At 39.1% G+C, this 57671-nt stretch carries 44 protein-coding genes (1 of these 44 running past the window's edge); 28 read left to right on the plus strand and 16 right to left on the minus strand.

Going from position 1 to position 57671, the window contains the following annotated elements:
• Positions 1-316 precede the first annotated feature (316 nt).
• The 4 genes from VB733_RS21825 to VB733_RS21840 all read right to left on the minus strand — a co-directional run bounded on the left by VB733_RS21825 (position 317) and on the right by VB733_RS21840 (position 4172).
• Positions 317-763: an SRPBCC family protein gene (locus tag VB733_RS21825; protein WP_323342160.1), complete on the minus strand. Its 447-nt coding sequence runs from the start codon at positions 761-763 to the stop codon at positions 317-319.
• A 127-nt stretch (positions 764-890) separates the two neighbouring features.
• Positions 891-2330 carry a 9,9'-di-cis-zeta-carotene desaturase gene (gene zds, locus VB733_RS21830; RefSeq protein WP_323342161.1) on the minus strand — a complete coding sequence of 480 codons (1440 nt, stop codon included), beginning with the start codon at positions 2328-2330 and terminating at the stop codon, positions 891-893.
• Between the two features lie 216 nt (positions 2331-2546).
• Positions 2547-2705, minus strand: a complete 159-nt coding sequence (locus tag VB733_RS21835) for a CopG family transcriptional regulator (RefSeq protein ID WP_323342162.1) — start codon at positions 2703-2705, stop codon at positions 2547-2549.
• A 270-nt stretch (positions 2706-2975) separates the two neighbouring features.
• Entirely contained in the window at positions 2976-4172 is a 1197-nt protein-coding gene (locus tag VB733_RS21840) for a hypothetical protein (RefSeq protein WP_323342163.1), read from the minus strand.
• Between the two features lie 1116 nt (positions 4173-5288).
• On the opposite strand from VB733_RS21840, the gene VB733_RS21845 reads away from it, so the two are divergent.
• From VB733_RS21845 to VB733_RS21875, 7 genes are all read left to right on the plus strand, one after another.
• Entirely contained in the window at positions 5289-8597 is a 3309-nt protein-coding gene (locus VB733_RS21845; RefSeq protein WP_323342164.1) for a plasmid replication protein, CyRepA1 family, read from the plus strand.
• Positions 8598-8767: 170 nt separating this feature from the next.
• Positions 8768-9760 carry a 2-hydroxyacid dehydrogenase gene (locus VB733_RS21850; protein WP_323342165.1) on the plus strand — a complete coding sequence of 331 codons (993 nt, stop codon included), beginning with the start codon at positions 8768-8770 and terminating at the stop codon, positions 9758-9760.
• Positions 9761-9977: 217 nt separating this feature from the next.
• Positions 9978-10550, plus strand: coding sequence for a GIY-YIG nuclease family protein (locus tag VB733_RS21855; protein WP_323342166.1), 573 nt, complete (start codon positions 9978-9980; stop codon positions 10548-10550).
• A gap of 139 nt (positions 10551-10689) precedes the next feature.
• A complete protein-coding gene (locus VB733_RS21860; RefSeq protein WP_323342167.1) occupies positions 10690-11694 on the plus strand; it encodes an NAD-dependent epimerase/dehydratase family protein in 1005 nt (334 codons plus the stop codon).
• On the plus strand, positions 11675-12526 hold the full coding sequence (locus VB733_RS21865) for an MBL fold metallo-hydrolase (RefSeq protein ID WP_323342168.1): 852 nt from the start codon (positions 11675-11677) through the stop codon (positions 12524-12526). Before VB733_RS21860 ends, VB733_RS21865 begins: the two co-directional genes overlap by 20 nt.
• A 30-nt stretch (positions 12527-12556) precedes the next feature.
• Positions 12557-13894: a F390 synthetase-related protein gene (locus tag VB733_RS21870; RefSeq protein WP_323342169.1), complete on the plus strand. Its 1338-nt coding sequence runs from the start codon at positions 12557-12559 to the stop codon at positions 13892-13894.
• Positions 13895-13966: 72 nt separating this feature from the next.
• Entirely contained in the window at positions 13967-15181 is a 1215-nt protein-coding gene (locus tag VB733_RS21875; RefSeq protein ID WP_323342170.1) for a hypothetical protein, read from the plus strand.
• A gap of 18 nt (positions 15182-15199) precedes the next feature.
• On the opposite strand, the gene VB733_RS21880 is transcribed toward VB733_RS21875, so the two are convergent.
• Positions 15200-15457 carry a hypothetical protein gene (locus VB733_RS21880; protein WP_096614498.1) on the minus strand — a complete coding sequence of 86 codons (258 nt, stop codon included), beginning with the start codon at positions 15455-15457 and terminating at the stop codon, positions 15200-15202.
• A 366-nt stretch (positions 15458-15823) separates the two neighbouring features.
• Here VB733_RS21880 and VB733_RS21885 point away from each other — a divergent pair, with 366 nt between their 5' ends.
• From VB733_RS21885 to menB, 4 genes are all read left to right on the plus strand, one after another.
• Positions 15824-16681, plus strand: a complete 858-nt coding sequence (locus tag VB733_RS21885) for a bifunctional class I SAM-dependent methyltransferase/HIT family protein (RefSeq protein WP_323342171.1) — start codon at positions 15824-15826, stop codon at positions 16679-16681.
• Between the two features lie 1093 nt (positions 16682-17774).
• Positions 17775-19541 carry a 2-succinyl-5-enolpyruvyl-6-hydroxy-3-cyclohexene-1-carboxylic-acid synthase gene (gene menD, locus VB733_RS21890; protein ID WP_323342172.1) on the plus strand — a complete coding sequence of 589 codons (1767 nt, stop codon included), beginning with the start codon at positions 17775-17777 and terminating at the stop codon, positions 19539-19541.
• 127 nt (positions 19542-19668) lie between these two features.
• Positions 19669-20541: a site-specific DNA-methyltransferase gene (locus tag VB733_RS21895; RefSeq protein ID WP_323342173.1), complete on the plus strand. Its 873-nt coding sequence runs from the start codon at positions 19669-19671 to the stop codon at positions 20539-20541.
• A gap of 29 nt (positions 20542-20570) precedes the next feature.
• Complete coding sequence (gene menB, locus VB733_RS21900; RefSeq protein ID WP_323342174.1) at positions 20571-21404, plus strand: 1,4-dihydroxy-2-naphthoyl-CoA synthase; 834 nt, start codon at positions 20571-20573, stop codon at positions 21402-21404.
• 238 nt (positions 21405-21642) lie between these two features.
• Here menB and VB733_RS21905 read toward each other — a convergent pair whose 3' ends face one another.
• Complete coding sequence (locus VB733_RS21905; protein WP_323342175.1) at positions 21643-21966, minus strand: hypothetical protein; 324 nt, start codon at positions 21964-21966, stop codon at positions 21643-21645.
• A 387-nt stretch (positions 21967-22353) separates the two neighbouring features.
• Complete coding sequence (locus VB733_RS21910; protein WP_323342176.1) at positions 22354-22947, minus strand: DUF721 domain-containing protein; 594 nt, start codon at positions 22945-22947, stop codon at positions 22354-22356.
• Positions 22948-23158: 211 nt separating this feature from the next.
• On the opposite strand from VB733_RS21910, the gene VB733_RS21915 reads away from it, so the two are divergent.
• The 3 genes from VB733_RS21915 to VB733_RS21925 all read left to right on the plus strand — a co-directional run bounded on the left by VB733_RS21915 (position 23159) and on the right by VB733_RS21925 (position 26264).
• Entirely contained in the window at positions 23159-24427 is a 1269-nt protein-coding gene (locus tag VB733_RS21915) for a hypothetical protein (RefSeq protein ID WP_323342177.1), read from the plus strand.
• Between the two features lie 168 nt (positions 24428-24595).
• Complete coding sequence (locus VB733_RS21920) at positions 24596-25306, plus strand: PspA/IM30 family protein (protein ID WP_323342178.1); 711 nt, start codon at positions 24596-24598, stop codon at positions 25304-25306.
• A gap of 157 nt (positions 25307-25463) precedes the next feature.
• A complete protein-coding gene (locus tag VB733_RS21925; protein WP_323342179.1) occupies positions 25464-26264 on the plus strand; it encodes a PspA/IM30 family protein in 801 nt (266 codons plus the stop codon).
• 78 nt (positions 26265-26342) lie between these two features.
• Here the strand turns inward: VB733_RS21925 and VB733_RS21930 are convergent, their stop codons facing one another.
• Complete coding sequence (locus VB733_RS21930; RefSeq protein WP_323342180.1) at positions 26343-26633, minus strand: hypothetical protein; 291 nt, start codon at positions 26631-26633, stop codon at positions 26343-26345.
• A 231-nt stretch (positions 26634-26864) separates the two neighbouring features.
• Here VB733_RS21930 and VB733_RS21935 point away from each other — a divergent pair, with 231 nt between their 5' ends.
• The 4 genes from VB733_RS21935 to VB733_RS21950 all read left to right on the plus strand — a co-directional run bounded on the left by VB733_RS21935 (position 26865) and on the right by VB733_RS21950 (position 29903).
• On the plus strand, positions 26865-27194 hold the full coding sequence (locus VB733_RS21935) for a thioredoxin family protein (protein ID WP_096618349.1): 330 nt from the start codon (positions 26865-26867) through the stop codon (positions 27192-27194).
• Between the two features lie 118 nt (positions 27195-27312).
• On the plus strand, positions 27313-28479 hold the full coding sequence (locus VB733_RS21940; RefSeq protein ID WP_323342181.1) for an LL-diaminopimelate aminotransferase: 1167 nt from the start codon (positions 27313-27315) through the stop codon (positions 28477-28479).
• Between the two features lie 245 nt (positions 28480-28724).
• The gene (locus tag VB733_RS21945) at positions 28725-29270 is read left to right on the plus strand and encodes a hypothetical protein (protein WP_323342182.1); all 546 of its coding nucleotides are present in this window, start codon (positions 28725-28727) and stop codon (positions 29268-29270) included.
• A gap of 213 nt (positions 29271-29483) precedes the next feature.
• Positions 29484-29903 (plus strand): response regulator, encoded by a 420-nt coding sequence (locus VB733_RS21950; protein WP_323342183.1) that lies wholly within the window; start codon positions 29484-29486, stop codon positions 29901-29903.
• Between the two features lie 150 nt (positions 29904-30053).
• Here VB733_RS21950 and VB733_RS21955 read toward each other — a convergent pair whose 3' ends face one another.
• Complete coding sequence (locus VB733_RS21955; protein ID WP_323342184.1) at positions 30054-31013, minus strand: hypothetical protein; 960 nt, start codon at positions 31011-31013, stop codon at positions 30054-30056.
• A gap of 482 nt (positions 31014-31495) precedes the next feature.
• Between VB733_RS21955 and VB733_RS21960 the strand changes: the two genes are divergently transcribed.
• Positions 31496-32731 (plus strand): LL-diaminopimelate aminotransferase, encoded by a 1236-nt coding sequence (locus VB733_RS21960; protein WP_323342185.1) that lies wholly within the window; start codon positions 31496-31498, stop codon positions 32729-32731.
• Between the two features lie 821 nt (positions 32732-33552).
• On the plus strand, positions 33553-34311 hold the full coding sequence (gene aqpZ / locus VB733_RS21965; RefSeq protein ID WP_323342186.1) for an aquaporin Z: 759 nt from the start codon (positions 33553-33555) through the stop codon (positions 34309-34311).
• Between the two features lie 231 nt (positions 34312-34542).
• On the opposite strand, the gene VB733_RS21970 is transcribed toward aqpZ, so the two are convergent.
• The gene (locus VB733_RS21970; RefSeq protein ID WP_323342187.1) at positions 34543-36303 is read right to left on the minus strand and encodes an alkaline phosphatase; all 1761 of its coding nucleotides are present in this window, start codon (positions 36301-36303) and stop codon (positions 34543-34545) included.
• A 354-nt stretch (positions 36304-36657) separates the two neighbouring features.
• Between VB733_RS21970 and VB733_RS21975 the strand changes: the two genes are divergently transcribed.
• Positions 36658-38274, plus strand: coding sequence for an MFS transporter (locus VB733_RS21975; protein WP_323342188.1), 1617 nt, complete (start codon positions 36658-36660; stop codon positions 38272-38274).
• Positions 38275-38420: 146 nt separating this feature from the next.
• Here the strand turns inward: VB733_RS21975 and msrB are convergent, their stop codons facing one another.
• Positions 38421-38834 (minus strand): peptide-methionine (R)-S-oxide reductase MsrB, encoded by a 414-nt coding sequence (gene msrB, locus VB733_RS21980; protein WP_416336343.1) that lies wholly within the window; start codon positions 38832-38834, stop codon positions 38421-38423.
• A 419-nt stretch (positions 38835-39253) separates the two neighbouring features.
• Here msrB and VB733_RS21985 point away from each other — a divergent pair, with 419 nt between their 5' ends.
• Positions 39254-40750 carry a glycosyl hydrolase family 57 gene (locus VB733_RS21985; RefSeq protein ID WP_323342189.1) on the plus strand — a complete coding sequence of 499 codons (1497 nt, stop codon included), beginning with the start codon at positions 39254-39256 and terminating at the stop codon, positions 40748-40750.
• Between the two features lie 273 nt (positions 40751-41023).
• Here VB733_RS21985 and VB733_RS21990 read toward each other — a convergent pair whose 3' ends face one another.
• The gene (locus VB733_RS21990; RefSeq protein WP_323342190.1) at positions 41024-42682 is read right to left on the minus strand and encodes an AarF/ABC1/UbiB kinase family protein; all 1659 of its coding nucleotides are present in this window, start codon (positions 42680-42682) and stop codon (positions 41024-41026) included.
• Between the two features lie 268 nt (positions 42683-42950).
• Complete coding sequence (locus tag VB733_RS21995; RefSeq protein WP_323342191.1) at positions 42951-44015, minus strand: mannose-1-phosphate guanylyltransferase; 1065 nt, start codon at positions 44013-44015, stop codon at positions 42951-42953.
• A gap of 221 nt (positions 44016-44236) precedes the next feature.
• Between VB733_RS21995 and VB733_RS22000 the strand changes: the two genes are divergently transcribed.
• From VB733_RS22000 to VB733_RS22025, 6 genes are all read left to right on the plus strand, one after another.
• On the plus strand, positions 44237-45694 hold the full coding sequence (locus tag VB733_RS22000) for an LCP family protein (RefSeq protein ID WP_323342192.1): 1458 nt from the start codon (positions 44237-44239) through the stop codon (positions 45692-45694).
• A gap of 128 nt (positions 45695-45822) precedes the next feature.
• Positions 45823-47439: a peptide ligase PGM1-related protein gene (locus tag VB733_RS22005; RefSeq protein ID WP_323342193.1), complete on the plus strand. Its 1617-nt coding sequence runs from the start codon at positions 45823-45825 to the stop codon at positions 47437-47439.
• A 175-nt stretch (positions 47440-47614) separates the two neighbouring features.
• Complete coding sequence (locus tag VB733_RS22010; protein ID WP_323342194.1) at positions 47615-48085, plus strand: NADAR family protein; 471 nt, start codon at positions 47615-47617, stop codon at positions 48083-48085.
• Positions 48086-48344: 259 nt separating this feature from the next.
• Positions 48345-51086 (plus strand): GAF domain-containing protein, encoded by a 2742-nt coding sequence (locus VB733_RS22015; protein ID WP_323342195.1) that lies wholly within the window; start codon positions 48345-48347, stop codon positions 51084-51086.
• A 234-nt stretch (positions 51087-51320) separates the two neighbouring features.
• A complete protein-coding gene (locus VB733_RS22020; protein WP_323342196.1) occupies positions 51321-51671 on the plus strand; it encodes a Rieske (2Fe-2S) protein in 351 nt (116 codons plus the stop codon).
• Positions 51672-52147: 476 nt separating this feature from the next.
• Entirely contained in the window at positions 52148-52321 is a 174-nt protein-coding gene (locus tag VB733_RS22025) for a hypothetical protein (RefSeq protein WP_323342197.1), read from the plus strand.
• A 459-nt stretch (positions 52322-52780) separates the two neighbouring features.
• Here the strand turns inward: VB733_RS22025 and VB733_RS22030 are convergent, their stop codons facing one another.
• The 3 genes from VB733_RS22030 to smc all read right to left on the minus strand — a co-directional run.
• Entirely contained in the window at positions 52781-53785 is a 1005-nt protein-coding gene (locus VB733_RS22030; protein ID WP_323342198.1) for a metal ABC transporter solute-binding protein, Zn/Mn family, read from the minus strand.
• Between the two features lie 111 nt (positions 53786-53896).
• A complete protein-coding gene (locus VB733_RS22035) occupies positions 53897-54889 on the minus strand; it encodes a PRC-barrel domain-containing protein (protein WP_323342199.1) in 993 nt (330 codons plus the stop codon).
• Between the two features lie 60 nt (positions 54890-54949).
• Positions 54950-57671: the 3' portion of a chromosome segregation protein SMC gene (gene smc / locus VB733_RS22040; RefSeq protein WP_323342200.1), read on the minus strand. The gene runs 968 nt beyond the window's last position; the window shows 2722 of its 3690 coding nt (coding positions 969-3690); the start codon falls outside the window, past its right edge; the stop codon is at positions 54950-54952.

The raw sequence follows: 57671 nt of genomic DNA on the forward strand, positions 1-57671 counted from the left end.
CCAAACAGAAATATGCTTTTGGCAAAAATCCCAACGATAAAACTGACGCGGAGAAAAACTAATAATAACTGAACTTACCTGACTCGATATGATACCCATTTTCATCAAGTAGGGTTTCGAGCATTATTGAGAAATTAAGCGATCGCATTAGCCATTCCCTGTAAACTCCATAATCGGGATGCTATTGATTCTCAAAGCCAATAGCTAATTGCTAATAGCTAATCGCCATTTTTACTTAACCGAATCGTATTGAGGGACGAAGGATGAAAACAGCTAATACTATATAATATTTTGCCCTTGTCTCTCCTTCTCCCCCTCAAATTTGCTCTTTTGCTTTCAATGCGTATTGTTTAAACCTTTCTAAATCTGCCTGTACAGTAGACTCAACTATCCTGCCCAAAAATAAATTATCCATAATTTTCCCCAGAAAACCTGGAATACCATAGGCAATAGTCATTTTCACAATACTGCTAGTTTTGCGATCGTAAAATCGAATTGCACCACGATTCGGCAACCCATCAATTGATTCCCATTCGATAATTTGATTAGGTATTTGCTTGAGAATACGCGATCGCCAACTAAATTCCAAGCCATTAGAACTGAGTTTCCACACAGATATCTCTGGGTTATCTTCGGGAACTTTCACCGAATCAATCCACTTCATCCAACGTGGCATTTGTTCTAAATCTGACCATAGACCCCAGACTAAATCCATTGGAGCCTCGACTTCGACTTGTACCGTATGTTCTAACCAATCTGTCATTGTGATTTGGGGAAGAGAGGGTGTGTGAAGGAGGTGTAGGAGGGGGACAAGGAGGAGACAGGAGGAAGATAGCTAATTAATCTCCCGTTTTACATCTCTCTTGCCCTCTCCGTATTTTCTACAGTCTCTACTTTTTGACGGTTTCTAATATTACTTGTGCAGCTTGCCGTCCCGAAAGTGTTGCTCCTTCCATACTATCGATATAATCTTGCTGCGTATAACTTCCCGCTAAGAAAAAGTTAGGAATTGGTGTCTTTTGGTTGGGACGGAAAACGTCCATTCCCGGTGCTTCGCGGTAAAGCGACTGCGCTAATTTAACCACACCTGACCAAGTTACATTCAACTCCCGTGCTGAGGGGAATAGTTCATGCACTTGTGTGAGGGAATGTTCGATTATCTCTTCGTTACTTTTTTTAATAAATTGGTCGCCAGGGGTTAATACCAATTGAATTAATGAACCTTGTCCCTGGCGATAATAATCGGCGGGACTTGTTAGGGCTAAATCAGCAAAACAGGAAAAGTCAACGTCAGCAGAATACAACAAATTATCAATTCCGGCGGCATGGTTTAGTTGCTTACGCTGTTCGCCATCTTGTAATTCCGTTACCCAACCATCAAAGCGCAATTGTACCGTTGCCACTGGTACAGCATCAAGCTTGTAAATATTGTCAAATTCTGACCATTTGCGCCAATCTTGGGGTAGCAAACGCTGAATTCCCGGTACATCGCAAGCGGCAACGTAGGCATCAGCAGTAATCCTTTCTGTTGCCTCACCATTTGCCACTGATATTTCAGTCACCTGAGTTTGCCCATCAACCTCTGCATACTTGATTTCTCTCACCTGGCGACGAGTGTATATCTTTGTCCCTCTCGCTTCCAAGTAATCAAGAATGGGTTTGTGCATGTATTCGTAAGGCGAACCCTTGAGCATTCGTAATTTTGAAGCTTCGGTACGTACAGCAAACAACTGAAAAATTGTCAACATACATCGTGCCGAAATATTTTCAGTGTCAATGAAACCCAAAGCCAAGGCAATGGGGTCCCATAATCTCCGCAGACTGTTGTTATTACCTCCATGACTACGGAACCAATCGGCAAAGCTGATTTTATCCAAGTCGCGGATTGTCCGCATTGCTCCTTCAAAGTCTACCAAACCTTGTACAACTGGACTTGTACCCAGGGCGATCGCATTCCGGAATTTATCGTAAGCTGAGAGCTGCGATGTGGTGAAAAAGGCTTTTAAACCATTCAAAGGCGCACCCGTGAAAAAACGGAAATCGAGGGCACCCGTCTTTCCACCCTGATTAATGAAAGTATGAGTATGCTGCTTGGGCAAGAAATTCTCCAAAGCACCCACTTTTTCCATCAACCCAAATAGTTGGTAATAGCAACCAAAAAAGACGTGTAGACCCATCTCGATATGATTCCCATCACCATCCACCCAACTGCCGACTTTCCCGCCGACAAAGGGACGAGACTCAAAAATTTCGACTTCACAGCCAGCATCCGCTAAATCTACTGCGGTTGCCAGTCCAGCTAAACCCGCACCTACGATCGCAACTCGCATTCCTCTCTTATCCTTATCAGTTTCCTTTACAAATTGTAACTGGCTTGGTGTCGAAGAGGACGAGTTATTTAGATTCGGCGTTAGGTATTGGACATCATTACATAACGTCCTCACATTCCCTTCTCTAGCTTGAAAGAGTCATTAGTCATTTGTTATTCCCCGCGTCCCCGTGTCCGCCTTTCATCCTTAGTGATGAAAAAATTTCATCGGGACTACCTACTTTGCTTCTCCAGATACTGGTAAACCTCGAATCAACTCACGGATTACATCTGTAGCAGGTCTACCCGTTTGCTGACAATATAGTTCGAGTCTTTCTGCCTCCTGTGTTGCTAAATTCACAGTTATACGTTTAACAGCCCATTTCTTATTCGTCATTTTGTTATGCTTCTTAACTTTATACTGATAGCCGTTCTTCTATTAGGGTCATGAACAGATGATAAGAATATCATTTTTATCACTTTTAGGATTAAATTAGAATTTTCATGAATACAATAATTTTTGATTTTTCAAAGTATTTACTACTTTCTAATAAAGTATAAAATTTCCAATTCATAGTCTGTGATTGTGACAGGAAAAATATTGCACACTGATTATTACAGAGAGACTAACTGTTAACAGGATAAAAATAATTTTGCTCACCAAATTTTATAAATGAATGTTTTTATTGCTACTTTTAAGCAAATAAATATTTGATAAATCATCATTAAACTGATGAGAATCTTGACAAAAATCAAATTCTACAAAAACTTCAGGTGAGAACATGTGCCATAGTGCCTGATAGTATGGCATGATTGTGTCGCTTTGTTTGGATGTGAGATGCTCTTTAATCTCTTGACCTAATAGATCCAACATTTGGCGAATTATTTCCCATTGCACGTTCAAAGTAGGATATAACATCACAGATAAAGGAAATAATTCTTGTTTAATTGCGGAAATATTTCCTTCTAAAGTTGCTAACCAAAGGTAAACTTGGAACATTTCCACATCTCTAATACTAGAAGCTTTAATCGATGGGTTGCTTAAAATACCTGAATAGCAACGGTAATTTGGGTAATAATCAATGATTTTTTCGGAAATTTTTTTTGCAATTTCAGTGCTGACAGGTAACAGATTTTGTACTGCCACTAATGTCGTGGAATCGTAATCATGGTTTGCCGCCGCCGCGTATAAACGTTGCAGTGGCATATATAGGTGATCATCAAGGACTTTGAAGTAAACAATCAGGACTAATCGCTCTAATTCCGATAAGCTTTGGAGTAGTATTTTGCTAGTGTAATGAAATTGCATACTCACAAAACCAAGGATTCTTGGGTCTTGTTGAGTGTACTTATTCCGCAATGCGCCAACATGGGAACCAATCACTCTCGCTAGCTGACTAGGTGCAACTTGTTCAGTGTAAATCTCTAGGGCTTTTTGGTATAGAGGTTCTCCTTGGCGTGCTAACCTCATCACTGTTGATAGTTGGCGTAATGGAGCTTGCTGGGTATAGACATCCAAGATTTTTTCGTAAATCTTAAATGAGTCAGCAGTGATTTCCCAGGGGTTAATTAGTGTTGGCTCAATTTGATGGCGCTTTACTTCTTTAGATAGCAATGTCTCAACTTTATGCCAAGATTGGTGGCTAACCGTTGGTAATAGTGCCATTAATCTTTGGGCTGTTTTTTTCCGCCCTTCCCGTGAAACTACTTCTTTGAGGCTGGTTGTATCTGCTCCATCTTTTTCCCATAGATTGTTATCAAGATTTTGTAAATACTTTTTTGCCCATTGTTGTGCCAAAGGTTCAGTGTTTCCCTGGTTGGCAAAGCTGGAGTCTTGTTCATCTCTATCTCCAATTTTTTTCATGATCCCCTGGTTTTTATCTTGTTATCTAAAATATGCTTGGTAGATGAATAATTTAATTGTATATGTTGTATCCAAATTACATAGTATTCTTTAAGTAATCTTGATTTTTGCCTTGATTCCTAATCTCCAAATTCATAAACTGATTGTAAAGATAACATGTAAGAAAATAAACATTCAATAATGTTACTTGACAATTAAAACCTGACTAAAATAATACCGATAGCTTAATTAGAATCATTACTGAAGTCCTACTCTATTGGGAATTTGAGTTTGGGAATTTATAACGCTTTTCGCTTGCATCCAAGACACTAACCTAGCCCCCAACAACTTCCCTGTAAGAGAAGTGGAGCAAGATAAACGTATTTCACTTATATGAAACGCTATATAATGATATATTTTGAATTTTGAACGGTAGGACAAAACAGAATTCATATATCCAACAATTTTGGATTAGTCGCTCTTTTTTAAGCAAAGATATATCCATGTAAAAATTTTATATTTCTCCCAATAAATATTTGATTTTGATAAAGACGATTTTACTGACTGAAATTAACTGAGATTATGCGATCGCATCCCAAATCAAGCATTGATCCCGATTTTGTCTTAAAATTTGCCCTTTCCTAATAACTAAAAGTCACCTATACAACCTAATGCTTCAGTATCCCTTCATCTACATATTCTTCCTGAACTATTGCAAAAATAACACTCCTCTTCGTAATATTTTTGGGATTAGTCACTTTTATTACATTTAATTGCCAAAACTATGCATTGCCAAGAAATCTATGTGTATCAAGCCCTTTAGAAGTATTTAGTAATTTTTGACAAGTATATTAACACTTATTTAATGTTTTTATTTCTAACTGTAACGGTACAAAGGTATTATTTTATCAATGAGTGGATTACTGATTTATAAAATTTATTTGCAAAAAAATATCACAATACAAAGTTATTACTACAATAGTGGGGAAGGGATAAAAGCATCTCAAATCCAGAACCGATGTATTTCCGGCGACGAAGTAAAAAAAAGCAACTCGTCAACGTTAAAACTACTCCTATTAAAAGCAATAAATGCATGGTAAGTTGTTAACCTCACAGTCTCACACCGCTCCACAGCACATGCATCTCCATGATCTACACCCCCAACACCTTGAAGAACTTACCGAGGGTAGCGGTATAGATACCTATCTTGCAAGTTTGAACTTTACTTCACTCCAAGACAGCAATGCATATGATTATTTGTTGATTTCCGCACAAGTACCCCGCACAAATACTGGAATGGTGAGAAATAGCTGGTTACAACGCTATTCCCACATTACCTCCGGTGGTTGGTGGTGTTCTGGACTCGATCCGCAAAATCATTGGCAAGCGATGGAGTGGGGTTGCTTTAAACCGAACCTACCCCGACTGAACCAAAAAGGTAAATCCATTAAATACGAACATCCTCCGGGCACAGCAACGCGGATATTTTGTTTGCGTGTGACGTTGCAAATATGGCAAAAAGTTGCCCAACGTTACAATATAAATATTTCTAAATTCAGCATTCCTGAGAATCAAGCACAAAGTGGCGATATTTGCCCAAATGAAATTACCTTAAACCAAGAAAGTTCAGGTTTTTGGCAATGGGTAATGGAAAATGATATTCCCATAATTATTTGTGAAGGAGTCAAAAAAGCTGCGGCATTATTATCATTAGGATATGTGGCGATCGCCATACCGGGGATTACTAGTGGATATCGTGTGAAAAAAGATAATTTTGGTAAAGTTCTCAAGCGCCAACTCATCCCTGATTTAGCAATATTTACTATTAGCAAACGTACTTTTTATATTTGTTTTGATTTTGAAACTGAACCACGCAAAATTGCTGCTGTCGATAATGCAATTTCTCAGTTAGGTGTATTATTACAATCTCAAAATTGTCTGGTTAAGGTCATTAAGTTACCAGGAGATGAGAAGGGAATTGATGAATTTATTGTCAATCGAGATGTCAATGAATTTGATGATATTTATAGTCAGAGTTTAGATTTAGAAATTTATCTGGCTCAAATCAAACCCCATACCCAATTAACACTACCTGCGGCACTGACTGTTAATCGTCGTTATTTAGGGGAAATTCCCTTTCCGACTTCGGGATTAGTTGGGGTGAAATCAGCTAAAGGTACAGGAAAAACAACTGCGCTACAAAAAATTGTTCGACAGGCAAAAAAGAGTCATCAACCTGTTTTATTGATTACTCATCGCATTCAACTGGGTAAGTTTTTATGTGAAAAAATAGGTATTCAATGGAGAAGAAATAAAGAAGAACAGGGGAGGGATAGAGATAATCAAGACAAAAATATGGGTGCAGAAGAAATATTTGCTTCCCCAGTCACTCTATTTTCCTCTCCTTCCCTGGGACTTTGTGTCGATTCAATTTGGAAACTAAATCCAGAAGATTGGCACGGGGGAATCATTATCTTAGATGAAGTCGAACAGTCCTTATGGCATTTATTGCACAGCACTACCTGTAAAGATAAGCGAGTGAAACTGCTTAAAAGTTTCCAACAGTTGATTGATACAGTCATAACGACAGGTGGTTTAATCATTGCTCAAGATGCAGATTTATCTGATGTTTCACTTGAGTATTTACAACAATTATCAGGACTCAGAATTAATCCTTGGGTTTTAGTTAATCAATGGCAACCCGAAAAAGGATGGGATACGACTTTCTACGATTCTCCCAATCCCACACCACTAATTCAACAGCTGGAATTAGATATACTCGCTGGACGTAAATGTTATGTAACTACTGATAGTCGGGCGGGACGTTATAGTTGTGAAACTATTGAACGCTATTTAAAAGAGCGTCTCGAAAAATTACATAAAATTTTCCCCAAATCTTTGTTAGTTAGCAGTAGAACAACAAATACTCCCGGACATAATGCCGTAGATTTTGTCGCCGAGATTAATCAAAAAGTTACTGATTATGATGTAGTTTTTGTGACTCCAAGTTTGGGAACAGGGGTGAGTATTGATGTTCAGCATTTTGATCGTGTCTATGGTATTTTTCAGGGGGTAATTCCCGATTCGGAAGCCAGACAAGCATTAGCAAGAGTTCGCGATAATGTACCTCGTGTGGTTTGGTGTGCCAAACGCGGCATTGGTTTAATTGGTAGTGGTAGTACAAATTACAAGTTGCTATCCGATTGGTATCAAGAAAATCAAAGAGAAAATCTCGCATTATTGAGTCCATTACAAAAAATAGATGTTGATTTACCTTTAGTTTATGATCCGATTCATTTACGAACTTGGGCGAAGGTATCAGCAAGGGTAAATGCTTCCATTAGTATTTATCGTCAGTCAATGAAAGAAGGATTGATGGCAGATGGGCATCAAATTTGGATGAGGAGTAATGATATTCAAAACAATATTATTCGCGATTTGCGTCATGCTTTCCTAGCAACTGAGTCTAGCGATTTGGCGACTCGCCGTCGGTTAATGTTGGAGATTATTAAAGTTCAAAAAGACTGGATGCAAAGTAAACAAAAGGCTAAGGAAATTAGTCACAGCATCCGCACAATTAAAAAACAAAATCAATATGTGATGGCAAATGCAGTGGCAAATGCTAAAGATATTGATTATGTTGAATATGAACATTTATCTGCTAAACATGCACTCACTGAAAAGGAACGACAGCAAATTAATAAGTATCTTCTCTGGCAAAAGTATGGTGTCAAAGTAACTCCAGAACTAAAGTTGCGAGATGAAAAAGGTTATTACTCTCAATTACTGATACATTATTACCTTACCCATGAAAGTGAGTATTTTCGATGTCGCGACAAACAGGAGTTGTATCAACAATTAATTTGTGGTGAAGGAAAAGTATTTTTACCTGATTTAAAAAGTTATACCCTGAAAGTTGAAGCATTACGTGCTTTAGGAATGCAGGAATTTTTGGACGCAGGACGAGAATTTGTTGAAGAGGAAGTTGATTTAAATCGACTTAAAAATATGGCTTTGCAATGTAGCCAACACATCAAGCGAGTTTTAGGAATTAATCTAGTTCATGAAATAGAGGCGATTTCGGGAATCAAAATCCTCAATCGGTTATTAAGTTTGCTGGGATTGAAGTTAAAGCGAGTCAATCAGATTTCTCAGACTAAGATTTATAAAATTGATCAATCTTTGCTCAATGATGGTAGGGAGGAAATATTTGCTGTCTGGCATCAACGTGATAAATTGATGTTAGAAAATGCGAAGTTGGAAGTTGCCAATTTAGTCAATATTGATTTTGTCAATACCAATATTGCCCAAAATAATACTCAAGATAATACTCACAATCCCCCTATAGATAGTTATCCAAATCAATCTACTCATGTCTTAGTGGACAGTATGATTTTTCCGGATATCCCTATCACTATTCCACTAACAGAAACTGTTCCGTTCTGAACTAATAATCTAGGTAATCAGACATCTCACGTCTCCAAAAAATGACATTCTGTATAAAATTTTGCAGAGGTATTTTCCACTACTAACACTTTTTAATTATCGCGCTAATATAAACATGAATCTAAGTGCAAAATCTCAGATTATAGATTACCAATGGCGTGAGGTTTGAGATGAAAGTAGCTGTATTCAGTACCAAAGTTTACGATAGAAAATTCCTCGAAGTCGCAAATACTCAGCATAAATATGAGTTGGCATTCTTCGACCCTTATCTAAATAAAGATACTGCAATTCTTGCCAAAGGATTTCCCGCAGTTTGTATTTTTGTCAACGATCAAGCAGATGCAACAACTCTGGAAATTCTGGCTGCTCAGGATACAGAATTACTCGCACTCCGTTGTGCTGGATTTAACAACGTTGATTTAAAAGTTGCGGCTGAATTAGGTATTAGAGTCGTTCGAGTGCCAGCATACTCACCTTATGCAGTAGCAGAACATACAATCGCGATGATTCTCTGTCTGAACCGGAAAATTCACCGTGCTTACAACCGCGTTAGAGAAGGAAACTTTTCCCTTGATGGACTGATGGGATTTGACTTGCGCGATCGCACAGTTGGTATTATTGGTACTGGTAAAATAGGAGCGATCGTTAGTCAGATACTCAAAGGATTTGGCTGTCATCTACTTGTTCACGATGTCTACCGCAATCCTCAAGTCGAAGCACTGGGGGCAAAATATGTCGAACTTCCAGAAATTTTCTCTAAATCGGATATTATCTCATTGCATTGTCCCCTCATGTCGGATACTCATCATCTAATAAATAGCAATGCGATTGAGCAGATGAAAACTGGTGTCATGTTAATTAATACCAGTCGAGGTGCTTTAATTAACGCCAAAGATGTAACCAAAGGCTTAAAATCCGGTAAGATTGGCTCGTTGGGCTTGGATGTATACGAAAAAGAATCAGACTTATTCTTTGAAGACTTATCGGGAACCATCATCCAAGACGAGATATTCCTACGTTTGACAACCTTTCACAACGTCCTCATCACTGGGCATCAGGCATTTTTTACTGAAGAAGCTTTGCATAATATTGCGAGTACGACTATTACCAATATTACTGAAGTCCTCCAGGGTGTTGCTTGTGCGAACGAAATTACAGCATAATCCCAAATCTCAATCAAAATAGGCATGAATTAGTGTTAAAAATGCACAATAATTGAGCTATATTATTTTACTGTATTATTTAATACAGTAATTATATTTAGTATCCTTCTATTTACACTTTTTCCTTGTCTCCTCAGTATTTAATAGTACAAAACTATTGTTCACATATGTAACATTTAAGTGTTAGCATTCCCAAGTTACATTTTGGGGATTATGATTGGAAACAAATCAATTAGACTTGTTCTCACTAGACGAAGTGCGGTTGACACATACAAATCGAACTCCTGTGTTATTGATGGATGAAAAAACACTGACAAAGTGGAAACAAAAAATTATTATCCATCAACAACAGGTAAGAACAAGCAAATCAAATCAACAAATTAGCTTATTTACCTTACCAAAGACACATGTAGAACCAGATATTATCGATCCCTTTACTCTACAACTATCTGCTCTATCTTTTTATCGATTACCTGTAGATAGTCCAGGACAAGCTTGTTTATATTTTGTGATTGATATGGCAACAAACTTGTTGTTATATATTGGTGAAACCTGCAAATCCAATCAGCGTTGGAAAGGGGTACATGATTGTAAACGATATATTGAAAATTACCTCGATTTGCATTATCGATATGAGATGAAAACAGCAGTCAATATTGGTTTTTGGTGGGATGCGCCAGTTCCAACAAGACCACGACAAGAGTTAGAATTGTTATTAATTCAAAAGTGGAAATCTCCGTTTAATAAAGAGAATTGGAAATATTGGGGACAACCATTTGGGAAAGAATAATAGAGTACTTCTCAATCATTTATTGACTTTTGTGCTGACACGGAAATAAATATCCTCAACTTATTTGCAAAGGTTGGGGATATGAGTCATACTTTTTCAAGTTAAACTATTATATGTAATCTAAAATCTAGAATATGTCATGAATATTCTAATTACGGGTGGTACTGGTTTTTTAGGTAGGAAACTCGCAGAAAAACTAAAATCTGTTTCGCAAAATATTACAGTTATAGGTCGGAATCAAGAGATAGGAAAACAACTTGAAACTGAAGGAATTAGATTTTTAAATTTAGATTTAATTGATAGGGAAGCAACAATTAAAAGTTGCAAAAAACAAGACTATATATTTCATTGTGCAGCTTTATCTGCACCTTGGGGAAAATATCAAGACTTTTATAATGCGAATGTAGTCGCGACTAAAAATATTATTCAAGCTTGCCAACAGCAAGAAGTAAAAAGATTAATTTACGTTTCTACACCTAGCGTTTATTTTGACTTTACAAACCGTTTAAATATTTCTGAAAACGACACATTAGCAAAAATTCCGGCGAATGCTTATGTGCAAACAAAATTACTTGCCGAAACTGAAATTCAACAGGCTTATCAACAAGGATTACCAGTGATTTCCATTCGTCCACGTGGAATTTTTGGTTGTGGAGATACAGCAATATTACCAAGATTAATTAGAGCAAATCAAAAAACAGGAATACCCTTAATCAATCAGGGAAAATCCTTAATTGATATGACTTATGTTGATAATGTCGTCGATGCTTTAATTCTCTGTCAGCAAGCACCAAATACATTATTAGGTCGTACTTTTAATATTACCAATGGAGAGCCAATGTATTTGATTGATTTGTTAAATATACTCTCTGAAAAATTAGAAAGTAGTTTTAAATTTAAAGCAATTTCTTATCCAGTTGCTCTCGGAATTGCATCTTTAATGGAGACAGTGTCAAAACACATTTTATTTGGTAGAGAACCAATCTTGACACGCTATACAGTGGGAGTATTAGCTTGTAGCCAAACATTAGATATTACAGCTGCAAAAATAGAATTAGGCTACCAACCTCAAGTCACTATCGAAGAAGGATTAAGTATGTTTAGTCAATGGTGGAAATCACAAAATGAAACCAGTAAAAGTTAAATTTTTCCAAGCTGGATATTGTACTCATCCAGAAGCGATCGCAATTCGTGATGGGAAATGGAAAATTAGTCAGTTTCCGGCGGTATTTGCATTAATACTACATCCAGAATATGGGGCAATTTTGTATGACACTGGTTATTCAGAACTGTTTTATCAAGAAAGTAAAGATTTTCCCTATCGTTTATATGCTTTAACAACACCAGTATATTTTCAGCCGGAAGAAAGTGCTGCCAAACAATTGCAAAAATTTGGAATTTCCGTAGAAGAGGTTAATTACATTATTATCTCCCATTTTCACGCTGATCATATCGGAGGTTTGTGTGATTTTCCGAATGCTCAATTTATTTGTTTTCAATCAGGATACACAGCAGTCAAAAATCTTCGGGGAATTGCAGCGACAAAAGCTGGTTTTCTTCCTGGTTTACTACCAATTAACTTTGAGCAACGCGCTATATTTGTCGAGCAAAAATCAACAGTAGCATTACCACCAGAATATGATACGTTTGATACAGGGTTCGATTTGTTTGGCGATCGCAGTTTAATAGCGGTTGAATTACCCGGTCATGTAACAGGTCAGCTAGGTTTATTTTTCACAGATACTGATAAACAGTCCTATTTTCTCATTGCGGACGCTTGCTGGCTGAGTCGCGCATACCAAGAATTTATCCAACCCCATCCTCTGGCTAGTCTAATTTTTGCTAGTAAACGTGATTACATTGATACCTTGAAAAGAGTTCATGAGTTGCATAAATTAAATCCAAGTCTAAACATTATTCCCACTCATTGTTCTGATGCTTGGAGAAAATTGAGCAATTTAAAATTAACATTTTGATATTTAGAAACATCAACAAAAACATCAACAATGAATGGTTTACCACGAATTATCTGGTATTACTTAATTACTAAATATGGACGCAATTTTAATAGCCGTGCGTCGCTAATTCATTGGCAAGACCAGCAAGTAAAGAGTTTTCTCAAACAAATATTACCAAAGTCAACTTTTTACCGCAAATATTTTGATAATCATGTAAATACTCAAAATTTCAATATTCATGAATGGCGAGATTTGCCCATCATTGATAAATCAATAATGATGGAAAATTTCGATGATTTAAATACAGTTGGAATTAAGAAATTAGAAGCATTAGAAGTTGCGCTATCGGCAGAAAAATCACGCAATTTTGCTGCAACTCTGAATGGTTATACTATCGGAATGTCATCAGGAACAAGTGGCAATAGAGGATTGTTTGCAGTGAGTCAAAGCGAACAACAGGCTTGGGCTGGTGCTATCTTAGCAAAAGGATTACCACAGCCAATTACCAAATTACAACGCATCGCTTTTTTTCTCAGGGCAAATAGCAATCTTTATGAAACAGTTAATAAACAACGTATTCAGTTTCAATACTTTGATTTATTTAAACCTGTAGAAAGTCATTTTGCAAAATTAAATGAATATGCACCAACTATATTAGTTGCTCCACCTTCAATGTTACGTTTATTAGCAGATGCAAAAAATAATAGTATTTTAAATATTAATCCTATTAAAATTATCTCAGTTGCGGAAGTATTAGACCCTTTGGATGAAGTGTATATCCGTAAATCATTCAATCAAATAGTGCATCAATTTTATCAATGTACTGAAGGTTTTCTTGGTTACACTTGTGAGTACGGGACTTTGCATTTAAATGAAGATATTCTTGTAATTCAAAAAGAATATGTGGATAGAGATGCAGGTAAATTTATGCCGATAATTACTGACTTTAACCGCAGAACGCAACCAATTATTCGCTATCGTTTAGATGATATCATCACAGAACGTAAAATGCCCTGTCGCTGTGGTTCAATTTTAACACCAATAGAAAGTATAGAAGGACGTAGAGATGATATTTTCTATTTACCCAGCAAAATAGAAGATAAATTAATACCCATATTTCCTGATTTTATTCGCCGGGCAATTATTATTGCATCTGAGAACATTCAAGAATATCAAGTTGTCCAAAAAAGCCTAGATGTAATAGTTATCTCACTAAAAGTAGCAACAGAAGTATATGAACCAATCAAGATATTAGTGACTCAGTCTCTTCACAATTTATTTAATCAATTGCATTGTCGAGTACCAGAAGTTATTTATCAAGAATATGAAGTTAGCACTATTCGTCACAGTAAATTGCGAAGAGTACGACGTGAATGTTCGGTTTAATTGATTTTATTATTATTGGTTATATTCATACATTCAATGAAGACATAAAACGGCAGATAAGGGGTGTATTACATGATGGAATTAACGTGCCATAATAATTCTAGAGTTCGTCTATATGACAGCAGCAATATTGATAATTTAGCTTGTTCTAATTCAGAAATTTCCAAGTTCATCCAAACATATTGGATACCGATGATGAAGACTGGCTCTGCTAATTTCATCAAAAATGTTAATACTGATATGTACGTGATTACAGTTGACGATTTAGTATTACCAATAACAGTTAATCATAAAGAGAATGGAGTAATAACTAGAACAGAAATTAGCAACTCGAAACTAGAAAACTCATATGTTTGCTCCCCTTATAACCACTACATTACCTATACCAAAGCAGAATTACTAACTTTAAAAAATCCAATTTTAGAGAAAGTATTGGCAATTGTAATTGATTTCTTAGGAAAGATAGCACATATAGGCAGTATTGATCAAGTTGCGATCGCTCATAATTTAATGCTATCAACTAATCTATATCCAGAACTATCAAAAGACCAAATACAAGCTATTACAGAATATCTCAAATATCAATTTCCAGATAAAGCTATTATCTTCCGCTCTATTAACACTTTTATCAATGATGATTTATTGAATGATTTTAAATTAAATCAATATCGCCTGATTGGTAGTCGTCAAATTTATCTATTCAATCCTCATGAAAAATCAGCACTACGAACAAAAATGAGATGGAGACTCAAACAAGATGAAGCATTAATTAAAAAAAATGGTTATGAAATTATTCAAAAACATCAATTAACATTCAAAGACATACCTAGAATTGTTGAATTATATAATTTTTTATATCTAGATAAATATTCGATTCACAACCCGCAATTTACAGAAAATTTTATCGAGCTAGTCTTGAAAAACCCTATGTGGGAGTTTCAAGCATTAAAAAAAGCAGGAAAAATAGATGGTGTAATTGGTTTTTATATAGTCAATGGCATGATGACAACTCCCATTTTGGGATATGACAACAGTTTACCCCAGCAACTAGGTTTATACCGAATGCTATCAGTATTACTAACTATAGAGGCAAGCAAACAAGGCTTGATTCTACATCAAAGTTCAGGCGCTGCTGAATTTAAACGCTTTCGCGGTTTTATTGGCAATATCGAATACAGTGCTATATACCACCAACATTTACCATTACAGCGAAAACTTATTTGGCTATTTTTAGAATTGCTGGTAAATCAAATTGCGGTACCTTTGATGAAGAAATATCAGCTATAAACCTAGCCTGCATATACATCATAATTGTGATGCAGTATCTGGTGCGACGATTTCACCGGTTCCTATATTTAATATCATATCTTGGTCGGTGACTAATTCGGCTAACTCCTTAACTTGTAAATTCATTTCTTCGCAAGCAATACGTAACTCTTGGGCAAATTGATTTAAATCATCACCATAACCACATAGATAAGCAGCAGTTTGAATACCTTGATTCGCATTTGCTCTTGCACAATCAACTAATTCAGTACCTTTTAATGGAGTCGAAGCAGGCATAATTTAAATTTTGTATTTTCAGAACTTCCTTCTGCCAGGTTATTCCCAAAAAAAAATTAACTCATCCTTCTTTTGGCTGAAGTAAAACGATGACATGGGTAGATTTCATCAAAAGTAACTTGTCAGAACTCAGAATGATGTCAGTTTTCAAGTTAATATTTTCGCAATTGAATTTTAAGTTAGGTGTTGCACAATAGGGTTGGTACAGCAGTAAATGCTCTAATTTGAGAGACTTTAGTTAAGTGAAGAGACGAATTTCAAGTGCTTGGCTATAATATTTGGCTGTAGCAATTTTCAATATAGTGAATTTATCTTTTTCATCTATTCACATCTATTCACTTTGTCTAAGTCTTTCAGATTTTCCTCATGAAAAAACAAAAAAATAAATATAGTCACCTGACAGCAATAGAAAGAGTTTTTTTGTCATCTCCTGCACAATTTTTATTGGATAAAAATTTACTAATTGGGAATATTCTTGACTTCGGTTGTGGCTTTGGGAATGATGTCAAGTTATTACAAAAAAAAGGATATGATATTACAGCTTATGATCCATATTATTTTCCTCAATATCCTCAGGGAAAGTTCGATACAATTATTTGCTTTTATGTTTTAAATGTTTTATTTCCTGAAGAACAAGCAAATGTTCTGATGGAGGTTTCGTCTTTATTAAAGCCAGGAGGTAAAGCCTACTTTGCTGTCAGACGAGATATTAAAAAAGAAGGTTTTAGAGAACATTATATTCACAAAAAGCCAACATATCAATGCATTGTTAAGCTACCATTTAAATCGATAAAGGCTCATGAATATTGTGAAATTTATGAATATTCTCATTACAATAATCAACGACATTCATCTAACAATTGTATATTTTGCAATCCTTATAAGCATTTGACTCTACTCTGCGAATCAGCAACTACTTATGCAATATTTGATGGTTATCCCTTAAGCAAAGGTCATGTTTTAGTGATTCCCAAGCGTCATGTCAGTAATTATTTTGAATTACCATTAAAAGAACAATCAGCTTGTTGGTTAATGGTGAATAAAATTCAAGAAATGTTAAATAAAGAGTTTGCCCCAGATGGTTTTAATGTTGGGATGAATGTCAATAAACATGCAGGGCAAAATGTCATGCACGCCAGTATTCACATTATACCTCGCTATCAAGGTGATGCTGCTGGGGTTAAAAGTGGGATGCGATGTGTGATTCCCAAAGGCAAATATTAGCTATAATTTAATTAGGATTTAGAGGTTGTGTGTAAAGTAAATCTTAAGACCAAATAAACTCGTTTCTTTGGATTTAAGTATTGAGCATCATCTGACTTTTTGATGAGAAATCATGTTCCTCCCTGTGCTGATTTTATAAATGGTCTTTTAAGTATAAATTAAGTATAAATTAATTGAAATTTAATTAATGCTTGGAATAATGTAATGGATAAAAAATAGTTAAAATCAAAAAGACGTACATAGCAATATACGTCTTTTTTTCATTAAAATCATATGATTAATATTAACTTACAGCAACTAATTATTGAGCTTTACTCTAATAATTAGAGAACTTTGAGCAAACTAAAAAAATAAAACTATGGAGATGGTTTCTTCGGTTTATTATCACCTGAAAAACCTCTTTCTGTCTTGATTGGTTTTGGGCGAGAAGGTGGATTAGGTCGTTTCTGAGACATAAAAATTACCTCGTAGGTGTATCGTAAAATTTGTAATTTGCAAAATTTGTTACAATCATTACTACAATTACTACCAAAGTGAATCCGGAAATGAGTAAAAATTATTTTGGCAAGAGAACCCAAAAAACCGAATAATCAAAATAAAGAAAATTTAGACACTTGTTGACTACACTATGGCTTCTCTCAAGGCTGAAAATTAGGATTATGGCGGATAAGCAAAGCAAGCTATGTCATCACGAAAAATAGTAGCTTTGATAAAATATTGAATCAAAAGCAAAAAAAGAGACGCACTGCGTCTCTAGTAAGAGAGGAAACCCATAAAGCTTAAATAAGTATTTAAAGGTGTATTTAAATTTCAAATTTAAATTGCAAATTAATTTATTTATCTTGTTAAATTTTTTACAAGTAAGCAGCAATAAAAATTATTAAATTGCTACTTAACTTTGCTCTAACTAGCACTATTTAACTAGCACTAGTTATTGCACGAGTCAGATAAGGAACACACAGAAGTTGCGGATGTATCTACAAATTGAAATACACGATCGCTCACTAACAGTCCGGAAAATTTGCAAAAAAAGATTTAGAGTGTGGGAAAGTAGGGGGAATACGCCCTGACAACAACTCGCTCCTTCCTCAAAATGTCGATCGCTTTCCGAAATACAAACGAAATTTGGGCTTTTGTCCTTACCGAAACTTTAAAACGCTTGGGATTAAATTGTGTAGTGATTTGTCCCGGTTCGCGTTCAACTCCTCTTGCTGTTGCATTTGCTCAACAAAAACCGACAATTGAAGTGATTTCGATTCTCGATGAGCGTTCTGCGGCTTTTTTTGCTTTGGGAAGAGCAAAAGTAACTGGAAAACCTGTGGCGGTGGTTTGTACGTCGGGAACTGCGGGAGCAAATTTTTATCCTGCTGTGATTGAGGCAAAAGAAAGTTGCATACCTTTATTATTATTGACCGCAGACAGACCCCAAGAATTACGTGAGTGTCACTCTGGACAAACAATCGATCAAGTTAAACTTTACGGTAATTATCCGAACTGGCACACAGAATTAGCTTTACCATCTGTGGAACTGGGGATGCTGGCATATTTGCGACAAACCCTAATTCATGCTTGGAGACGATCGCTCGCACCTGTTGCTGGTGTAGTACACTTAAATATACCTTTGCGTGATCCACTTGCGCCGATTGCTGATGGGGTAGATTTGAGTCATGTAGAATCCCAATTGGCAACCGCAGATTTTTTCTCCCACATTATCCCTCCTGCCTCCTACGGCATACAGACAAGTATTAAGATTGGTACTGAGATTGATGGAGAAAGTTTATTTTCCTCTATTTCTTGCCGACGGGGAATTTTAATTGCGGGTATCGCCCAACCGCAACAACCACAGGAATACTGTGCAGCGATTTCGCAACTGAGCAAATTTTTTAATTTTCCGGTGCTGGCGGAGGGACTTTCCCCAGTTCGTAATTATGCCGATTTTAACCCCTATCTTATTTCTACCTATGATTCGATTCTTCGCAATTCCCAATTAGCCGCAGAATTAGCGCCGGAAGTCGTAATTTTAATTGGAGAAATGCCCACCAGTAAAGAATTACGAACTTGGTTACAGAAACACCAACCACTGATGTGGATAATAGATAAAAGCGATCGCAATCTCGATTCTCTCCACCTCAAAACAGAACATTTGCGGGTAAGTATTGATGAATTAGCCCACGGATTAACCCATCAATTCACTGAAAAACCAAAATCCAAATATCTCGAAGCTTGGTGTCAAGCGGAAACTATAACTAGTAAAAATCGCGATCGCATTTTAGCAGCAACTAATGATTTTTTTGAGGGTAAAGTAGCTTGGTTACTTTCGCAAACTCTACCAGCAAAAACACCGCTATTTATTGCTAATAGTATGCCTGTGCGAGATATGGAATTTTTTTGGAAACCGAATAATTTGGGAATTCAACCCTTTTGTAATCGTGGTGCCAATGGTATTGACGGGACTTTATCCACCGCTTTTGGAGTTGCCCATCGCCATCAACCTAGTGTGCTGTTAACGGGAGATTTGACATTATTACATGATACAAATGGGTTTTTAATCAGAAATAAATTTGTCGGACATCTGACAATAATTTTGATCAATAATAATGGTGGTGGGATTTTTGAGATGCTACCAATTGCCCAATTTGAACCACCATTTACCGAATTATTTGCCACACCCCAAGATATTGATTTTGCTCAATTATGCACTACATATGGCGTTGAACATCACTTAATTACTTCTTGGCAAGATTTACAAGCCAAACTCAACCCATTACCAACCCAAGGAATTCGTGTTTTAGAATTACGAAGCGATCGCAAAGCTGATGCTCAATGGCGTAAAGAAAATTTGGCGAATATTGCCCTATGATATCAGGCTCGCTTCAATAATGGGGAGATGGGGAGACGCGGGGATGGGGAGATGGGGGGATTGGGAAATAGGTAGGAGATGGGGAGATGGAAGAAAAATTAATTATAACTAATTAGCTGGACTGGATATGACACAAGGGTTTCAACTCCAATATTCCCATCCCCACGGGCAGCTGTATCAAGGCAACTCGATCGACTGGCTGACATCACTAGAAACTGAAAGTGTAGACTTGATATTTGCCGATCCACCATACAACATTAAAAAAGCACATTGGGATAACTTTGAAAATCAAGAAAAATATATCGAATGGTCAATTAAATGGATTAGCCAAGCTGCACGTACCCTCAAATCAACAGGTTCTCTCTACATTTGTGGCTTTTCGGAAATTTTAGCCGACTTAAAACATCCCGCATCAAAGTATTTCCACAGTTGTCGTTGGTTAATTTGGCACTATAAAAATAAAGCCAACTTCGGTAGCGATTGGGGGCGATCGCATGAAAGTATAATTCATTTTCGTAAATCCCAAACCCCAAAACTAAATGTTGATGATGTGCGAATTCCCTATGGCGCGCATACATTAAAATATCCATCTCACCCCCAAGCCGAAACGAGTGCTTACTCTCAGGGAAAGTGTCAAAAACGTCACAATTGGACACCAAATCCCAAGGGTGCGAAGCCAAAAGATGTATTTGAGGTGCCAACTACTTGTAATGGCATGGGCGAAACAACCCCTCATCCGACGCAAAAACCCGAAGAATTACTGAGGAAATTTGTGCTGGCATCATCTAATCCAGGAGATTTAGTTATTGATCCATTTTCCGGTTCGGGCACAACTATAGTAGTTGCCGAACAATTAAATCGTCGTTGGATGGGATGCGACATGAGTGTAGAATATAACACCTGGGCAATTCAACGCCTCGAAAATGTCCGCCGTCTAACCACAGAAGAATGGATCATAGGCGATCGCAAAAATGCTGAAAGAAGAGATTCTATAAGGTAGAATTCTCAAGCTGAGACTGCAAATTCCCCATGCAAATTAACTGGCAATCCCCTAAAAACTACGAAGACATTCTCTATCACAAGGCTGATGGTATCGCCAAAATCACCATCAACCGTCCCCACAAACGCAATGCTTTTCGTCCAAAAACGGTGTTTGAACTTTACGATGCTTTTCTTGATGCTCGTGAAGATACTACCATTGGCGTTGTTTTATTTACTGGCTATGGACCCCATACTGATGGCAAATATGCCTTTTGTTCCGGTGGCGACCAAAGTGTGCGAGGTCATGCAGGTTATATTGATGATGCAGGGACACCCCGCTTAAATGTCTTAGATTTACAACGCCTGATTCGTTCCATGCCCAAAGTTGTCATTGCCTTGGTGGCTGGATATGCAATTGGCGGTGGACATGTACTCCATTTAATCTGTGACTTAACCATTGCGGCTGATAATGCTATTTTTGGGCAAACAGGACCAAAAGTAGGTAGTTTTGATGGTGGCTTTGGCGCTAGCTACCTTGCCCGCATTGTCGGACAAAAAAAAGCACGAGAAATTTGGTTTCTTTGCCGCCAATATGATGCCAAACAAGCTTTAGAAATGGGTTTAGTCAATACAGTTGTGCCTATCGAACAACTGGAAGCTGAGGGTATTCAATGGGCACAAGAAATTTTAGCAAAAAGTCCAATTGCGATTCGGTGTCTCAAAGCTGCATTTAATGCTGACTGCGATGGACAAGCAGGTTTACAAGAACTGGCGGGAAATGCAACTTTACTTTATTACATGACAGAAGAAGGTGCCGAAGGAAAACAGGCATTTTTAGAAAAGCGTCAGCCCGATTTTCGTTCATTCCCCTGGCTACCTTAATTTTGTCAACACTCATTTCTCAAACGTAGTCATCTCAAACATAGTAAGAAATCGCGCCTTTCTACCCCAGGTGCGACTTCTAGAAAATCTGTCAAATTGTTAAATATTCTGCTGAATAAAATCAAAAGCTGAAACAACGAATGCCAAGTAACCAAACTCATGAGTTATCAAGGGTTAATACCCTAAATTACGCTGTAATTAAGAAAATCTTTACTGAAATCCAACCATAATCAAAAAATTAAACGGTTACAGTCTTGGCATTAGACATTTCAACATTACTTAAAACAGTTTCCTTTATTTGCACGTTTGTTCTGGGCAACTCCTTCATCACTATCTCGCGGTGATTAATTCCTGAAGCTAGAACTGGCTTATGTTCCGGCAAACTCCAAACATCTTCCAAAGTTTCCCACGATGGAGCAAAAGGCGGTAAAGCTAAAGAGCAAGCTTTCCAATGTCCTAAAACTGGTGCCCCTAATTGCTGACAATTACCGCCACGACGACCTTCTGGGTTGTAGTAACGGCAATATTTACAGGCAGAAGTCAAGAATTTGATGTTCTTCATGTTGAGCGCCATTCAGGCATAGTTTCCGTCATTTATTGTCATTTATTTTCTTACTAGATATAAATACGGATCACAGCCAATAAATCATTATTTGGTAAACGTTTTCGCGATTCCGAACAAAAAATGAACTTTATATTCTTTTTAGATTTGTGTTATATTTTTCAATCTTTTGATTACAAAAACGATACATACAATTTTTATTCCCAGATTAAGAATAGGTAAAACAAATTGGGATCAAAGAAAAATAAACTGCTATAAATTTACCTTGAGTTTATTCCTCACCCGAAAGATATAAATTTTGGGGATTGTTAATAATTATTGGATATTGGTTATTGGAGGTTGTTTAGAAGTTATTGCTGGTAACTAATTACTAATGCCCACACTCAACTAAAACCTTTTCGCTACACATAAAGCACATACATGCCATCGCTGGATTTCTCCCTGGGGAGTCGGACATTGACATTCAGGGCAAAGTGGTAATTTGTGCGATCGCCTTTTGACGGCATTTGCCCAGCGAACAAAGGCATCATTTGTATTTGTAACTTTAGTTGTAACTTTAGTTGTGGGTTGTCCACCATATGCTAAAGAGGTATCTTCAGAAATGCGATCGCTTAAATTAATTGATTCACCCAAATAACTTGGGTGTTGAGTTATGAGGGCTACTTCTTGCTTTTCCCTGCTGATTGGAGAAATCTGCCACTCGGCAGTCGAAAAACGAATCTCATCTACAGGAGTCACTAATTTTTGATTAACTTGAATGAGTAAGCGCTGGCGTTCAAAAGTCAAATTTTGTGCCCAAGCAGCGCTAGAAGTCGCCACACGCAGCACAGAGCGTTGGATAGCGACAGGACGGGTATGAAGTGCGATCGTATCTCCAACAATTTCATGCCAACATTGCAGCAAGTTCTGTAAAGGCGGTTCCTGTAATACAGCCTTGGCTTTTAAAATACTGACAATGTCATTTACCGATTTTAAAGACATTTTGTTTACCGAAGTGCGAAAATTGCGACTTGGCGATACACAATATCTGTGGTAATTTTCGCTAGTATTATCACTACAATATATCCCAGTCTTATTCATCCAATACGACCCCATTGTGACACTATATGCCAGAGCAACAGTCACTCTAGCAATGGTTTAGCATCAGCAGTAAATCTAAATCTGGTAATCATAGGTTGAAGGCAAACAGGCAATGAGTCAAAATCCCCTGATGCATTCGGGTAGTCAATTTTCGAGAACACCTAATTTAAAGCCAGCACTTGCAGCCGCACTGGCTAGTTTAGAAGTACAACTCGATCGCGAATTAGCCCGATACCGGCGAATGCGAGGTACATCTAGAACATCTAACCAAGCCCAATCGGTCAATTCCCATAGTAGTCAACTACAATATGCGACTTCTGCGGTTACAAGCAGTAAGGATGAGATTGCAGAAGGTACATCTCAGTCTCTAGTAGGCTCAGAATTGGAAAATCCTCCAACTCCAACACCTCCAATCTATTCTTCTGTGCCTCTAACCTATGTGCCGGAAATTCCCACACCTCCACCACCTCCACCTATGCCCAAAGTGGCGGAAAATGGCGTAAATACTGGTTTGCCCACGACATCAGATACACCTTCGTCAAGCAGCAGTATTATCCCCAGTCACATAGCCTCAGCAGACAAGCCAAAAACTGAGCAAAATCACACCGAAATTCAAGTTCCACCTACCAGCCAGCCTGATGACTATCTCGAATCATCAGAAGCACTGCTGCGGAGCCTAACTGAAGACACATCAAAAGATGAAAAACGATCAAAAACAAATAATGATAGTCTTCTCTCCCCTTTAGGTATTGGGTCAATTCTGTTATTATTAGCAGCAAGTTTAATCTTGGCATATGCAATTCTGAACCGAAGCTTACCATTCGGATTGAATGGAGGACTGGGAAAAGGCAACAACACAACTACCAGTGAAAATCCACTCACAACTGAAAATAGTGGGCAAACTCCAGCAGAAATAAAAGCTTTACCGAAATACCCAAATCTGGCAAGAGATGAATTTCCCGAAGTTAATAATCCTAATGATGTTGTTGGTTTAAAACCAAAATCAACCTCAATTCCCACAACACCAGAAAATCCTCCCGCTATTCCAAATCAAATACCCCAAAATCAAATACCCACTGAACAACCTCCACAACAACCAACACCAATAGCACCAACAACTGCCGTTTCTCCTTCACCCACACAGGTAGAAGAAATATCTATTGACGAAGCTAAACCTTCTGCCGATGGTTTTTATCACATAGTCACCGAGAATAATAACCCCAATGCTTTAGCTAATGCCCGCAAAGTGGTTAAAGATGCATATTTGTCAAGTGATAAAAAGTTAGTGCTGCTGGGCGCAATGAAAGATAAACAAGGAGCGCAAAGATTGCTTGATGAAATGAAAGCTAAGGGGATTAATGCGAGAATTCGTCAACCTTAAGGGGAGTAAAAAGCATTGTTGAGTGCTGAGTTAAGAGTTTCTGCTTTTTTTCTTTTTTCTCTCCTTTTTTTTCTTCTTCTTCCCACTACTTCTAAACTGGAGGTAATTACTAATTACCCAACACTAATTACCCAGCAATAATTCTCATTACTTTTTCTGGAGGTGGATATGAGCTTTTTCGATCGCATTTCGCGGGTTGTACGGGCTAATGTTAACAGTTGGGTGTCAAATACGGAAGACCCAGAGAAGGTTCTGGAGCAAACTGTGATGGAGATGCAGGATAATCTCATCCAACTCCGACAAGCAGTTGCTAGTGCCATCGCCACTCAAAAACGTAGCGAACGTCAAGCCGCCAACGCCCAATCCACCGCCGAGGAATGGTACCGACGCGCTCAACTTGCTCTCCAGCAAGGTAACGAACCCCTAGCCCGCGAAGCCCTGAGCAAACGCAAATCCTACCAAGATACTGCCACCAGTTTAAATCACCAAATCGGGCAACAAAATACTGTAGTCGCTACACTAAAAAAAGACATGCGATCGCTGGAATTGAAAATTGCTGAGGTGAAAAACAAAAAGGACATGTATATCGCTCGTGCCCGTTCTGCACAAGCATCTCTGCGACTCCAAGAACTTATGGGCGAACTTTCGGGAACCACAAGCACTGGGGTTTTTGAACGTGTTGAAGATAAAATTGTACAATTAGAATCGCAAAATGAAGTGCTTTCGATTACAAGTACAGACAATTTAGATAATCAATTTATCGCCTTAGCATCTAGCGAAAACATAGATGATGAGCTTTCTGCCATGAAATCCCAATTAGCAAACAATCGGGGGCAAGATTTGCCGAAGTTGCCAAACACACCAAAGGATACGGAGTAAGCAACAATGGGCAAATTTGGATTTGGGAGCATATCTTAGGAATATATGGATATGGGGGTGCGAACCAAGCCGGAAGGATTAAATTTAAATAGGTAGTTATTAAATAGTAAAAAGCAAACTGCAAAACTAGCGCGTAAATCTCAAAGGAAAAAAAATTATGGGTTTATTTGATCGGATTAAAAGAGTTGTCGGTGCCAACCTCAATGATATGGTGAGTAAGGCTGAAGACCCCGAAAAAATGCTCGAACAAGCTATCCTAGAAATGCAGGAAGATTTGGTTCAGCTGCGTCAAGGGGTGGCTCAGACGATCGCCGCACAAAAACGTACCGAAAAGCAGTACACTGATGCCCAGAACGAAGTTAACAAATGGCAGCGTAACGCCCAGCTAGCCCTGCAAAAAGGTGATGAGAATCTGGCTCGTCAAGCATTAGAACGTAAAAAAACTTTTAACGAATCTTCTACCGCACTCAAAGCCAGTTTAGAACAACAAGTTGTCCAAGTCGAAGGTCTCAAGCGCAACTTAATTCAGCTAGAGAGCAAAATTTCCGAGGCTAAAACCAAGAAAGAAATGCTCAAAGCTCGAATTACCGCAGCCAAGGCACAGGAACAACTCCAAGGTATGGTGCGCGGCATGAATACCAATAGCGCCATGTCAGCTTTTGAGCGGATGGAGGAAAAAGTATTGATGCAGGAGGCACGCGCTCAATCAATCGGAGAGCTAGCCAGCACCGATTTGGATAGTCAGTTCGCGAGGTTAGAAGCTAGTAGCGATGTTGACGATGAACTGGAAGCGCTCAAACTTTCTCTGGCTCCAGCAGCCCCGGTGAATCAACCCCAATTAACTGGAGACACTACAGCTACAACACCCCCAAATCCACCAGCAGCATCCGTGCCCAAATCCGAAGAAGTCGTTGATGCCGAATTAGAAGCACTTCGCAAGCAATTAGACCAAATGTAGGTAAAGAATTATTAAATTGAATTTTCAAAAATCCCGCAATATGTAGTATGTTGTGGGATTTTGTCTATTGGCTTCACCTTAGAACCCAAACAAAATATCTAATTCTTGCTTAAATTTCCGCCATCTCGTTTCCAGAGGATTTAGTTTTTGTGGTTTTTCGGCGTTGGCATTTTGCTGCTGCTTTGATTCAAGTAATCTTTGTTTAACAGAATCCGAGTTATTAGGGTTCTGAGTCGTTGCTTGCTGCTTCTCCAACGAAGTCACGTCTGTGACAACAGGAGCTTTGGGAACCTGTGCAGAAACGGGAATAGTAGCGATGAAATAGCCAGGTAGTAGTAAGAATCTCAACAAACAAAACTTTTTCAGCATTTTGAATCAATAAAAAGTTGGATTTTCTTCTCAGCCCAGCGCCATCAAGATTTAAGGTGACAGGCTGTGGGAAATGTCAAAATTATCAAAAAGCAACTATTCCCAAACTTATATTTTTCTTTATTGACTGAAAAAAGTCAAAAATTTGCCCTTGAGTGGTTTCGCAGTAACAGATTAGGATAGAGTATTGTGTGTATTGAGTTTGAAAAAGCCGCCTGAATGGAGACTGCAATGAGTACGGGTGTAATTACCATTACAGATACAGAATTTGAAACAGAAGTTTTAAAATCCGAGCAGCCCGTATTAGTTTACTTTTGGGCTTCTTGGTGTGGACCTTGTAAGTTAATGGCTCCAGTGATTAACACCGCAGCAAGTAACTTTAGCGATCGCCTGAAAATTGTCAAAATGGAAGTTGATCCTAACCCCCTCACTGTTAAACAATATCAAGTCGAAGGAGTACCTGCATTTCGCTTGGTTCGCGATGGTCAATTGTTAGCTGCAACTGAAGGTGCGATCGGGAAAGAGAAGCTATTGAGTTTTATTGAGGCTAATTTAAATTAGTTATTCGCGATTGGTTTATTGGTTAATCGGGGAAAGGGACACAGAATCATGCCCATACCCATTAGCCACTAGCCAATGCCCCCAGTACCCATTACCTACTTTCCAATTCACCAAAAAAATGCAGTTCGCACAACGCCTACAACCCCTGCAATCAAATGTTTTTGCCGATATGGATATTGCAAAAGCAGCAGCTTTGGCGGCAGGGCGAGATTTAATTGACTTATCGTTGGGTTCTTCCGATTTACCCACAGAAAACCATGTCATCGATGCGATCGCGCAATCCTTACATGACCCTAGCACCCACGGCTATTTATTATTTCACGGAACACAGGCATTTCGCAAAGCTGCGGCAACTTGGTATGAACAAAAATTTGGTATTCCCGTTAATCCCGAAACTGAAGTATTACCGCTAATTGGTTCTCAAGAGGGAACTGCACATTTACCACTGGCGATTCTCAATCCTGGCGATTATGCCTTACTCCTCGACCCTGGTTATCCTTCCCATGTTGGCGGTGTTTATCTAGCATCTGGGCAAATATACGCAATGCCACTACTAACAGAGAATGATTTTTTACCAGTATTTGCGGATATCCCTAGTGAGATTGTCGCCAAATCAAAAATGATGGTATTGAGTTATCCCCATAATCCCACAACTGCGATCGCCACCCCTGCCTTTTTTGAAGAAGCTGTCAGATTCTGTCAAAAACATAATATTGTTCTTGTTCATGACTTTCCCTATGTCGATTTAATTTTTGAAGGTAAAGGAGTTCCTTCGATTCTCCAAGCTGACAGGGAAAAAAGTGTTTCCATTGAATTTTTCACCCTTTCTAAGTCTTATAACATGGGCGGTTTTCGGATTGGCTACGCCATTGGTAACGCCGAATTAATTCGGGCATTGCGACAAGTCAAAGCCGCAGTCGATTTTAACCAATATAAAGGAATTTTAAATGGTGCGATCGCAGCTTTAACTGGTAGCCAAACAGGTGTTGATACAGCCGTGAATATTTTTCGCCAACGTCGTGATACTTTTATTGCGGCATTACATCGTATCGGTTGGGAAGTTCCCACACCCCCAGCCACCATGTATGTTTGGGCAAAGTTACCCGCACCTTGGACTCATAACTCAGTAGATTTTTGTACCAAGCTTGTTAAGGAAACTGGTGTTGCAGTTTCTCCTGGTTCCGGTTTTGGTAAATCTGGTGAAGGTTATGTTCGCTTTGCCCTTGTTCACAACCCATCAATTCTCGAAATCGCTGTTGAACGTATTGCCGAATTTTTGCATTAGCAGAAGTACGGAATCTAGAAGTGTTAAATATTGCCAATTTCATCACATCTCGAATTTCCGCTTCCAGTCCCTAACTCCATGAATCTATCTTTTGTAAATTCTTTATGCCAACTTCACGAAAAGTTTACTGGTGTATTCTTAATTTCCAGGAATCCCAAGTTAAACTACAAGAATACTGATAAATTGGTGTTACGCAGAATACAAGATTCCATATCTAGCCGATATTAGTTAAGGGATAGTTATGCATGTTAGTGATAATCAGTCAGATGAGCAAAATTAGCGCCAATATATTGGCTTTAGCACTGATTAGCACAATCAATGCTATCCCAGTGGGTGCGACATCACTCAAAAATATTCCCCATCAAGAATATCAATCATTAGTGGATTCATCGAAATTCTCAGTCAAAGACGACGCTTTAAAACTGCCACCGCGTTTGCAAGACGTACTCGGTAAAAATCGTAAAAACAAGAATCAAATTCAACGCCGTTTTTTTGCAGAAGCAGAAAATACCATTAGCCAAGTTCAACAAGCCAGTACAGTCACAGAGGAAACAATTGATGGCAAAAGAGTGTATTTGTATAACTTGGAATCACCAAAATCCGACAAATCCTTTCCAACCAAGCAAATTTACACTCAACCTTATCTAAGTCGCCTGAAATTGCCTCAAGCCCCACCCAAACGCAAAATTTCCGAACCCGGAACTGTAATCGCTGTGATGGCGGTATTTTGTATTTTTGTGACTCAAAAAAGATTATGCAAATCTAAGTTAAAGCCTCTAGGTAAAGTATAAAAAGCATGAATTTCAAGTTGAGGAATTGAAATTTTGCTGAAGCTGATAATATGAGTTACTATTGTCTAGTATAAAAAATAACCATCCACCTACAATTCTCGAAACGCTTACATAGTCGTAATTACCGAGCTTGCTTTTTACTCTCAGAGTCTAAATCAAGCGGAGCGATTCTAGTAGTTATCGTTGAATTTTAGCCTAACAGCATAGGTAGAAATGACAGCGCAATTACTTCAAAGTAATCCATTATCTGATTCATCTCCACAAACACGATTATTACTCATTGAAGACAATGATATTAATCGGATGTTTTTGAGTGATTACTTATCGTATTTTCGATATGATGTCAAAAGCCTACCAGATGCCTCTGATGTTTTTGCAACATTGGATAATTTTCAGCCACATCTAATTCTACTAGATTTAAAATTACCTGAAACAGATGGTTATTTGGTTTTAAAACAAATTAAGCAAAAATCAATTTATGCTCAGATTCCAGTAATTATAGTTTCTGCGTTTGCATTTAAAACCGATCAAGAAAGAGCAATTGAGCTAGGTGCTTGTCATTACTTTGTCAAACCTGTCAATCTTGAGCAACTAGTACAAACAATAGCAGAAGTATTGGCAAAATCAACATAGTCTATGATATTGTCTGCGGTTAGACCTAAAATCAGACTGAGATTGGGATTGCACACAAAAAATATTTGATATCAATAATCAAGATGTTGCCACAAGCAACTTAGTTGGATTTGTGGCGAAATAAATCTAAACTCCCATTCATATCAATAACTAATTTTTTTTACGTAAAATTTTCGGCATTAAGTAATTTTTAGTTAAATACTCAATTTGATACAAGTATGCTGTAATGACCATCCATCGGAAAAACCAAGTTTCACCAAAATAATTTTGTTTTTCAATACTATTAATGATTGCGCGAGCAATTCTTCCTGTTTGCTTACCTGCACATTCCCATGCTTCTGTTTGGTTGGCATATATGAACTGACAAACTGATAAATTAGCGTCAACAATCATTGCCAACATAACTGTTGAAGATGCGGCGATCGCAAAAGTTCCATAAAAACCTTCCCAAAGACTGTGAGAGTATTTGAATATTTTTTTTGCATAATTTGGAAATATGCTTTTAATACATAACTTTGCGATAAAGAAAAATAAAGAAATCACAAGTATAGAGATAAATAAAAATGCTACTCCTAAAATAATCATCATGTTAGATTGAATATTCTTATCATAAGTTTTAAGAGATAATACTATCACACCTACACCCATCATAATTAATGGTAATCCGGGTAGTCCAATGGTACTAAGTAAAGCCATCCTCATCCAGCTAATAGGATAAGGGAACCATACTGGATATAGCTTAAACTTATTTTTATTTTCCGAACTTTTACTACTTTTTTGATATTTATTATTTTTATGAGAGGTTTTATCGCTAGCCTGTAAGCATATTTCTTTCTCCCATACTACCGAGCCACATCCCGTTTTGAGAGCATATATTTGAATTGATTTAATTTTGTTTATTTCTAATTTTTGAATTAATTTATAAATTAGTGATATAGATTCATCTTGTTCGAGAATTTGCGAAGATTCTAATAATATTTTTAAATTTAAATTTTGATGATTGATTACTTTAGCAAGTATGTTCTTATCTTTGAGAAGATAGTTAATAACAGATGCGATCGCTTCAGCGTCACCTTGCTTGGCACGCTGTAAAACACTTTCTTGTGTCATGGTTTTGAAAATGTAGAATACTATAGTTTCATCATTCCCAAATAAGAATGCTAATCATCAACGAACGTCAAGAGAATTAGAAATTACGTATATTTTCTGAATATATTTGTCATTTTATACTAGTGCTAATTGGGATGAATATTGGCGTTTTCATTTACACCAGGAGCATAAGCGTAATCATCTTGCCTTATACAAAGGTGCAGTTTCCCAAGCTTGTTGTTCTATTACTCCTCAACCCCTCCCAATACCTGTCTAATGCCAATTCACCAAAATCATGATAAATATAGATTCTCATAGGGTTAATCAGTGCTAAATTCCTACCCACTTATCTGTATTATTCATAAAGTGAAAAGGTATAAGCTCCACTCTGCCTCTTTCTAAAAGAGTCGTACCCAAATTAAAAACGCTGTATCTAGGGATTACGAAGCACGGTAAACTTTAATCTTTAGGTGTTTTCTTAAATCCGTACTCAACTCAGCAAAATGGCTACTATTAACGATAATTATCTCAAACTCAAAGCTGGCTACCTCTTCCCCGAAATTGCTAGACGAGTAAATACATTCGCAGAAGCGAACCCAGATGCCAAAGTCATTCGCTTGGGTATTGGTGACGTAACCGAACCATTGCCGGAAGCTTGCCGAACTGCGATGATCAAAGCAGTCGAAGAAATGGGTACAAGAAACGGATTTAAAGGTTATGGACCCGAACAGGGTTATGCTTGGTTACGGGAAGCGATCGCGAAACATGATTTCCAAGCAAGGGGTTGTGATATTGATGCATCGGAAATATTTATTTCCGATGGTTCTAAATGCGACAACGGTAATATTCTCGATATATTCGGTGATAACAACAAAATCGCCGTTACCGACCCAGTTTATCCCGTATATGTAGATACAAATGTCATGGCGGGACATACGGGTGATGCCAACGAAGCCGGGGAATATGAAGGTTTAGTATATCTACCTGTCACTGCCGAAAATAACTTTACCGCACAGATACCAACAGAGAAAGTCGATTTGATTTACCTGTGCTTTCCCAATAATCCCACCGGTGCAACCGCAACTAAGGAACATTTACAAGCTTGGGTAGAGTACGCGAAGGCAAACGGCTCAATTATCTTCTTTGATGCAGCTTATGAAGCATTTATCTCTGACCCTAGTTTACCGCACTCGATATATGAAATTGAAGGTGCCAGAGATTGTGCGATCGAATTTCGTTCCTTCTCGAAGAATGCCGGTTTTACTGGAACTCGTTGTGCATTGACGGTAGTACCTAAAACCCTGACAGCCAAATCTGCTGATGGTACAAATGTGGAGTTGTGGAAACTGTGGAACCGTCGTCAGTCAACAAAGTTTAATGGGGTTTCCTATATTATTCAGCGTGGTGCGGAAGCAGTTTACTCCTCTGAAGGCAAAGCACAAACCAAGGCTTTGGTGAGCTTCTACATGGAGAATGCCAAAATTATCCGCGAGAGATTGACGGCTGCGGGAATTCAAGTATATGGCGGTGTCAATGCACCCTATGTTTGGCTGAAAACACCAAATAATCTTTCGAGTTGGGATTTCTTTGATAAATTGCTAAATACCGCCAATGTAGTTGGCACACCTGGTTCCGGTTTTGGTGCTGCGGGCGAGGGTTATTTCCGTATTTCTGCCTTCAACAGTCGGGAGAATGTCGAGGAGGCAATGCGACGAATTACTGAGAAATTTAAGGTGTAGTTTGATGGGTGGGGAGTGAGGAAGCACCCACCCTATTTTAAAATTTCATTCAGAGCTAGGCTTTCAGAACTAATATCAGGTCCAACAAATAACTTCGCAATTCAAAATCTCTACCCCTGTATTTATTGTAGTAATTTAGGCAGACTTAATATTATACAACTGCCACAAATGTTCTTAGTATTTCTGAGCCGCATCTGTAATGGATGTCAAAAATACACCAATACTAGAAACGCCAAGGAAAAACATATTTTGAATTAGAATAATCATATTAATTAACAAAAGTATTCTGATTTCTATCGGAGTGGGTAAATTATAAATATTTCTAAACTATTACATTGACTATCTAACATATGTGATACCTGCAAAGTTCTGCCATTGTTAATACTTTAATTTATGATTACTGCCGTTAGACTTGTTGCAACACCACGGATTTAGCAACTTTGTATTTATCGGAATTGAAAATTTAAACTATTGTGTATCATGTTAAAAACTTTTGTTAAATAATTTTAAATAAGTTTTTAAAAGTTGTGAAATCAGAGTAAAATCTCTCTTGAGATAGATGCTTTGTAATAAGATATTGTCAGATTATATAGCATTATTTTCAATCTAGTTTGATTCACCGTTGCTAAGACAGATTGTAAAATCTACAATACTGAATTGATCAACCTATACATCTCCTATTTTCTGTTCTATATACTTACATCACAAAATTATTAGTTTTAAAGATGTTGCTGTGAAAATATAGACAGAGATTAGACCAAATGGTGCGAAATTAAAACTAAACAAGCCATTAAAAAATTGAGTAAAATACGGAGTGAATAATGATATCACTTTTTACACGTTGCCTTGCAGAACTTTTTGGAACATTTGTCCTAGTTCTTGGTGGATGTGGAAGTGCTGTGTTTGCAGCAGCATTTCCAGATGCAAAAACCAATGCATTAGGAATTGGTTTCGTAGGCGTTTCTTTGGCATTTGGTCTCACAGTATTGACTATGGCTTATGCAATCGGTCATATCTCTGGTTGTCATCTGAACCCAGCCGTATCATTTGGTTTGTGGGCAGGAAAACGTTTTCCGGGGTCTGAATTGCTTCCATATATTGTTTCCCAAGTATTAGGAGCAATAATCGCCGCAGGTCTAATTTATTTAATTGCCACAGGTAAACCAGGATTTACACTTTCTGGTTCTAATCCATTAGCGACAAATGGTTTTGAAGTACACTCTCCTGGAGGTTATTCACTGATTGCTTGTTTCATTACCGAGGTTGTACTTACCTTTGTTTTTTTAATTGTGATTTTAGGCTCAACAGATGGTCGTGCCCCCAAAGGCTTTGCACCAATTGCTATTGGTTTGGCGCTGACACTGATTCATTTGATTAGTATTCCCATCACCAATACATCCGTTAATCCTGCTCGTAGTACCGGTCCGGCAATCTTCGCTGGAGTCGAAATGTTTAGACAAGTATGGATGTTTTGGGTTGCTCCCATTTTCGGTGCAATCTTGGCAGGATTATTCTACTCACGAGTTTTAGGTGAATCAGGAGAGCAAGTTGTGGGCGAGGCAGAGTTACAACTGAAATAGTTCAGTTGATATAGAAGGGTATTGCCAACTGAAGACAGCAAATGTTGTTCGGGCTGCATATTTACTTTACAAATGCTTTCTGACATATCTGCTGTCTTATTCATGGGTTATTCCACAAAAATTTCACAAAATTAGAGAAAGTAGTTTCTAAATTTTGGTCTTTAGAAGACTTGAAAATAATCCAACCTTAACTTAAGCCTAAGCATCAAAAGTGACTGCATATATACAGTTTTATGTTTTTGGTGCGGGGGCATTAATTGTTTCTAGCATCAGTTGATAGATATGGCTTTGGTCTACTGCACCAGCAACACCAGGAATTTGATAAGTTTTTTCACTAGCTCCTGGGGGATGGTTCACAAAATTAATTTCTTTTCCGATATATTTGTCGAGGCTGATGGAACCACCTTGGTAGTAAACAGGCACTAAATTATTACTATGCCTGCCCCAACCATATTTCAGCTTGGAGTCACTACCCCAAAAATGACCTGCTTCTTCAGTTTTATGTTTTTTGTAAGTTAAATCTTCGGCACCAAATTTTGCTAGCAATTGGCGGAAATTTGGATTCAGAGTTAAATAGTGATCATGATCTGCGGTGACAATTAATAAATTTTTTTCCCAACCACCATTTTTCTGAATCCAGTTAATAATTGTTCCTACAGCTTGATCGAAATCTTTGACTGTTCCGATTAAGTTATCTATATTATTATCGTGAGCTGCCCAATCAATATCTCCTCCTTCTACCATCAACCAAAAACCATCTTTATCTTTTGACAAAACAGTTAAAGCCGCTTGACTTAAATCTGCCAGGGTAGGGTTCTCATTAATTTCTTTTTGGATAAATTTGGCATCAGTTTCGCCAGGATTGAGAGGACGTACTTTGTCTGGTAGGGGAATCTGATTGTTTTCATCAGTTGTCGAAAATAATGAAGCACTACTTAAACCAGCACTACTATAGTCACCATTTGCTGTACTAAAAGGTAAGTTCCCATTTTGTCCGCGAGCGCCATATAATCCTAATAATTTTTCCCCTTGATTCGGATCAATTTGTGCTGCTGTTTCTAGTAAAGTTTTGGTGGCATTTTTGCCCCGTTCTAAAAATGTGTAACCGTAGGAATTAGATTTGGGTTTTGTTGTGAGTTCATAATAGGTAAACTTATCAATGTAATTCCAGTTATACGCTCCTCCCGTTGGCGTATCATTGTCTAAATCAAGGGGATGACCGCCACCAAGTAAAACTGTAGGTTTAAATATAGTTAAAGTTTGTTGCAGAATATTATCTAAATCGGGACTAGGGTTGCTATATTTATTACGCCGATTTACAAATGAAGCAGCCGCACCTGGAGTTGCATGGTTAATTGGAACAGAGGTGACTAAACCTATGGATTTGCCTTGGCGTGCTGCTTGTTCTAAAATCGTCGTCTGCCTTTGTTCGTAGATATCTACACCAAGTGCATTATTATAAGTCTTTACACCTGTATAAAGGGTAGTTGCTGTATTCGCAGAATCGGGAGGATTTTGTTTAATATATTCTTTGTCATTGCCGGGTGTCCAAGGATTTATTCCACCACGAGCAGCATCGTAACCAATCAGATTGCCAGAATCACCATTATGGAAAGCTGGATTGAAATTAAATCCCTTTAAGACAGAACTTTTACCGGTGGTAGGATTTAAACCATCAAGTGCAGAGTTTCCCGCCGAGAATTTACCATTGCTGCCTTGAATTATTGTTCCGTAGGTTGTGGCAAGAGTATACCCAGTTAATTTTTGAAAATTTAAACCTTGTCCTTTACCACTTGTGTACATGGGAGAACCAGAAGCAACTGCTGTTGCACGAGCCATTTCCCATCCCATGCCATCACCGATCGCCAGAATAACATTAATGCCATTACCACGAGTGGCTTGTTGCTTATTAAGTAAGCAGCCAAAGGATAGTAATGTGATGGCTAATACCAAAGCTATAAATCTCTTCCGTTTTTGACGTAGGAACATCATCAACAACCAAAACTAATACTGCTTGGTATTTTACAGATATCTCAAATATATACAATCACCCAAAACCAATTAATTGTTGTCATAATTGCTGTGTCTAACTCCAGATGAGGCTGAAAAGTTAATTTATTTCTTGCTTTGTTACCCTCTAAGAATTGCCCGAATCCCGTGGTAGAAATGGCAGATGCACTGAGTTTCGGAAATTTCCTCCAAGAATTTTATACTTCATTGTCTAAAGTTGGAATCATATCTTTGCAACTTGTAATGGAATGGTTTTGTGAAGTAAGAATTGATTACCAGCACCATTAAAATTAATTCTTAGGTTTAATTTGTTTTTTATTTAAGTTCTCTCCTCATATGACAGTATCAACAGCATCGACACCGACATCAATGTGGAGTCCACTCAAACAACAAGTTTTTCGTTCCTTATGGATTGCTTCGGCGATTTCCAGCGTTGGAACTTGGATGCATGATGTGGGTGCAGCTTGGTTGATGACGACACTTGCACCAAATTCACCAATATTAGTGGCGCTGATGCAGGCGGCATCCAGTTTACCTTTCTTTTTACTAGCACTTCCCGCAGGTGCGATCGCGGATGTTATTGATCGCCGTAAAATGCTTTTATGGACGCAAGTATGGATGTTAGGAGTTGCATTCCTATTGGGTGTGCTGACTATGGCAAATATCACTACACCTTGGCTTCTCCTGGGTTTAACCTTTGCGATGAGTATTGGTAGTTCGATGAATCTACCTGTATGGCAAGCTGTAACCCCCGAACTCGTGCCCAGGGAAGAACTTCCCCAAGCCGTCACACTGAGCGGTATAGTTGTCAATCTTTCGCGATCGATTGGTCCAGCAATAGCAGGTATAATTATTGCTGTCTCTGGGGTTGGAGTAGTTTTTTTACTGAATGCCGCTACGTTTATTAGTGTGATTTGGGTTATCTATCATTGGAAGCGGATTCCCCAAGAAAGTGCTTTACCAACCGAACGTGTAGTTGGAGCAATCCAAGCCGGAGTGCGTTATGTGCGCCACGCTCCTGTTTTTCATTCAGTAATATATCGAACAATTGCTTACATATTTTTTGCGAGTTCTTTGTTTGCATTGCTGCCATTACTGGGACGATATGAGTTAAAGCTTGATGCTTTGGGTTACGGTGTCATTTTGGGCTTTTGGGGAATTGGTGGTTTAGCTGGTGCCTTTCTCTTGCCTCAATTCAGGAAAAAATTTTCTATTGATCGGTTAGTTGCTGGTTGCTCGGCTGTTATGGGTTTGATGATACTGGTATTGTCTTCCCAACGTAACTTTTTGGTAATTTGTGCGGTGATGCTGTTTGTGGGGATATCATCGCTGGGTGTGATGGTAAGTTTGAATGTGGCAGCACAAAGCGCTGTTCCTGCTTGGGTAAAAGCTAGAGCCTTAGCGGTACAGTTGTTGGTGTTTCAGGGCAGTATGAGCTTGGGGAGTCTATTATGGGGAACTATAGCCCAACGTTACGGCATCTCAATATCGTTAGCATCTGCCGGGATTGGGCTGCTTGTCGGTATCGTTGTCACGGCAAAATTTCGCCTCAAATGCTCAGAATTACTTGATTTACGCTCATCACTGCATTGGGATCAACCAACTCATGCTTTTGAACCTTGCCCAAATGATGGTCCAGTTTTAGTAACGCTAGAATATTCTATCGATCCCAATCAAGCAGAAGAGTTTACCCTAGCCATGCAAGCCTTAGCAAGGATTCGCCGTCGCGATGGTGCAATTCAATGGGGATTATATCAGGATGTGTCAGACCCTAGTCGGTTTGTGGAGACTGCATTGATTGAATCTTGGGCAGAACACAGAAGACAGTTCGATCGCGTCACAAATTCCGATAGGATTATAGAGCAGCGAGTGCTAAGGTTTCATATTGGCGAGCAACCACCCAAGGTTTCAGAGATGGTTTACTCAAAGGATGGAAAACGTCCTTGTGTTTGATTGGCAATCAGGTTTTGCATAATCACAGGATGATTTTGGTGCATAAAAACTAATCACCGCGTCAGCATCTGTCATTTCCGAATTGCTCATCGCTACTGTCAAAGAATCCAACCCACGACTTTTAGTCGTGGGATAAATACTAAAAACTAATCGCTTTTTTTGACGAAATTTAACGATACTCCATTCATACAATAGCGTTGTCCCGTTGGTTTAGGACCATCACCAAAGACATGTCCTAAGTGTCCCCCACAACGACTACAATGAACTTCAACCCGCGTCATGAACAGGGATTTGTCAGTTGTAGTTGCGATCGCACCTTCAATGGGCGCAAAAAAGCTGGGCCATCCTGTTCCACTGTTAAACTTTGTATCAGAAGTGAACAGTGCTTGTCCACATCCGGAACAATAGTAAGTACCTTCCCCGTATTCTTTATCCAAGGGACTTGTACCTGCCCGTTCTGTGCCATGTTTACGCAAAACACGGAATTGTTCAGGTGTTAAAATTGCTTGCCACTCTTGTTCTGTTTTCGTGACTTCATATTGATCTTTTGATGCTGTCATGGTGTTTGTCCTCCGAGTTGAATAGCAAGCTGGCAAGGTAATCAAAAACATCGCTCCACTTGCTTGCAGAAAGTATCGCCTAGTTCTCATTTATATTTACATTATGTAACAATTCATGGCGATCGGGCAGCTAGTATTGCGTCGCTAAATAAATATCCTGTCGAACAAAGATAAAAAAGCTAATTTTATAAGTCTTTTTCATTCATAGTTTTTTATTCATGGTTTTGTATTCTTAATCATGGGCGCTTAGTTATTATTAAAATTGGTCAACCTGAAGTTTGGCTGAGAATCAGTTAAGAATTGTAGTTGTCCCAGAATTGAGTGATGGATGTAAGCAGAGTATTAATTTATTTAGAGACTTACCGATGTAATCAAAATCATGGGTGAAAATAAATTGCAGACCGTCAGAGATTATATTCATGACTGCAACTATCTCCTCCAGCAATCTGCCGACACTGAATGAAACCCGTTTCCATTATCCCAATATTTGTGGCTGGGAAGACGAAATTTCTTTAGTTACAAACCACAGTGAACCAGTATTTTTAAACACCACAAATCTAAATCTAGAAAATATTACATCTGTCTTTGCGTGCGCTCTTCACATGCACCAACCGACAATTCCCGCAGGTATAAATGGTGAACTAATTAGCAATCTTCAGCATATGTTTGCACATCCCCATGATGGGGATAACCATAACGCCAGTGTTTTCGCTTGGTGTTATAGCCGGATTGGTGAATTTATACCCGATTTGATTTCTCAAGGTTGTAATCCCCGCATTATGCTTGATTATTCGGGTAATTTGCTTTGGGGTTTGCGACAAATGCAACGTGAAGATATTATTAATAACCTCAAGCGGATTACTTGCGATTCCCAATATCAACCCTATGTGGAATGGTTGGGAACAATGTGGAGCCATGCGGTTGTTCCTTCGACACCAATTCCCGATATCAAGTTACATATTCAAGCTTGGCAACATCATTTTGCAGCAATTTTTGGTTACGATGCCTTAAAAAGAGTAAAAGGTTTTTCACCTCCAGAAATGCATTTACCTAACCATCCAGATACCATATTTGAATATATTAAAGCTTTGAAAGAATGTGGTTACAAATGGTTAATGGTACAGGAACATTCGGTGGAAAATTTGGATGGTTCGGGTTTAAATCATGACCAAAAATATATTCCTAATCGATTATTTGCCCGTAATTCTCAAGGTGAAACTATCAGTATTACTGCATTAATTAAAACCCAAGGTTCGGATACAAAGTTAGTTGCTCAAATGCAGCCATATTTTGAGGCTAAAGGTAGAAATAAACAACGAGTTGGGAATACTCAGATTCCTTCATTAGTCACACAAATTGCTGATGGTGAAAATGGTGGCGTAATGATGAATGAATTTCCCCGCGACTTCTTGCGGATATATCATGAAATTCGTGATTCTGGCAATAATTATGAGGGTACTGTGGCTATGAATGGGACTGAATATTTGGAATTAATTGAAGCAAAAGGTGTAAATCCTGAAGAGTATCCGACAGTACAAGCAGTACAACAACATAAAATTTGGCAGCTTGTAAATTTAGATCATGTAACACCAACAGATGTTAACAATGCTATTCAAGAATTGCAAGCAAATGACCATCAATTTCATATTGATGGAGCTTCCTGGACAAATGATTTGAGTTGGGTAAAAGGGTATGAAAATGTTCTCGAACCAATGAATAAATTGAGCGCCATGTTTCACGCTAAATACGATCGCTTAATTGCAGAAGATATATCAGTAAGACAGCGCGAAGATTATCAACAAGCATTACTATATAACTTTTTGGTACAAACAAGTTGTTTTCGCTATTGGGGACAGGGAACTTGGACAGATTATGCTAAGGAATTGTATCGAAGGGGTGAAGAGTTGTTGAAGTAATATCATATCCGGTTGCATACTTCTTATTAAGACTGACACGGAGACTTGGAGACGCGGGGACGCGGAGAAATTTTAATTGTAAGCGCTTATCCGAACATGAGAACATGATACGATTGGTTTTTGGCATTGCATAAATGCGGGATGAATTAGAGGCTGAAACTATTAGTATTTCGTTCAAAATTAAGCTAAATCATCCCATCTCCCCATCTCCCCATCTCCCCATCTCCCCATCTCCCCATCTCCCCATCTCCCCATCTGAATTTATGGGGATGATTAATTTAACCTCCCGGAACGCAAAATACTAATTATCAGCCACAAGCCAAGCAAACTTGCAGCCGCAAACAAAATATTACTCAGTAAGGACAACTCAGGCGTTCTGGGATTACTGGAAATAATTGCTGCACCCATTATCAGTGAGCCTACGAGGATACTAAAGGAAAGCCGATTGGCAGCAGCATCGGTAGTGCGGCGTAAACTATCCAATCCCCGGATAGAAATATTCCATTGCAGTGTTTCAGATGTAACTCTATCTAACAATGACTCAATCTGACGGGGAGATTGCAGCGAGAGACTTTTGAGATCAAGGGCAGTACGTAGCAAGGAACGTACAGGACTATCACCCAACAACTGACGGCGAAATAAATCCGTTAATAAAGGTTTGATTTCGTCAAAGAAGTTGAGTTCAGGGTTAAAGCCACGGGCAACACCTTCGAGGTTGGCGATGGTTTTGGCATATAAACCCATGTTACTGGGAAGGCGAATTTTGTTATTGCGGGCAACTTGCAGAAGTTCGTAAATGATTTGGGAAAAGTTGATTTGCGTTAGACTGACATTGTGATATTTTCGTAACATTCTGTCATAGTCACTTTCCAAGCGTGCCATAATTACTGGCTGGTTTGAATCCGCAAGTTGTAAAGTTAATTGGGCACAACGTTGTGCATCTAAATCAACAATTGCCAGCAACATCTCAGTTAAAATTTGTTGAGTGCGGGGATCGAGTCTTCCCACCATGCCACAATCTAAAATAGCAACACGACCATCTTGCAGATAGAATAAGTTGCCTGGATGAGGGTCAGCATGGAAGAATCCATCTATATATAGTTGCTGGAAAAAGGCGCGAAATAGTAAAGTTGTGATGGCTTTGCGTTCAGCAATAGGGTCTTTGCCATCAGTATCGGTACTATTATCACTAGCAATCGGTGCCGAGAGAATGGGTACTCCATCCAGCCATTCCATCACCATTAATTTTGGTGTCGTTAATTCCCAATATATTTGAGCGATCGCAATTTGTTGGGGATCAAACCACTTGCTCTGGGACAAATTACGCCGCAATTCGTCAGTGAAGCTAGCCTCACGGGTAAAGTCTAATTCTGCTTCTAAAGCTTTGCAAAATTCCTCAGCGATCGATTTGATTTCGTAATTCTGACCAAATTCGGTACGGGCAACTAAATCAGCGATACCCTGTATTAAAGCTATATCCTGAGCAACTGTGACATCAATACCCGGACGTTGGACTTTCAGAGCGACTTCACGACCATCCGCTAGGGTAGCACGATGGGTTTGGGCAATGGAACCTGCGGCGACGGGAACGGGGTTTAACTGCTTAAACGTTTCTTCTAGAGGTCGTTTTAATTGCTTGCGAATCAAAACCTCAACTTCCGTCCAAGCAACCGGGGGAACTTCGTCCTGTAGTGTTGACAGTTCCTCAATGTAAGCACGACTAAGAATATCAGGACGGGTTGAGAGTAGTTGACCGAGTTTAACGTAAACAGGTCCCAAATCGATAAAAATCTTTTTTAAAACAGCAGGTGTGGGCAGTTGAGGGTCTTCTGATTTCCCACCTGTGAGTAATTTTCGCATGTAGTCCCAACCATTACGGAAAAGGACTTCAATAATTTCGCGCTGTCGAGGAACCGTTTGGGTGAGGAACATGGTGTGGAAATGGGGAATAGGAAGAAGGAACTGGGAAATGGGAAATGGAAAATTCCGGGAACTGAAAAAATGGCACTGCCTAATTGTGAGATGATTTGGGAATTTTTGCTGAGAAATCATCACCACATCACCATACTTGTCTCCCTTATACCCTTTTCCCCTCTCCCTTACAGTCAAGTTATAATAGATATATAGTTTTTTCGCTTCTGTCAAGAGTTCTAAAATTGGCTGAGATAATTACAGAGATATAGCTCATCTTTGATTTAACTCACAGTAACTCTTGAAATCTGGAATCGCTTTGGAGAGTTTTGAGGACTTCCTTAATTTCCTGGGTACGGTCTTTGTTGACAATCAGGGTGACATTGCGATCGCGTACAATCACAACATCCTCCATACCGATGGTGACAACTACATCATCCTTATTAGCGGCGTAAACTATCGCTCCCTTTGTATCTAATCCGACATGAGTCCCCAGTTCCACATTGGGAGAATCTTCCGTTTTCAACAAACGCTCAATTGCATTCCAATCACCCAAGTCATCCCAACCAAATTCTACAGGTAACACATATGCTAGACCTGTCTTTTCCATGAGAGCGTAGTCTATACTCTTCTTAGGCAATTGAGGGTAAATATCCGCACCATTTTTTTCCAGGAGTTCAATAATTTCCGGGGCATGAAGGCGTAGTTCCTGGAGAACAACACCCGCCCTGAAAACAAACATACCGCTATTCCAGCTAAACCGACCCGTAGATAAAAAAGTTTCCGCAGTTTCCCGGTTGGGCTTTTCAGTAAAGCGGTTGACATGATAAGCTGGCAAGTCATTAAAGATACCTTTCTTTTCGCCTTGCTCGATATAGCCATAGCCCGTAGAAGGGAACGTCGGTTTGATCCCCAACGTCACGATCGCATCCGTGGTTGCTGCCAGTTGGGAAGCAGCGTTTAATGTACGTGCAAACACTTTTTGGTCGGCAATCCAATGGTCTGCCGGGAAAAAGCCAATAATTGCATCGTCTCCATAACGCTTTTGAATTTCTAAACTAGTCCAAGCAACAGCTGCTGCCGTATCCCTTCCTTGTGGCTCCACAAGTAAGTTATGAGATGGCAATTCGGGTAGCTGTTCCCGAATCCCCTGTGCAATCATGCTAGAAGTAATTACCCACAAGTTATCCCAACCATTGGCAAATTCCAGCAATCGGTCGGCAGTTGCTTGTAGGAGGCTTCTATCAGTGCCATCGAGGCATAAAAATTGCTTCGGGCGATCGCGACGACTGAGGGGCCAAAAACGCTCACCTTTACCGCCCGCAAGGATGACAGGAAAAAATACATTGCTCATATTCTGAGACCGAATCTAATAAATTTAAAACATTATCAAGAAGTTGCACGGAGCAAACTTCTCCAGTGTAATGCTAGTTCTGCCACTGGCAAGTTTTCTAGCTTGCATTAAGATGACCTGTAGAGAAGATAAGTTATTGCTTTGGATCAGTCTTTGATATATAAAGCTGGCGAGAGAGGATTTATTCCAGGAATTGGTTTAGGTTGAGTGGGGAGATAATCGTGGTTAAACAAGTAGGACGACAAGAAGATTGGTTGGAAGATCAAGAAATACGAGTACATTCGGAATCATCTCCAGATGTAGCGATGGCAACATATTCAGAAAATATTGCCCGTAAATCCTCAGGCACAGAGGGTTCTATCCCTAGCCAGCTTTACCAACGGCTAGGTTTGTCAATACCACGCTGGTTATTTTGGATACTAACTATTTCCGTTGGGTTCACTCTATCAGGCTTGTTGGTATCGGCATTGGCACTGTGGACTCCCTTGTGGAGTACAGTAGACCGGAGCGATGAGGAGTTGCAATGGTCGGGTAAAGAGGCGGAAAAAACCCAATTACCTGCGGATGTGTGGAGTAATATTGCCGAATACAAGCTGACTCGCCCAATGAATATTTTGGTGATGGGTATTGAACCTGTACCCAATAGTATTGATGGTTCACCAGAAAGTTTTTCGGGCAAAAGCGATACAATGCTTTTAATCCGTCTAGACCCCCAAAGTTCCCAGAATCCGTCAATCAGGGTGCTATCGATTCCCAAAGATACGATGATTGCCATTCCGGAAAAAGGATTGAACAAGGTTGCGGATGCTAATGCTCAAGGTGGTCCAGTTTTGGCGGCACGTGTGATTAGCCGAACTTTAAATAATACTCCCATAGATCGCTATATTCGTATTTCTCCCAGTGGCTTGCGTCAGCTAGTAGATCAATTGGGGGGGGTTGAGGTGTTTGTTCCAGCATCGGTGGAAAATCAAAGCAGTTCCCAAGGTGTTTCTGCCAATTTAGTCAAAGGCTGGCAAAATCTCAACGGCGAACAAGCAGAAGAATTTGCTCGTTTTCGAGAAGCAAAAAGTGGAGATTTACCTCGTGTTCAGCGCCAGCAAGCGTTATTAAAGGCATTGCGTGAGAGACTTTCGAGTCCGACAATTACCCCTAGGTTGCCGCAATTAATTCGCGTCATGCGAAAATACTTCGATACCAATCTGAAGATCGAAGAAATGATGGCGATTGTGAATTTTTCTGCGACTGTGGAGCGCGATAATTTCCAAATGACTATGTTACCGGGAATTTTCAGTCGTTTGAGTGCTGATCCGGACAGTTATTGGATTGATTTAACTGGACAAGTTAAATTACTGAGTGATTATACTGGTGTCACAATTGCCGGAATGCAACCGAAAGTCATTCCTGTACCGAACCTCAAAATTGCCGTTCAAAATGCTGCCGCCAAGCCAGAAGTAACCGCAAAAGTTCTGAATGCCCTAAAGCAGAAAGGTTTTGCCAAAGCCTACGCCGCCCCCGATTGGTTAAACTCGCAACATGATACCCAAATTATCGTGCAAAAAGGCGATCGCTCCCTGGGGGAACAAGTGCAAAAAGCTCTTGGTTTAGGTCAAGTTGAGGTTGCGGCTACAGGCGAACTTGAATCTGATGTTACTATCCGTATCGGAAAAGATTGGAAGTAAGCATTATGGCTTAAAATTGCACAGCAAAGGTACATGGGTAAAGGGGGAAAAGAGGATTTGACGATTTTCATCCCCCAAAATGAGGAAAATCACAAGCGCAACAGTTGCGTAATCAGGGGGTTAATTTGATGCAAACCGCAAATATCTCGCACATAGAGGCGACAAGCGCACAACTTCATGAATTTCGCCAACTGCAACTGAGTTTACGCGATCGCTGGAAAACTATCGAACTATTTGATAATAGTGATGCTGATATTGTCGTCATCCCTTCGCTGAGTATAGACCAGCGCGAACTCAAAAAAGTTGAAGGCTGCGAACATTACGAAGAAAGACTATTATTTTCTTTAATTCGCTTGCGTAATCCCCGCACAAGATTAATTTATGTAACATCAATGCCGCTACACCCCAGCATCATTGATTATTACTTACAACTACTACCGGGGATTCCCTTTTCCCATGCCCGCAATCGTTTATTGCTGCTTTCTACCTACGATTCCTCCCAAAAACCCCTCAGTCAAAAAATATTAGAACGTCCCCGTTTATTAGAAAGAATTCGTCACGCTGTACGAATCAATAAAGCATTTATGGCTTGCTATAATGCCACCGATTTAGAAGCAGAATTATCAGTAAAATTAGGCGTACCATTATATGCAGCCGCCCCAGATTTGCAAATTTGGGGAACAAAAAGCGGTAGCAGACAAATATTTGCCGAATCAGGAGTACCCCATCCCGACGGTAGCGAAAGAGTGTGGAGTGCAGCCGAATTAGCCACAGCCGCAGCAGAACTTTGGGAAAGACAACCAAGCCTACAACGGATGGTTGTGAAGCTAAATGAAGGGATTTCTGGGGAAGGAAATGCCATTTTAGATGTACGACCTGTTGCTAATTTAGCACCACCTCAAGGTAGTCATGTGGAAAGAGTGACAGCCATATTGAATAGCTTTGCCGAAATGCGTTTTCAAGCCAGTCAAGAAACTTGGGAAAATTTTTCCAGTCGCATTGCCGAATTAGGTGCAATTGTGGAAGTATTTGTTGAAGGCGAAATTAAGCGATCGCCCAGTGTGCAAGGACGAATTACTCCTACAGGAGAGGTGGAAATATTATCAACCCATGACCAAATTTTAGGTGGTCCCGATGGTCAAATTTATCTTGGTTGTCGCTTTCCAGCCGATGTCGAATATCGCTTAAAGTTACAGGAATTAGGATTAAAAATCGGTAAAAATTTAGCAGATAAAGGGGCACTCGAACGCTACGGAGTGGACTTTGTTACTGTTAAAAAAGACAATGGGGAATGGGATATTCAAGCAATAGAAATTAACCTCCGTAAAGGTGGTACTACCCATCCTTTTATGACCTTAAAGTTGTTAACTAATGGTCGTTATGACCTAGCAACTGGTTTATTTTATAGTCAACAAGGACGAGCGAAATATTACATTGCTACCGATAACTTACAAAAAGATAAATATAAGGGACTATTACCCAATGATTTGATGGATATTATCGCCCACCACCGCTTACATTTTGAAACTGGAACCGAAACAGGTAGTGTTTTTCACTTAATGGGTTGTCTATCGCAATTTGGCAAATTAGGATTAACAAGTATTGGCGACTCTCCCCAAGAAGCTCAAGATATTTACAACAAAGTGACTAACGTCTTAGATGCAGAAAGTAAAGAAGCAAATGACGATGTTTCGGCGTTTTCTGAATATTCTTGTCCCATGAGTTGGGAAGAAGGAAGTTTGTAGTACCTCAAGGCAAAAGTAAAAAGCACAAAGTAGAGGGTGTCGGTTTCCGTCACCTCTAACTTTGTAAGAAGACAAAAGGTAAAAGAAAGAAAGTCAATATTCTGAGCTAACATTCACAGGCATAATTAATATTGGAGATAAAATATAGTTTTGACAAAAAATACAAAATATACCAATGACAATTTACTTTTACAAAGCTGGTGATGCTTACGGCTGTTTTTCTAACTTTTCGCCCCACGGAATCGAAATGGAAGGAGTTTTTTGGGCTACCGTTGAGCATTATTACCAAGCTCAAAAGTTTGTCGGCAGTGTAGACGAGTATATTATCCCCAGTATCCATGCAGCTAAGACTCCAGAGATTGCCGCCGCATTAGGACGTAATTGCGATCGCTGTCTGCGTCCAGATTGGGATATAGTCAAAATATCAGTCATGCAAAAAGCTGTATTACAAAAGTTTCTCAGCCATGCAGATATTCGCGCAGTTCTGCTGGCAACTGAAGAAGAAATCCTCATCGAAGATTCGCCTTGTGATTATTTTTGGGGTTGTGGTGCCAATCGCCAAGGTGAAAATCATTTAGGTAAAATTATTATGAATGTCCGTACTCAACTGCGTAATTCATATTTGCATCAAGTAACATCTGTTTAGGAATTACTAATAGTTGAAACATCTGTGGAAGTGATAATCATATAGGCAGTAAATCTACTCCTTAACCAGAACTTAACCTATCTCGCCTCATCATCAAAATACTTATTTTTACGTAATTAGTCAAAGAAACAAATAGTAATAATTACAGTTGATATCGCCGATACTTCAGCGTTTTTCGCACTGCCATAAAACATATAAATGCTTAAAATGGCAATTAATTCAGAATATTTTTATATTTCACCATAAATACATAGCAACGATGAAATCAGATGACTGCATTACCAATCAAGAGAAAATTTTTGACCAAGAAACATTATTACAAAGAACTATAAACCGAATTAGAAAAAATCTCGAACTGCAAAAAATTCTCGAAGCTGTGGTGATAGATATTCGTAGTTTTTTGCCTACAGATAGAATCATGGTTTATCGATTCGAGCCTGATGGTAGCGGGAAAGTAATTGCGGAGTCAGTGTGCGAGGAAAAATTACCATCTCTGTTGGGATTAAATTTTTTAGCAGATAATATGCTCGCCCATATCAAAGAGATGTTTGCTCACAAAACCAGACAGCGAGTGATAGTGGATGTTGCGGCTGGGAAAATGGGAGTATCTTTGCTTGAACATCCGGAGACTGGGGAAATTTTACCGGGTGATGGGAATGTGCAAATTCGACCTGTAGATGCTTGGCATCTGGAATACTTAAAAGCGATGGGGATACAATCTTCCTTAGTCATCCCTATTTTCCCACAACACTCAGATGAGCCATCATTATGGGGTTTGTTGGTGTTGCACCACAGTCAACCTCGTTCAATATTGAAGCGGGAATTACGGGCTTTGCAGCAACTTACCGATCAAATTGCGATCGCGATCGCTCACAGTCAATTATCTCAGCAAATCGACATTGAACAACAGCGTCAAGTAATTATCAACCAAGTAATTACCCAACTGCACTCACTCCCAACGAGACAACTACGAGAGGCATTAGCAACAACAGCCTTAGCATTGAGAGGTTGTGGAGGTAGAATTTATCTCCAGTCTACAGGTGAGTTACATACTTGGGGAGAGCAACCCCAATTACCACAATCATTTCCACATAGTTTGATTGAACAACATCCATGTTGGCAACAGCACTGGATGACAGAATCTCCCCAAGAGGGAATTTGGGCAATTTCTGATCTTTATCAAGAAAGCGAGTTATCTGTTTTGGCTGCTGCTTTTGAACAAACAAAAATTCGCGGACTTTTACTAATACCACTTGGCTACCATCAAAACTGCATGGGTGTGATGAGTATTTTTCGCCATGAATCAGATAGTGAAATTGTCTGGGTAGGAAAATATCAACAAAATCCCCAGAATCATTTACCGCAGATTTCCTTCCAAACTTGCCAAGAAGAAAAAAAAGCACAAGTAAAGGAATGGAGGCAAGAGGAAATATCCCTAGGACAAATCCTGGCACAGCATTTTTTAATGGCAATTCAACAGCAACAGACTTACTACCAATTGCAAAGCCGGAATTGTAAACTCAAACAACAGGTAGAATTAAAAACAGCAGAATTAAAAAAACACTTATTAATTGCCAACGCCATTAAAATAGTTAGCGAACAGATTCGGGGTACTCTCGACTTAAAAATTACCTTACAAACCATTGTCCGCGAAGTTCGCAAATTATTAAATACAGATCGAGTATTAATCTATCAATTATTTGACAACTTAGAAGGGGAAGTAATTGTCGAAGACATTCACGGGAATTGGCAATCAGTTTTAGCAATTAAAGCACCCCCCAATTGCTTTCCTAATGAGCAAGCACTGCAATATTTTCGAGGTAGAACCAGAGCAATCAATAACGTTGCCACAGCCTCCCTAAGCCCCTGTCATCTGGAGTTTTTAGACAGCTTGGAAATCAAAGCTAATCTCATAGTCCCCATCAACATGGGAGATTACCTGTGGGGACTACTAATTGCCCATCAATGTGAAGCCCCTCGAAATTGGCACGAAGACGAAATCGACCTATTAAAACAATTAGCAGATCAAGCTGCGATCGCGATCCAACAATCACAACTTTATGAAGCAACTCGTCAAGCTGAAGTCGAAGCCAAAACCAAAGCCAGGCTCCTGGGACAAGCAATCTACGACTTGCAACAAACCCAAACCCAACTTATCCAGAGTGAAAAAATGTCTAGCTTGGGACAACTAGTCGCAGGAGTTGCCCACGAAATCAATAACCCAGTTAACTTTATCTACGGAAACCTCAGTCATGCTGTCGGTTATACCGAACAAATACTTGAATTATTACACTTATACCAAAAACAATATCCCCAAGCAACTCCAGAAATTGATAGCAAATCTCAAGAAATCGATTTGGAATTTATCATCGCAGATTTACCAAAAATTATGTCCTCCATGACAATTGGAGCCGAAAGAATCCGCTCAATTGTCCTATCTCTGCGTAACTTCTCCCGCCTGGATGAAGCCGACATGAAACCAGTAAATTTGCATGAAGGCATCGATAATACCCTATTAATTTTACAACATCGAATTAACCCCAATACTAGTTGCCCCGACATCGAGGTAATCAAAAAATATGGTGATTTGCCCCTAGTGGAATGCTATGCAGGACAAATCAATCAAGTATTTATGAATATTCTCACCAATGCCATTGACGCTTTAGAGCCACTTTGCGAACAAAATATAGCAATGGAAAATTTAGAAAGTCAAGGGAAAAATTCTTGTCATTTTACTCCCCAAATTAGTATTTCCACTCATGTATGTCATCAAAAAAACTCAGTCATTATACGCATCGCAGATAACGGCATTGGCATGTCAGAAGAAGTCCAGAAACTGATTTTTGACCCATTTTTTACCACTAAAGCCGTAGGAAAAGGTACAGGATTGGGATTAGCAATTACTTATAAAATTGTAGTTGAAAAACATAATGGTGTGATTAAATGTACCTCCCAACCAAGTCAAGGTACTGAGATGGCGATCGAAATTCCCATCAAATAATCAGCAAACCCTACTTATATTTCGAGATGTAGCCAAAATATTCCTGAATATCCTAGATTTCGCTTCCAGAAGTCTGGGATTTAGGCGTTAACGTTTCACCAAAATAAGTTTCACCAAAAATTAAACATAATTAACTCTTGGCGCAGTAAATATCGTAAAATCCAATTGAGATAAAAATTTTTTAAAGCGACTGCCATCCTAGTGCAGAATTTAAAACCAAAAAGAGAGGAATTTATGAATTGGATTAAAGTCCTTGCCCAAGATGAACTACCAAACGATGGACGAACAGTAGTTAAAGTCGAAGAACGTGCTATTTTATTACTTCACCATAACAACCAAATATACGCAGTTGAAAATTCTTGCCCTCACCTCAAACTACCCTTAAAAAAGGGCAAAATTACTGAAGATGGGGCAATTGTTTGTCCATTTCACCGTAGTGCCTTTGACTTAACCACGGGTAATCCCGTAGCTTGGACTCCATTTCCTCCCGGAGTCGGTAAACTGCTAGGTATGATTTCCACAGAAAAACCTCTGTCTGTTTTCCCCACTCGTGTCGAAGAAGGAAGTATCTGGGTAGGAATTTAGGATATTGCTGAATAATGAAGTAATTAAGACGCAAATTTACAAAGATGCTGAGACATGAAATCTTGCCAGGTAATCCCTCTGGCAAAGTTTCATCGGGTGATTATGAAGTTATGCAAATACCAAAATTATCCCGCAATTATCTAACTCCGGATTGAGGAAGTAGTTAGTTGAACACTGAGTCATCAGTGATATTCTGCTGCTCAAAGCTCATTTCTAAGTACCGAACTTTTCGTGACTAATTTTCTAGACATTTCTGCCAGCATCATGTATAATCGTAAACCCATTCCCTTTTGGTGCATATTTTCTCAACTTAAACCGTACATAGCATGAGTTAAGAGGAAAATCAAACTGTAGCGGGTTTGGCATCGATTTTTTAATCTTTTCTTTATCCTATTTTCAGGAAATACCTGTTGAGGGGATGAAGATAAAGATTGGAGTTTAGGCTTGAATAATCATGTAAATAGGAGCAAATTACCATGAAATCTAACCCTAGTAGTTCAAATCAGAACCCGAATCAACGAGAAACCAAATCGACTAAAAAACAAAAGCAATCATCCTATGTCGATATTGGTAGTCCCAAAGTACCTATCCGTCACAACAAAACACAACCAAAGCAAGAATCTCTCAGCGATTGGGCACATGCCAGCTAATTTCAGTTGAGCTACTTTAATTAATCTGAATTAACGTAACCCATCAATTTCCCAAAAGATATCTATGGAAACCTCGTCAAACCATTGTTTTGCTACAACCCTGTTTTGAGCCGATATGGAATCATTGAGTTTCTGAACGTATGTCTTTTCAATCGTTGAATTTGTCTAATCTATTTTTTCTTACTAGTTGAAGGTTTCTATCTTGCACTCAACGAAATTAATGACGAATCCATATATCAATATGAGACTGTGCAGGATTAATTACCCGATTGTTTGCGATTAATTTTTGCTTAATAGCTTGAGCTAAATATTGAGGCTAAATATTGAGCTAACATTCTGAATTAATCTTTCGAGCAATCCTAACCACAAAGCCTTCAACTAGTATCGTCATAAATATCCTAAATCAATTTTGAGATAGAATTTCTCAAGTAAATAAAGCTTAACATCTAGGTCATATCATTATTTTTGAGAACGTGAAAGTGGTTGAAATATCAAGTAAGTACCCCCTAACCCTTCAACAATAGTGCGAGTATTTGCTACCATCATTTTCTGATAAGTATCACTTTCACTTCCAGGCATGCCTAAATTTGCCGCAAAAAGTGGTCTGCCAGCAATACGTACATCTGCTTCTTTTGCTATAGTTTTTACTAACTTGGGGCTGGCTGTATTATTCACAAAAATTGCTGGAACTCTTGACTTTTGAATTTTACTAATTAAAGGTTCTAAGCGTGATAATGAGGCATTTTCATTATTACTAATACTGACAAATATAGGTTTGTATTCAATTCCATATTTCTGAGGATAATATCCAATTTCAGGATGATTGGTAATTAATTTTCTTTGTGAAGAAGGAATACTAGCCACCCGTGCTTGAATCCATTTATCTAATTTTGTGATTTCTGTTTGTACTTTCTTCGTATTACTGGCGTATAAATTGGCATTTTCTGGTGAAATTTGTTTGAGACTATTACTAATAACATTTACCATGGCGATCGCATTTTTAGGATTATGCCATACATAAGGGTTATTGATTTTTTTATTCCCTTCTGCAATCATCAATTTCGGCTTGGGTACTGCACGTTCACCAACTGCTATTTTTGGTGCAGGATTTTTACTTGTTTTAATGATATTAAATACAGCAGGTTCCAAGTTGTAACCGTTGTAGAGAATTAATTTTGCCTCGGCAATTTCTTGACTATCTCTAGATTTTAGTTGATAACGCCGGGGATTTATATCTGGGGGTATCAAGCAAACCAGATTAATCGTATTGGCTGCTATTTGTTTAGTCAGGTCGCAGAGTACGCTGGTAGTGACAACTAATTTAGGCAGATTTTTCTTGTGATTATTTTCCTCTAACGAAGGGGTTTTAATTGTTAGAGATTGAGAGCTTTTAAAGTTGGGAGGATTATTGCAGGCGGAGAGAAAAAATTGAAGTGTAAACAGGATTAACAGCAGATTCCTCATACCAATAGTCAGTAGTCAATATTTAGTTAACGCGAATTCGACAAATAAAACACACCTCTTTCCCCAGTGGGAAAGAGGCTAAAATACCGTGCTTTGCGATTCTAAACGAGATTAGTATCCTTCTTCTTCATACTCAGGTTGTTTCTGCTTGACTTTTTCGGGAATGATGATTGGTTTGGGTGCTTCGTCTTCTTCCCAAACATCTTGATCTAAATCATCATCATCGAAGTCAGATTTATTACTGTTGAAAACAGGGGTATCATTTTCTGGCTCTTTTTGATACTCATCCTTATCAATAGCCGCCCAGTTATCTCCTTCATCTTCGTAATCATCATAGTTATCTTCTGGGTAACGAATCGACTCGGCGGAACGTGCCTCCATAACTTGACGGCGAGGTGGTTCTGGTTCGTAATCATCTTCATCCCAAACAGGTTCTTTGACTCGTTCGGGGGTACGAACTTTTGCCATTGGTGGTTCCAGAGGTACACCGCTAGGAAGTTGGTTAGCGGGTGCGATCGTTTTCGGGGCGGAATAGTATTCGTCTTCGCCATCTCGATCCCAGGGTGCTTTACCAATGCCCAAGCGTTCGAGCAAACCAACAGATAACTGAGTCAAACGTTCTTCCGCACCCTCAAATACAATCAAACGGTTTGGTCCTGTGCTGACAATTTCCTCGACGGAGATTTCGTAGGTACTTAATACCTGTTCAGGTACTTGGGGTATTCCCAAGGAAGCAATAACGATGGATAAAATTTTGCCGTTGGCTGTGTCGAACTTAAAGCCGCGCACCCTACCCAAAGCCTCGCCAGTTTCAGTAATTACTTCCCAATTAACGAGGTTACTGTAGGCATCAACATCAATATCTTCGATCGCATCTTCATTTTCGACTAAAATTACGTCGCCAATTTTAGTAACACGATCTAGATACATGTAACGGGGGATGCCGGAAACGGAAATCAGGCTGTCTCGCAAACTAAATGCTACAACCTCACGTTGGTCTACATCAATCCATACTTGACTAACAATACCCAACCGTCTGGCATCTTTGGTGACTACCTGGGTGTTTAAAATATCTGAGCGTCTAATAGTTTGTTCTGAGGTCATTATAATACCGAGTCCTGATTCTCGAATCCGGTTAATCTATACACTATTATTAACAAAATCTCAAGCAGATGTATTGTCTGTTTTTAGCGTAATTCCCAACACTTGGGTATAAGCTCCCCGTGCTTGGGTAACACCGATTGTGCGTTCGGCTGATTCTATCATTGGACGACGGTGACTGACAACGATGAATTGAGCGCTGGATGATTGTTCGCGCACAACTTTTGATAATCGTTCGACGTTAAAGCCGTCGAGGAAACTGTCAACTTCGTCAAAGGCGTAGAAGGGTGAGGGACGGTATTTTTGCAGGGCGAAAATAAAGCTGAGGGCGGTTAATGATTTTTCTCCCCCGGACATGGAAGCAAGTCGTTGCACAGGTTTCCCTTTGGGGTGTGCTACCATGTTCAAACCGCTATTAAATGGGTCTTCGGGATTATCTAATTGTAAGTAGCCGTCACCGTCGGAAAGGTTGGCAAAGATGGCTTGGAAGTTCTCGTTGACTGCGTCAAATGATTCTTTGAAGGCGCGTTGGCGGAGAGTGGTAAAATTTTCAATTCTTAATAATAGTTCGGTGCGTTCTCCTGCTAATGTTTCTAGTTTTTGGGTTAATTCTTGGAGACGATTTTGGGTACGTTCGTATTGTTCGAGTGCGAGCATGTTCACAGGTTCCATTGCTTGCATTCGTTTGGTGAGGCTTTTTAATTCTTTTTGAAGTTCTTCTAAATCGACTTGTTGGGGAACTTCGGGTAGGGGTGTGGGTAATTCTTGGGAAATGGTTTGCAGTTGGGTTTGGACGTTGGCGAGTTCTTCCCGTCTAGTAATTTGACTTTCTTGGAGTTTTTGGATTTCCCATTCAATTTGCTGCTGTTTTAAAAGATGCGATCGCAATTCTGCTTCTAAGGCATCGCGTTTCTTTTTATCTTCGCCTAAGTTGGCTTCGAGTTCCGCTAATTTTATCCGGGTTTGTTCGATTTGGGTGCTGAGTGTTGAGTGTTGGCTGTTGAGGGCAATGAGTTGAGTTTGTTGAGTTTGCTGTTGTTCTTGATATTGTTCAATCCGGGCTTCGGCTTCTTGGATGCGTTCTTGGAGTCTTTGCTGTTGTGATTCGAGGTTGGTTAAGCGTTGTTGAGCTTCCCGTAATGCGGTCTCGCGTTGTTGTAATTGTTGCTCGTTATTTTTAATCTCGGCTTGGATTTGTTGCCATTCACTGGGTGTTTGTGAGGCTTCCAACTCCGCTAATGTTTGTCTTAATTGCAACAGAGTTTCTTCCTGACTCGGTAATTCCCCGTTTAAAATTTGTAACCGCGATCGCGCTGTGGTAAATTTCTCTTGATTCTGGGAAAGTTGGTTTTTAGCGCTGTCTACCTGAGTAGATAAATTTTTAACTTCCTTTTGTAATGCTTCTAATCTAAGCAGTTGTTCGCGCTTACCTTGACGAGATTCGGTCAATTCTTGGGATAATTGTTTAACTGTTGCCGAAAGATTGGTGATTGCTTGGCTACATCTGTCTAAAACCCGCTCAATTTCATGCAAACGCTGTTTAATTTGGCGTACCTCTTCCGATTCCCCCGCTTCCGGTGTCCCAAATCGTAATTGCGATCGCGCTCCTATACTACCACCAGTCATGGCTCCGCTCGATTCCAGTAATTCCCCATCCAGGGTGACGATTCTATATCTTCCTAATTGCGATCGCGCTTGGTTTAAACTGGCAAATACTAAGGTTCCGCCAAAAACATAGGCAAAAACATCACGGAAACGGTTTTCTGTCTCCACTAAATTAATGGCTAAATCAATAAACCCATTGGTGTGACGTAATTCTGACACGGAAGGGATGCGGGGCACTTGAATTTTATTTAAAGGTAGAAATGTGGCTCGCCCAGCCCGTCGTTGTTTGAGTAATTCGATACCAGCAGATGCGATCGCATCATCTTCGACGACAATATTTGCTAATCTCGCTCCCGCCGCGATTTCCAAGGCTAATTGATATTCTGGCTCCACCCGTCCCAACTCGGCAACTAATCCGCAAACTCCCGGAAGTCCTGCCTGAATAATGACTTTACTAGCACCCGTACCCTGGGCTTCCTGCTGTGCCTGTGCCTGGGCTTCGAGTTTGTCGAGTTGTCGTTGTTTGTCACGTTGCTCGAGTAACAGTCGCTTGTGCGTCTCCTGCTGCAATTGTAATTCCTGTTCAGTGGCGGCGAGATTCTGGGCTAAATCTTGGATGGGTTCGTTTGCACCCCCGACTTCATTTTCTAGTTGGGAAAGTTGGGTTTGTTTGCCAGCTAATTCTGGTTCAATTCGGGCTAATAACTCCGTTTGTTCCTGAATTTGTTGCTGTAGTTGGGCATTTCTCTCGCTTAACTGGGCTTGCTCTGTCCTTAATGGTTCCAGAGTTTGCAACAAAGTTTCAATTTGACGGTTGAGTGCTGTTTGCTGCTGTACCCAAGCTTCCGATGCGGCTGCAACTGTGCCAGCAGTTTCGCGGGATTGTTCCAAGGTTTGCTGTGCTGTATCCCGTTGTTGCTGACAATAGGAAATTGATTGTCGTTCTAAGGTTTGTCCTTCGCCGACTTGTTGTAAATTTTGGTGATGCTGTTGAATTTCCGCTTGAGTCTGTTGTAATCTACGGGCAGTATCTTGCTGCGTATTCGTCAGTTCGTTTTGCTGACGTTGTAATTGTTTCTTTTCTGCTTCCTGGTTAGCCAGTAGCGACTGCGTCGCTAATAACTGTTCATCACCTAAAGTCTTTAAATGGGCGTTGATTTTTTCCAGTTCAATATGCTTC

The sequence above is a fragment of the Calothrix sp. UHCC 0171 genome (assembly GCF_034931845.1).
In the GTDB taxonomy this organism is placed as follows: Bacteria; Cyanobacteriota; Cyanobacteriia; order Cyanobacteriales; family Nostocaceae; genus Brunnivagina.

Coding starts and splice junctions, on each gene's coding strand:
- VB733_RS21825 (WP_323342160.1), bottom strand. CDS start 763: ATGACAGATTGGTTAGAACATACGGTACAAGTCGAAGTCGAGGCTCCA.
- zds (WP_323342161.1), bottom strand. CDS start 2,330: ATGCGAGTTGCGATCGTAGGTGCGGGTTTAGCTGGACTGGCAACCGCA.
- VB733_RS21835 (WP_323342162.1), bottom strand. CDS start 2,705: ATGACGAATAAGAAATGGGCTGTTAAACGTATAACTGTGAATTTAGCA.
- VB733_RS21840 (WP_323342163.1), bottom strand. CDS start 4,172: ATGAAAAAAATTGGAGATAGAGATGAACAAGACTCCAGCTTTGCCAAC.
- VB733_RS21845 (WP_323342164.1), top strand. CDS start 5,289: ATGCATCTCCATGATCTACACCCCCAACACCTTGAAGAACTTACCGAG.
- VB733_RS21850 (WP_323342165.1), top strand. CDS start 8,768: ATGAAAGTAGCTGTATTCAGTACCAAAGTTTACGATAGAAAATTCCTC.
- VB733_RS21860 (WP_323342167.1), top strand. CDS start 10,690: ATGAATATTCTAATTACGGGTGGTACTGGTTTTTTAGGTAGGAAACTC.
- VB733_RS21865 (WP_323342168.1), top strand. CDS start 11,675: ATGAAACCAGTAAAAGTTAAATTTTTCCAAGCTGGATATTGTACTCAT.
- VB733_RS21870 (WP_323342169.1), top strand. CDS start 12,557: ATGAATGGTTTACCACGAATTATCTGGTATTACTTAATTACTAAATAT.
- VB733_RS21875 (WP_323342170.1), top strand. CDS start 13,967: ATGATGGAATTAACGTGCCATAATAATTCTAGAGTTCGTCTATATGAC.
- VB733_RS21880 (WP_096614498.1), bottom strand. CDS start 15,457: ATGCCTGCTTCGACTCCATTAAAAGGTACTGAATTAGTTGATTGTGCA.
- VB733_RS21885 (WP_323342171.1), top strand. CDS start 15,824: ATGAAAAAACAAAAAAATAAATATAGTCACCTGACAGCAATAGAAAGA.
- menD (WP_323342172.1), top strand. CDS start 17,775: ATGTCGATCGCTTTCCGAAATACAAACGAAATTTGGGCTTTTGTCCTT.
- VB733_RS21895 (WP_323342173.1), top strand. CDS start 19,669: ATGACACAAGGGTTTCAACTCCAATATTCCCATCCCCACGGGCAGCTG.
- menB (WP_323342174.1), top strand. CDS start 20,571: ATGCAAATTAACTGGCAATCCCCTAAAAACTACGAAGACATTCTCTAT.
- VB733_RS21905 (WP_323342175.1), bottom strand. CDS start 21,966: ATGAAGAACATCAAATTCTTGACTTCTGCCTGTAAATATTGCCGTTAC.
- VB733_RS21910 (WP_323342176.1), bottom strand. CDS start 22,947: ATGTCTTTAAAATCGGTAAATGACATTGTCAGTATTTTAAAAGCCAAG.
- VB733_RS21915 (WP_323342177.1), top strand. CDS start 23,159: ATGAGTCAAAATCCCCTGATGCATTCGGGTAGTCAATTTTCGAGAACA.
- VB733_RS21920 (WP_323342178.1), top strand. CDS start 24,596: ATGAGCTTTTTCGATCGCATTTCGCGGGTTGTACGGGCTAATGTTAAC.
- VB733_RS21925 (WP_323342179.1), top strand. CDS start 25,464: ATGGGTTTATTTGATCGGATTAAAAGAGTTGTCGGTGCCAACCTCAAT.
- VB733_RS21930 (WP_323342180.1), bottom strand. CDS start 26,633: ATGCTGAAAAAGTTTTGTTTGTTGAGATTCTTACTACTACCTGGCTAT.
- VB733_RS21935 (WP_096618349.1), top strand. CDS start 26,865: ATGAGTACGGGTGTAATTACCATTACAGATACAGAATTTGAAACAGAA.
- VB733_RS21940 (WP_323342181.1), top strand. CDS start 27,313: ATGCAGTTCGCACAACGCCTACAACCCCTGCAATCAAATGTTTTTGCC.
- VB733_RS21945 (WP_323342182.1), top strand. CDS start 28,725: ATGTTAGTGATAATCAGTCAGATGAGCAAAATTAGCGCCAATATATTG.
- VB733_RS21950 (WP_323342183.1), top strand. CDS start 29,484: ATGACAGCGCAATTACTTCAAAGTAATCCATTATCTGATTCATCTCCA.
- VB733_RS21955 (WP_323342184.1), bottom strand. CDS start 31,013: ATGACACAAGAAAGTGTTTTACAGCGTGCCAAGCAAGGTGACGCTGAA.
- VB733_RS21960 (WP_323342185.1), top strand. CDS start 31,496: ATGGCTACTATTAACGATAATTATCTCAAACTCAAAGCTGGCTACCTC.
- aqpZ (WP_323342186.1), top strand. CDS start 33,553: ATGATATCACTTTTTACACGTTGCCTTGCAGAACTTTTTGGAACATTT.
- VB733_RS21970 (WP_323342187.1), bottom strand. CDS start 36,303: ATGATGTTCCTACGTCAAAAACGGAAGAGATTTATAGCTTTGGTATTA.
- VB733_RS21975 (WP_323342188.1), top strand. CDS start 36,658: ATGACAGTATCAACAGCATCGACACCGACATCAATGTGGAGTCCACTC.
- msrB (WP_416336343.1), bottom strand. CDS start 38,834: ATGACAGCATCAAAAGATCAATATGAAGTCACGAAAACAGAACAAGAG.
- VB733_RS21985 (WP_323342189.1), top strand. CDS start 39,254: ATGACTGCAACTATCTCCTCCAGCAATCTGCCGACACTGAATGAAACC.
- VB733_RS21990 (WP_323342190.1), bottom strand. CDS start 42,682: ATGTTCCTCACCCAAACGGTTCCTCGACAGCGCGAAATTATTGAAGTC.
- VB733_RS21995 (WP_323342191.1), bottom strand. CDS start 44,015: ATGAGCAATGTATTTTTTCCTGTCATCCTTGCGGGCGGTAAAGGTGAG.
- VB733_RS22005 (WP_323342193.1), top strand. CDS start 45,823: ATGCAAACCGCAAATATCTCGCACATAGAGGCGACAAGCGCACAACTT.
- VB733_RS22010 (WP_323342194.1), top strand. CDS start 47,615: ATGACAATTTACTTTTACAAAGCTGGTGATGCTTACGGCTGTTTTTCT.
- VB733_RS22015 (WP_323342195.1), top strand. CDS start 48,345: ATGAAATCAGATGACTGCATTACCAATCAAGAGAAAATTTTTGACCAA.
- VB733_RS22020 (WP_323342196.1), top strand. CDS start 51,321: ATGAATTGGATTAAAGTCCTTGCCCAAGATGAACTACCAAACGATGGA.
- VB733_RS22025 (WP_323342197.1), top strand. CDS start 52,148: ATGAAATCTAACCCTAGTAGTTCAAATCAGAACCCGAATCAACGAGAA.
- VB733_RS22030 (WP_323342198.1), bottom strand. CDS start 53,785: ATGAGGAATCTGCTGTTAATCCTGTTTACACTTCAATTTTTTCTCTCC.
- VB733_RS22035 (WP_323342199.1), bottom strand. CDS start 54,889: ATGACCTCAGAACAAACTATTAGACGCTCAGATATTTTAAACACCCAG.